Here is a 57246-nt window from a genome sequence, read left to right as displayed (position 1 = left end):
GGTGGCCAGGGCGTCCGCGCCCGCGCCGCCGTACTCCTCGGGGATGTGCGGGGCGTGGAAGTCGGCGGCCCGCAGCGCGTCGTAGGACGCCTTGGGGAACTCCCCGGTCTCGTCGGCCTCGGCGGCGTGCGGCGCCACCTTGGCGGTGCAGACCTCCCGGACCGCCTCCCGGATCGCCTCGTGCTCCTCCGGCAACCGGTAGACGTCGAACGACTCCCCTGCGGCCATGTCGGCCCCTCCCCTTCACCGCTATCATGCGCAGTCTGTGGCCTCCCCTGACCGCCGACCGCGCAGACTGAAGGATAGCGACTGCAGTTCAGGTGATGTTACCGGCGCGTAGGTATGGGCATGACGGAGCACCCGCGCCGCTGGGCGATGATGGAAGGCAGACAGTGAGCCACCCCTCCGGTGCCCGCCCAGGCGCCGCAGCAGAATGCGACGCGACGACGCGCCGCCAGTGCGAGCGGAGAAGACAGGCGTGACGATCCCCTACCCCACCATCCAGCCGACCCCCGCCATCGCCGCGGTGGCACCGCCCTCGGGCGCGCCTCGGCCACGGGTGACGTTCCTGGGGACCGGCTACCTCGGTGCGACGTACGCCATCTGCTACGCCGAGTTGGGCTACGAGGTGCTCGGGTTCGACGTCGACGCGGACAAGATCGCGAAGCTGAACGCCGGCGAGGTGCCGATCCACGAGCCCGGCCTCGACGAGCTGCTCAAGCGCAACCTGGCCGCCGGCCGGCTGCGGTTCTCGACCGACATCGCCGAGACCGCCGACTTCGGTGACGTGCACTTCATCTGCGTCGGCACCCCCCAGCGGGCCGACGGGATGGGCGCCGACCTGTCGTACGTCGAGGCGTCGGTGACCGGCCTCGCCCAGCACCTGACCCGCAAGGCGCTCATCGTCGGCAAGTCGACCGTGCCGGTCGGCACCGCCGAGTGGGTCGAGCAGCTCGTCGGCAAGCACGCCCCCGACGACCTGGGTGTCGAGGTGGCGTGGAGCCCCGAGTTCCTCCAGGAGGGCTTCGCCGTCGACGACGTGCTGCGACCCAACCGGATCGTGGTCGGCGTCAAGAGCGAGTGGGCCAACGGCATGCTCTACGCCGCGCACAAGGGCGTCTTCGACCTGGCCGCCACCGAGGACCGCGAGGTGCCCCTGGTGGTCACCGACTTCGCCACGGCCGAGCTGGTCAAGGTCGCGGCCAACGCCTTCCTGGCCACCAAGATCTCGTTCATCAACGCCATGGCCGAGGTCTGCGAGGCCAGCGGCGGCGACGTGACGCAGTTGGCCCGGGCCATCGGGTACGACCCCCGCATCGGCAACCGTTTCCTCCAGGCCGGCCTGGGCTTCGGTGGCGCCTGCCTGCCCAAGGACATCCGCGCCTTCCAGGCCCGCGCGCAGGAGCTGGGCGCGGGCGAGGCGCTGCGCTTCCTGCACGAGGTCGACCTGATCAACCTGCGTCGCCGGACCCGCGTGCTCCAGCTCGCGGCGGACCTGCTCGGCCGCCGCTCCGGGCCGGCCGGTCCGGACTTCTCCGGCACCCGGATCGCCGTGCTGGGCGCGACCTTCAAGCCCAACACCGACGACGTCCGCGACGCCCCGGCGCTCGCCGTCGCCGCGCTGTTGCAGAAGGCCGGGGCCGACGTGCACGTGTACGACCCGCAGGGCACCGAGAACGCCCGCCGCGCGGTGCCCGAGCTGACCTACGAGCCCGGCATCAACGAGGCGGTCACCGACGCCGACCTGGTCTGCGTCCTCACCGAGTGGGCGGACTTCCGCAACGCCGACCCGGTCGCCCTGGGCGAGCTGGTCCGCGGCCGGAAGGTCGTCGACGGGCGCAACTGCCTCGACTCGGCACTGTGGACGCAGGCCGGCTGGGAGTACCGGGGCATGGGCCGCCCCTGACGATCCACCACTCACCGGCCGGCCGCGAAGCACCTCACGCAGCCGGCCGGTGATGTTGTTTGCCCGGGACCCGCCGTCAAGTGTCGAAATCCGCGCCAGCTTTGGGCATGCTGCGACAGTGGGAGTCCACAGTGCGGCGGGTGGAGGGGTGTCGTGGCGACCTTTCAATGCTCCTCGTGCGGCCGGGAGATCAAACCGGCCGTACACTGCCCGCACTGCGGGGCCGACCAACCCCAGTGGGTGGAACACCTGGCGGACATCGAGCGCTCGATCGCGGAGATGAAGGCGCGCGACGCCGCCATCGCCCGCGAGCAGCGGCAGATCGCCGCCAAGATGCAGGCCGCGCTCTTCCAGCGGGACATCCTCGCGCACGCCGGTGAGGAGCGGATCAAGCAGGCCGCCCGGCCCCGCCGGGTGCTGCGCCGCCGCCCCGGTCGCCGTCCCCCGACGGCCACCACGGGCGCGCCGCCGCCCCGGGTTCCGCGCCAGGGCACGCCGCCCGTCCCGGAGGATCCGCCGCCGCCCCCGCCCCGGCCGTCCTGGCTGGACGCCGACGATCCCGAGCACCCGCCCGAGGCGTCCAGCCGGGAGGTGCAGAACATCCCGCTCGGGCTGGGCGCGCTGCTGCTCGCTGTGGCCGCGGTGGTCTTCGCCGCGGTGGCGACCAGCTCGATGGACGCGCTGGCCCGCCTCGGCGTCCTGCTGCTCGCCACGGCGCTGATGCTGCTCGCCCCGCCGGCGCTGGCGCGACGCGGGCTCACCTCCACCGCGGAGACGATCTCGGCGGTGGGTCTGCTGCTCGTGCCGCTGGCCGGCTACGCGCTCTGGGCGGTGGACCGGGTCGGCAGCGGCACCTCGGGCGCCGTCTTCGCCGGGTTGATCTTCGCGGCCACCGCCGCCGTCTCCGTCGGGTACGCCGCCTGGACGGGTCTGCGCGCACCCCGCTTCGCGACCGTGGTCGCCGCGCAGCCGGTGCTGCCGCTGCTCGCGTACGACCGGATCACCGGGCCGGGTGGCTGGGCGCTGGTGCTGACCCTGGTGGCCCTGCTCGACCTCTGGTTGGCCCGCTCGCCGATCGTGGTGGAGCGCCCCGTCCGGCAGGACCTGCCGCAGCCGACCCCGCCGTCGACGGCGCCCCGGCAACGCGACGCCGAGGCCCGACCGGAGGGTGACCCGGAGGAGGCCAGCGAGGTCGTCGACGCTGGCGCGGACGCCGCCGAAACCCCGCCGGCCCGTCCGGTGCCCGGGCTGCGCGAGCTGACCTGGTCGCTGCACGCGGTGGCCGTCGCGGTCGCCCTGGCGTACGCGGTCACCGCACTGCTGCGGGCACAGGCCGTACCGACAGCGCTCGGCGCCGGGCTGGTGCTGCTGCTGGCCGCCGTCGTCGGGCTCGCCGGCGCGCTGGTGTTGCGCCGTCCACCGTTGCCCGACGTGGCGGCCGGCATCGTCACCCTGGCCGTGATCGGCGCGTTCGGTCGGGTCGCCTCCGTGGCCCTGCCCGGCCAGGCGTTGCTGCTGATCGCGGCGGTGATCACGGCGACCGGGCTGGCGGTACGCGCGATCCCCGAGGCCGCCCGCCGCGGCCCACAGCTCGCCTCGGCGGTGGCGCTCACCGTCAGCGGGCTGGTGGTCGCCGGAGGAGCCCTGCGGGCCGGCGTCGCGCCCGTCCGGGCGGCGCTGCCCGCCTGGGACGCCGACCTCGACCGGCACGCCGCCGAGCTGGCCGCCGCCGTCGGTCCGACCACGTGGCAGCTCGCCGCCGCCGCGTTCCTGCTCACCATCGCCGCGCTGCTGGCCCTGCCACCGGAGATCCGCCGCGAGTTCGCGGTCGCCGGCGCCGCGCTGACGGCGCTCGCCGTGCCGGCGTCGTTCGGCCTCGGCTGGGCGGCCGCCCCCTGGCCGATGGTGGTCACCGCGATCGGCATCGGCGTCATCGGCCTCTCCGCGCGTACCCCCCGGGCCGCCCTCGCCCACGGGGTCGGCGCGGCCGTGGTGGGCCTGTTCGGCGCGGGCGCCGGCCTGTCCCGGCCCGCGCTCACGGCCGCCGTCCTGCTCACCCTCTTCGCGGCCGGCGCGCTCGTGGCCCTGGCGCCCCGGGTCCGGATCGCCTCGGCCGCCGCCGAGACGGTCACGGAGTGGGCCGCCGGAGGCGCGGCCTTCGCGCTGCCCGGCGCGGTGGCCGCGTTCGTGGCCGCCACCGTGCCCGTCGACGAGACCCCCACCCCGGCCAGCCTGCGCGAGGCGACCGTCCCGGTGCTCGCGGCAAGCTTCCTGGCCGTCTGTGTGACCCTCGGGTACGCCGCGATGGTGCAGGTCTCCCAGCGGCGTATCCCGGTGCCACTGTCGGTCGGCACCGGCATGGGTGCGCTCGTCGTCACCGCCGCCGCCTTCGGCGCGCCCGGTGCGACCGTCGCCGACGCGTGGGTCGGCGCGCTCCTGCTGATCGCCGCGGTGCTGCTCTTCCTCGCCCCCTCGATCGACGCCGGTCGCCGCTCCGACCTCACCCTGGACGGCTCGGACCTGGCCGCCGCGGCGGTGACCACCGCACTGATCGCCACGATGGTGCGGATCGCCGCGGTCCTCGCCCCGGGTGGGCAGTTGGCGGTGGCCGCCGGCCTGGTCCTGGTGGTCGCCGTGGCCGCCCGCGCCATGCCCGAGGAGTGGCGACGCGGCCCGGTCCTCGGCATCGCCGTCGGCGGCGTACTCATCGGGATCCTCGCCGGTTGGACGGCGCTGCGCGGTGGGGTGGGCGTGCTGGCCACGCCCGGGCCGATCTGGAACGGCGACCTGAGCAACTGGCCGGCGGCACCGACCGGCGGCTCGACCTGGCAGGCGCCGATCGCGCTGCTGCTGCTGGCCGTCGCCGCCGGGGTCCTACTGCCCCCGCCCTGGCGCTGGGACGCGTCCGGCGTGGCCGTGGTGCTCGCCACCATCGGCGCACCGGCCGCGTTCGACCTGCCCTGGTGGTCGCCCGTGCTGGTCGGAGCCATGGTCGCCACCGTCTTCGGGATGGCGGCGGTGGCCACCGAGGAGCCCCGGGCCGGGCTGTCCCGGGCCACCGTGGCCGGGGTGGTCGCGCTGCACGGGGCCGGCGCCGGCCTGGTCCGCCCGTGGACCACCGCGCTGGCGCTGGGCAGCATCGCGCTGATCGGCGTCGTCGTCGCCACGCTGGCACGCGTCCTCGCCCGGCACCAGGTGACCGACCTGGAGACCGAGGGCATGCCGCCGCACCTGGCGCAGATCGGCGGCGCGGCGGCCGGTGCCGCGCTGCTGGCGTTGCCCGGCGCGGTGGCGGCGCTGGCGGTCGAGTTCCAGCACTCGGCGCAGGTGGTGCTGACCGCCGCGCTGGCCGCGTCGAGCCTCGGTCTGGCGGGCGTGGCCGCCGTACGCCGGCACGTGCCGCAGTACCTGCCCTGGGTCAGTGTGGCCGTGGTGGGCGGGGCGAGCATCAGCGCGCTCGCCGCCATCCCGACCGGCCTGCCCGTCGGGGTCTACGCGGCCGCCGCCGCGCTGCTCGGTGTCCTCGCCGAGCTGATCCGCGCGGCAACCGTGCCGCCCACCGCGGCCGCCCAGCCGGTCCGCCGCTGGGCCGTGCTGCTCGACGGCGCGCTGCGCCGGCTGCCCGACGACCCGGATCGGCGGCGGTGGCGGGTCAGCCCCTCGGCCGGCGCGCTCGCGGCCGCCGCCCTGCCGACCGCCCTGGCCCTCGTCTCGATCGCACCCGCGCTGCTCTTCGCACTGGTCGAGCCGCAGCGCACGTTGAACCGGATCTGGCAGGGTCCGCCGCCGGAGCTGCTCACCCCGCCGCCGGACGTGGTCAATCCGACCCACGTGCTGACCGCACTGCTGCTCACGGCGACGGCCGCACTGGCCGCCACCGGATTCAGCGGCGGACGGCGGTCCCGTGCCGTACCGGTGGTGCTACCGGGGGCCGCCGTCACGTTGCTGATCGCGCCCATCGCGCTGGGTAGCAGGTGGCCGGCGAGCACCCTCGCCGCGCTGTCCGTGTTCACCATCGCCATGCTCGGTCTCGCCCTGACCCCGCCACCACCCCTCGTGGAGCCGGCCCGTTCGCTGCGGCTGGCCCGGGTGCTGGTGTTCGTCATCGGGCTGGCCGCCGGTGGCGCCGGCCTGGCCGGCAGCCTGGCCGAGCGGCAACTGACCCTGTTCACGCTGGGCGGTGCGGTCGGCGTCGGCGCGGTGGCGGCCGTCTTCGGCACCACCCAGCGGGCGCGCATCCTCGGCTGGCTCTTCGCCTCGATCATGGCCCAGCTCTTCGTGCTCACCGCTGGCCTGATCGCCGGGCTGGCCCCGGTCTGGTCCGCGTTCGGGGTCCTCGCCGTCGGCGCGATCCTCCAGGTGCTCGCCGCGACCCTGCCCCAACTGCGCCGCCCCGAGGCGCAGCGCGAGGCGTCCACCGTGCAGTGGACCGGGTACGCCGCCGCTCTCATCGCGCTGGCGCTCGCCTTCGACTCACCACGGCACATCGCCGCCCTGCTGGCCGCCTGGGGCGCCGTCCTCGGTGTGGCGGCGACCCGGCCCGGCCGGCGGCCCGTGGAGCGCCGGATCCTCTTCTGGGCGGTGGTGTTCTGCGAGATCACCGCCTGGTGGATCCTGATGCGCGTCGCCGACGTGGCGCTGCCCGAGGCGTACACGCTGCCGTTCGCCGCGCTGGCGCTGCTGGTCGGCGTGCTGGAACTCCGCCACCGGCCGGATCTGAGCAGCTGGGTGGCGTACGGGCCGGCGCTTGTCGCCGCGTTCCTGCCGACCCTGGCGATCGTGCTCGCCACCGAGTCCAGCACGTTGCGGCAGATGTTGCTGCTACTCGGTGCGGTGGCAGTGCTCATCTTCGGCTCGTCCAGCCGGCAGCAGGCACCGGTGATCGTCGGCGCGTCGGTCACCGCGATCGCCGCGATCCACGCGTTGGTCAGCCTCGGCCCGTGGCTGGCGCTGATCCCGGTGGGCATCCTGCTGCTCGTCCTCGGGGCCAGCAACGAACGCCGCCGTCGCGCCCAGGAACGCCTCCAGACCGCGCTGCGCGGCATGAGATGAAACCGGAGGGTCCCTGCGGCGTGGGTGAGTGGGCACGGTGAGCGTGCCGGGTCCGCCGAGGGTTGCCGCGATCTTGCACTTTCTGTCGCGGCATAACGGGATAAATGCCGCGTAACGACGACCGAAAGTGCAAGATCGCGGAGGCCGGGGCCTAGTGGGCCAGGCGGTCCAGTAGCTCGTCGAGCAGTGCGCGTTCGCCGGGGGTGAGGTCGCCCGGGTCGTTGCCGACCAGCGCACGCAGCGTCAGGGCTGCGCTCGTACGGGTCGCGGGGGTCTCGGTGGAGGGCGCGCGCAGGACCCCGGCCAGCGCGGCCTCGCGGACACGTCGGGACAGCCCGAAATCCGGCTCCGGCTGGCTGATCAACGTGAGCGTGATGCCGACGTTGGCGGCGAGCACCTGCTCGGCGGCATCGTCCACCGGCACCTTGAGCAGGCCACGGGCTGCGGTTTCGGTGAACCGCTGGCGCAACGCGGCGTGCGCGGGAGCGGTGACGGCGCAGGGCTTCCCCGGCTCGACGCGCCCGTAGAGCAGCCCGTAGAACGACGGGTGCTCCAGCCCGAACCGCACGTGCTTGTCCCAGCCCTCACGCAGGTCGTCCAGCGGGTCACCGGAGCTCTCGACGGCCGTGTACTGGGTGAAACCGTGGTTCACCACGGCGTCGATCAGGCCCTGCTTGTTGCCGAAGTGGTGGTACAGCGTCGGGGCCTGCACCCCGGCGCGCTCGCACACCGCTCTCGTGGACATCGTGCCGCCGGCCTGCAGCAACTCCGCCGCGGCGAGCAGGAGTCGATCCCGTGCGTTCTGCATGGTTGCTATAGTAACCTACATAGCGCTACATTGCCTTCTATAGCGAAAGGAGAAGCCCATGCGAACGTGGTTCATCACGGGTGGGACGCCCGGCGGGTTCGGCCTGGTCTACGCGGAGGCCGCCCTGGAACAGGGCGATCGGGTGGTGGTGACCGCCCGTCGGCCCGCTGAGCTGAAGGAATGGGCTGAACCGTACGGCGACCGGGTGCTGGTTCTCCCGCTCGACGTCACCGATGCCGACCAGGTGCGGGCGGCGGTCAGGACGGCCGAGGAGCGGTTCGGCGGGATCGACGTGCTCGTCAACAACGCGGGCCGGGGCTGGTACGGCTCGGTCGAGGGCGCCCCGGACGAGATCGTTCGCCGCACGTTCGACCTCAACCTGTTCGCCGTGGTCGAGGTGATGCGCGCGGTCCTGCCCGGCATGCGGGCACGCGGCGACGGCTGGATCGTGAACATGTCATCGGTGGCGGGGCTCGTCGGCGCGGAAGGGTTCGGCTACTACGCGGCGGCGAAGTTCGCGCTCGAAGGACTGTCGGAGACACTGCGCCAGGAAGTCGAGCCGTTCGGCGTGCGGGTGCTCGTCGTCGAGCCGGGCGCGTTCCGCACCAAGGCCTTCGCCTACTTCCAGAACGAGCCCGTCGACGAGACCGTCGACGCCTACGTGCCGATGGTCGAGCGCGTCAAGGCGGCGTTCGTGGAGCATGACGGCAAGCAGGCGGGCGATCCCGTTCGTGGCGTGCGGGCCGTGATCGACGCGATGAACACCCCCGTTCCACCGAAGCGGATCGTGCTCGGCAACTCCGGTTACGACGCCGTTGTCGCCATGCACGAGAGCGCACTCGCGGAACTGCGCGCGAACGAGAAGCTTTCCCGCAGCGCGGACTTCTGAGCCGATCTACCAGTACGCGCCCGTGTCCGGGCACCCCGAGAATCGGAGAGCAGACATGAACGACATCACCCTGCCCAAGGCCGTCGACGACTTCGTCGCGGCCACCAACGCGCACGACGCGAACGATCTGGCCGCGGTATTCGGCGACGGAGCCACCGTGGGCGATGACGGAAAGACCTGGGCCGGCGAGGCCGAGATCCGCGAGTGGATCCAGGGGCACCTGATCGGTCCCAGGGTCGTGCTCACGCCGACCTCGTTCGCGGACGACCGGCTGGTGGCCTCCGCGGACGGGGATTTCCCCGGCGGGCCACTGTCCTTCGCATTCGTGTTCGGCATCAAGGACGACCGGGTCACCAGCCTCGCGATCGACCCGGTCTGAGTCACCACCGGCCGGGGCAGCCGGAGTGCTTCCCCGGACCGGGAAACGCGGTGACCACCTTCGGAACGCCTCAGGGCAGGGTGGCCTGGAGGGCCGCGTCCTTGGTCTTGATGAGCGCTTCCAGGTCCTGCTGGTAGGTGGCCATCCGGGTCCGCAGCACCTCGTCGGACGCGCCGAGGATCCGGACGGCCAGCAGGCCGGCGTTGCGGGCGTTGCCGATCGACACGGTGGCCACCGGGATCCCCGCCGGCATCTGCACGATGGACAGCAGCGAGTCCATACCGTCGAGGTGCTTCAGCGGCACCGGCACACCGATCACCGGCAACGGGGTCACCGAGGCGACCATGCCCGGCAGCGCGGCGGCGCCACCGGCACCGGCGATGATCACCTTGAGCCCTCGGTCGACGGCGTCACGACCGTAATCGATCATCGCGACCGGGGTCCGGTGCGCCGAGATGACCCGCACCTCGTAGGACACCTCGAAGTCGTCGAGTACCTCGGCGGCGGCCCGCATGGTCGGCCAGTCCGAGTCGCTGCCCATGATCAGCCCTACCGTGGTCACCGGAGTCCTCCTTGGTTAGCGGCCACCCGGATCACTCGTGCCCCTCCTGGAGCCAGCGCACGGCCCGCGCCGCCCGCGCCCGTAGGTCGTCAAGGTCGTCGCCGAGCACGGTGACGTGCCCGATCTTGCGACCGGGGCGTACCTGCTTGCCGTAGAGGTGCACCTTGGCCCCCGGCTCGGCGGCGAAGAGGTGGTGCAGCCGCTCGTCGATCGACATCCCGCCCGGCTCGCCGCCGAGGACGTTCGCCGACACGACGACCGGCGCGGTCAGCGCGGTGTCGCCCATCGGGTAGTCCAGGACCGCCCGCACGTGCTGCTCGAACTGGGAGGTCCGGGCACCCTCGATGGTCCAGTGCCCCGAGTTGTGCGGACGCATCGCCAGCTCGTTGACCACGATCGCCGGCCGACCGGCGTCGTCGCGCACCTCGAAGAGCTCCACGGCGAGCAGACCGACCACACCGAGCGCGGTGGCCAGGTCGATGGCGAGTTGCTGGGCGGAGACCGCCAACTCCTCGTCGAGGCCGGGCGCCGGGGCCAGCACCTCGACGTTGATGCCGTCGCGCTGGACCGTCTCGACCACCGGGTACGCGGCCACCTGACCGAACGGCGAGCGGGCCACCTGCACGGCGAGTTCGCGGCGCAGCGGCACCCGCTCCTCGGCGATCAACCGGGTGCCACCGGCGAGCAGCGTCGCGGCCAACTCGGCGGCCTGGGTGGCGTCGTCCACCATCCAGACGCCTCGACCGTCGTAGCCGCCCTGGGCCGCCTTGAGCACCACCGGCCAGCCGACCCGCTCGCCGAACTCGACCAGGTCGGCGGGGTCGCCGACCGGCCGCCAGACCGGGTTGGGCACGCCCAGCTCGGTGAGGCGTTCCCGCATGACCTGCTTGTCCTGGGCGTGCAGCAGCGCGTCCGCCGGCGGGTACAGGGTCACCCCTTCGGCCGCCAGCGTGCGGATGTGCTCGGACGGCACGTGCTCGTGGTCGAAGGTGACCACGTCGCAGCCCTTGGCGAAGGTGCGCAGGGCGGCCAGGTCGGTGTGGTCCCCGTACTGGACGTCGGCGGCGACCAGCGCCGCTCCGTCGTCGGGGGCGCTGGCGAGCACGCGCAGTGACTGGCCGAGGGCGATCGCGGCCTGGTGGGTCATCCGGGCCAACTGGCCGCCACCCACCATGCCGACAACAGGCAATCCGGTACGGGAATCCATAGCGCGGCCAGCCTACCGGGTGCCCGATTCAGCCCAGCTCGGCGACCAGCTCATCGACGGAGGTGACGGGCCGTTGACACACGAAGCCCCGACAGACGTACGCGGCGGACCGCCCGTCGACCAACGGCCGGTCCGCGAGCAACGGCACACCGGGCTGGTCCGGGAGGCCGGCGACCACCACCGCTCCCGGCGGGGCGTGCCGGTGGGCGGCGGCCACCAGCGGGTCGCCGGCCGGGTCGTCGGTCGCCACCGCGATCTCGTACGGCCCGGACAGCAGCGCCTCGCCGACCGTGGCCGCGTACCCGGCGAAGCGGGCGTGCCGTCCGACGATCGGCGCCACGGTGGCGAGCGCGGCCTCGGCGGCCTCGCGGTAGCGGGTCTGTCCAGTCAGCGCGGAGTACGCCACCAGCCCGGCGACCAGCGCCGATCGGCCCGACGGGGTGGCGTTGTCGGTCGGGTCGGCCGGCCGGGCCACCAACTGCTCCGCGTCGTCGGCCGTGTCGTAGAAGGCGCCGCCCGGCGCGGCGAAGCGCTCCAGGGCGGTGTCCAGCAGCTGACCGGCCACGGTCAGCCAGCGCCCCTCACCGGTGAGCTGGTGCAGGGCGCAGAACGCCTCCGCCACGCAGCCGTAGTCCTCCAACACGCCGGCCGGCTCGCCGACCTTGCCGTCGCGGGAGACCCGGCGCAGCCGGCCGTCGACCACGTGCACCTTGGCCAGGTGCTCGGCCGCGTCGCGCATCGCGCCGTCGGCGACGATGGTCACGCCGTCCATCAGGTTGGCGTCCTCGTCCTGCGGCGACGCGTACACCGCGGCGACCTGGAGGAATTCGACGATCGCGGTGATCGCCAAACCGTTCCAGGCGGCCACCACCTTGTCGTCGCGGGCCGGCTGGGGCCGGGTGTCGCGGGCGGCGAGCAGTTGCCCCACCACCCGCTGCCAGCGGCCACGGATCTCGGGTGCGGCGTCGTCGACGTCCCGCGCGAGCCGCAACACGCTCGTGCCGTGTTCGAAAGAGCCCTCCTCGGTGACCGCGAACAGGTCGGCGGCCCATCGGCCGTCCTCGTCGCCGAGCGCCTCGACGAGCTGTGCGGGCGTCCAGGCGTAGGTGAGCCCCTCGACGCCCTCGGTGTCGGCGTCCAACGCGGAGGCGAACCCCTCACCCGCCCGGTGCAGCTCGTCGGCGAGGAACCGGGCCGTGTCCCGGGCGACCCGACGGGCCAGCGGATCCCCCGTCAGCCGCCAGAGCTGCGTGTAGACGCGCAGCAGCAGCGCGTTGTCGTAGAGCATCTTCTCGAAGTGCGGCACCGTCCAGTGCGCGTCCACGGAGTACCTGGCGAAACCGCCGGCGAGCTGGTCGTAGATGCCGCCCCGGGCCATCGCCTCGGCGGTGTGCCGCACGATCTCCAGGCTGCGCGGGTCGCCGGTGCGCTGGTGGTGGCGCAGCAGGAAGAGCAGGTTCATGTGCGGCGGGAACTTCGGGGCGCCCCCGAAGCCGCCGTTCGTCTCGTCGTACCCACCGGCCAGGTTGCCGGCCGCGGCGTCGAGCAACGGGCCGTCCAGCGGCGCGGTGGGGCCACCCACGGCCTGCGCGCCCCCGATCGCCTCGACCACGGCGGCGCCCTGGCGCAGCACCTCGTCCCGCTGGTCCCGCCAGGCGGTGGTGACCGACTGGAGCAGGCGGGTGAAGTTGGCGCGCGGGAAGTAGGTGCCGCAGAAGAACGGGGTGCCGTCCGGGGTGGCGAAGACCGTCATCGGCCAACCGCCCTGACCGGTCATCGCCTGGGTGGCGGTCATGTAGACGGCGTCGACGTCGGGGCGCTCCTCGCGGTCCACCTTGATCGACACGAAGTTGTCGTTCAGCAGAGCGCCGACCTGCTCGTTCTCGAACGACTCGTGCGCCATGACATGGCACCAGTGGCAGGCCGCGTAGCCCACCGAGATGAGCACCGGGACGTCGCGTCGTTTCGCCTCGGCGAACGCCTCGTCGCACCAGGGCCACCAGTCGACCGGGTTGTCGGCGTGCTGGAGCAGGTACGGGGAGGTCGCGTCGGCGAGTCGATTCACCCGACGACCATAACCACCCGCGCCCGGGCGTGCCGGGCGGTCAGGAGGCGCCGTCGGCGCGCAGGCGGAAGACGTTCGACTCGGCCGAGTCGCGAAGGGTCCCGAGCACCGCGCCGATCTTGTCGGCCGGCATCGGCTTGAAGAAGTGGTAGCCCTGCGCGGACGTGCAGCCCAGCTCGGCCAGGGCCAGCCGCTGTTCGGCCGTCTCCACGCCCTCCGCGACCACCCGCAGCCCCAACTCGTGGGCGAGCCCCACGGTGGTCCGGACGATCGCCGCGGCCTCCGGCGAGTCGGCCATCCGGATCACGAAGGAGCGGTCCACCTTCAACTCGTCCACGGCGATCCGGGTCAGGAAGGTCAACGAGGAGAAGCCGGTGCCGAAATCGTCCACCGCGAGCTGCACACCCATCAACCGAAGGTTGGCGAGCACCTCGTCGATGATCTCCAGTTCGCTCATCACCACCGTTTCGGTGATCTCCAGGACCAGCCGGTGGGGCGGCACCTGGTGGCGGCGCAGGGCGTCGGCGATCTCCGCCGGGAGGCGGGGGTCGAGCAGGCTACGCGCGGACAGGTTGACCGAGATCGGGACGTCCAGCCCTTCGCGGGCCCAGCCGGCGGCCACCCCGAGCGCCTTGTCCAACACGTACCGGGTGAACGTGCCGAGTTGCTCGCTGTTCTCCACCGGGCGGATGAAGTCGGCCGGGCCCAGCCAGCCGCGCCGGGGGTGCTGCCAGCGGATCAGCGCCTCCACCCCGGTGGGCGCGCCGGTCGCCAGGTCGACTGCCGGCTGCAACGCCAGCACCAACTGGTCGTCGACCTTCAGCGCCTCGCGCAGCTCGGCGAGCAGGGCGAGCTGGTCGGTGCTGGCCGCGTCCCGGGTGCTGTCGTACGCGGCGACGCTGCCGCCGCCCTCCTTGGCCTGGTACATGGCGATGTCCGCGCGGCGCAGCAGCTCGGTCAGGTCGGCGGTGCCGGCGTCGGCCACGACCACGCCCACCGAGACCTCGATGGACATCCGCACCCCGGCCACCTCGGTCGGCGCGGCCAGCCGCTCGGCGATCTCACGGGCCTGGCGTAGCGCGTGTGCCATGGGGGCGGCCCGATCACCGAGCACCGGAACCGAGGTGAGCAGCAGCGCGAACTCGTCGCCGCCGAGCCGGCCGAGCAGGTCACCCGGGCGGGCCAACGCGCTGAGTCGATTGGCCGTCAGCCGCAGCAGCTGGTCGCCGGCCGCGTGCCCGAGGGTGTCGTTGACCTCTTTGAACTGGTTGATGTCCAACAGCAGCAGGGCCACCGGGTGGTCGTGGGCGAGCTGCCGCAACGACTGGTCACCCTTGCCGAGCATGGCCGTGCGGTTCGCCAGCCCGGTCAGCGCGTCGTGCACCGCCTCGTACGACGATCGGGCGGTGACCAGCCGCAGCTCACGGTGCGTCGCGGCGTCGTGCAGTGCGGCCGCGAGCGCGTCGCCGAACGCGGCCACCGCATCCCGTTCGCGGGTCGTGGGCGGGGCGGAGCGGGGGAACTGGACCCGCAGCTGACCGACCGGCGCGGCACCCACCGCCAGGGGTCGGACCAGCTCGTACTCGTCGGGCTCCGACGTGTCCGGCGGGCTGACCTCCCGGTCGAGCAGCTGGCCGCTGGCGTCCCCCCGGTAGCGACGCCACCTGCCGTCGGGCCGGGCCACCTCGACATCGACCAACTCGGCGTTGAACAGCGTCAACGCGCCCGTCACCGCCGCGCTGGCGACGCCCCGCTCGTCGAGCTGGTTGAGAGCGGCGGTGGCCTCGGCGAAGGCACGCCACGTCCGACGTTCCTGGTCCGCCCGGAGGCGGTAACGATACGTCTGTTGCAGAAGCCAGAGCAGCGGCGGGAGCAGCAGCAACCAGCGCGCGTCCAGCTCCAGCAGCGCGATCACGACCAGGCCGACCGCCACGTTGCCGACGAACATCAGCAGCTTGCCGCGCAGCGCGGCCAGCAGCGGCGCCCCGATCGGCAGCCCGTGCCGCAGGCTCAGGCTCACCGCGCCGAGCCAACCCGTCACCATCAGGTACGTCACCGACCCGGCGATCACGGCCAGCGCCAGCATCGGGTTGGGCGGGGTGAGCAGAGGGTGCCCCAACGCGGTGGTCACGGACACGGCCAGCGCCGACGCGGCGGCCAGCGACGCGGCGATCCGGACGACCTCCAGCGGCGGACGGCGATCGCTGTGCAGGGACAGCCCCGTCCAGGCCAGCCCGGCACCGATCAGCGTGGCCGACGGCAGCCAGCCGGCCGGAGCGAGATAGAGGCAGACGATCAGGGCCGCCTCACCCCAGGTGATGCTGACCATGCCGGCGGCGCTGCGGAACCGGAGCCGGGCGAGTTGGGCCAGGGCCAGGACACCGACCGCGATGCCGAAGCGGGCCGGACCGCCCAGCGGGTCGTCGGTCGGCAGCCCGGACGGAAGCGTCAACCCGACCACGGCGGCGACCAGCGCGGTCAGCGTCACCGCGACCGTCAGCACGCGCAGCCGGACCGGCATGCCGTGCACCCCGAGCCGGTCGAACGGGTCGCCGGCCGCGCCGGAGGTCATCGACCTCCCCCGTCAGCCGACCGACCGACGGTACGGCGGGCAGCCGGTGCTGTGCTGGCCATCGGCGCCCCCTCCCGCGCACGTCTCGGGGACTTTTGGTCCCCCGGCGGAAGGCTAAGCCAAACCGGGTGGTCGCAACAGGGGTCCACCACCCGGTTCGGCGTGAATCACGCGCGTACTACCCGTTCCGCTGCTGCTGGTGCCCATTGGGAGCGTGCGTGGATGAATCATGCGCGCCGGCCCCGTCTGTCGGATCGACGACTGAAGCGTCGGACCCGGTCGGACCGACCGCCCGCCCCGGCTGCGGGAACCGGTCGGGCAGCCGCCGCAGTCGGGCGTTCATGTTCCGGATCAGCAGGATGGTGGCGGTGGCCAGCAGCAGGATGAGGAGGAGGCCCATCGGGCCGGCCAGACCACCCGTGCGGGTGTCCCCGAAGTTGTTCTCCGCGAGCACCTGGGCAGCGGTCAGCATGGTCGTCCTCCGATGTGCGATTGCCTACCAGCGTAGCCCCGGCCGTAATCAGCGCGCGTGCGCCGTCTCCCGCACTCCGGCGAAGAGGTCGGACTCGGGCAACGGGCTCTCCACCATGGTGCGGACCAGCTCGAAATCCTCGGTCGGCCACGCCCGCTGCTGCATCTCCATCGGCACGTGGAACCAGAAGCCGTCCGGGTCGACCTGGGTGGCGTGGGCTCGCAGCGCGTCGTCCCGCACCGGGAAGTATTCGGCGCAGTCGACCCGGGTGGTGATCCGCGGGCCCTTGTCCGGACGCTCGTCCCACCGCTTGAGCCACTCCTCGTAGGGCGACTCGGCTCCGGTGGCGAGCATCGCCTCGTGCAGGGCCATGATCTTGGCCTTGGAGAAGCCGATGTCGTAGTAGAGCTTCAGCGGCTGCCAGGGGGTGCCCAGCTCGGGGTAGCGCTCCGGATCACCGGCGGCCTCGAAGGCGGCCACGCTCACCTTGTGGCACATGATGTGGTCGGGGTGGGGGTAGCCACCCTCCTCGTCGTACGTGGTGACCACGTGGGGACGGAACTCCCGCATCAGCCGGACGAGGGGGCCGGCGGCCACCTCGACGTCCTGGAGGGCGAAGCAGCCCTCGGGGAGCGGCGGCAGCGGGTCGCCCTCGGGCAGGCCGCTGTCGACGAACCCGAGCCAGGCCTGGTCAACGCCGAGGATCGCCCGCGCGGCGTCCATCTCGGCCCGCCGGATGTCCGCGATGTTGGCCCAGACGTCGGGCCGGTCGAGCTTGGGGTTGAGCACGCTGCCGCGCTCACCGCCGGTGCACGTCACCACCAGTACGTCGACCCCCTGGGCGACGTACTTCGCCATGGTCGCCGCACCCTTGCTCGACTCGTCGTCCGGGTGCGCGTGGACGGCCATGAGACGCAGCTGCTCTGCCAACTTTCGGCGCTCCTCGTCTGTGCCGGCCGGGTGGACCCGACCGGGCTCGACCGGCTGACCTGCCAGGACCCTCCCTCGCCCCGCCGCCGGTCGGCACCTGCGGGACCCGACCTGCCGTTCCTGGCGTTCGGCCGGGCTGGGAGGATGGACTTCTGCCATTCTTGCCGATGCCGCCGACAACAACGCCAGGAGATACCCGCCGGTGACCGAGACGCACGCCACAATTTCACCGGGCGCGCCGGTCTTTCCGGCCGGACGCTATGGCCGACGTCGGGCGCCCGGCGGAGGCCGGCGACGCACGCTGCTGGCCGCCCTGGTGCTCCTGGTGCTGGTGGTGGGACTGAGCCTGATCTCGCTACGGCTCTACCGGCAGTACGGCGACCCGGTCTACGACGCCCAGGTGCTCACGTACACCGACATCACGGACAACCAGGTGGTGGTCGACTTCCGGGTGCGCGTACCGGAGGGCGGCTCGGCCGTCTGCGTCCTGCGCGCCCGGGACCGCGCCGGCGTCGAGGTGGCCCGGGACGAGGTCACGGTGACCGCCGCCCCGGGTGAGCGGCACGTCAGCGCCCGGCACCTGCTGAAGACCAGCGCCCGACCGTTCATCGGCGAGGTGCTGCGCTGCCGAGCACCGTCCTGAACTGCGCAGACATCACCCGGTGACGACCGCCGCCCGGCGTCGACCGCGGGTGTCGGATACGGACACCGCCGGTGATCGCCGACACGCTGTGTCGTACCGCACTGGTAGCTTGGTAGTTCACCTGTCAGCCAGCCACGCACAACCGAGGAGAACGCCTGTGTCCACTGGCAACGAGGCGCCCGCCACCTGGCTGTCCCAGGACGCGTACGACCGCCTCCAGGCCGAGCTCGACGAGCACATCGCCAACCGTCCGGCGATCGCGGCCGAGATCAACGCCCGCCGCGAAGAGGGCGACCTGCGCGAGAACGGCGGCTACCACGCCGCCCGCGAGGAGCAGGGCAAGGCCGAGGGCCGCATCCGCTACCTGCAGGAGCTGCTGCGCACCGCCAAGGTCGGCGCCGCGCCGACGGCCGACGCGGTGTCACCGGGCATGGTGGTGACGATCTACTTCGACGACGACACCGACGACACCGAGACCTTCCTGCTCGGCTCGCGGGAGATCGCCGCCACCACCGACCTGACGGTCTACAGCCCCGAGTCCGCCCTGGGCAAGGCGATCCTGGGTGGTCGCGCCGGTCAGACCTGCACCTACACGGCACCGAGCGGCGCCGACATCAAGGTGACCGTGGTCAGCTTCGAGCCGTTCTCCGGCTGAGCACCGCGTACCGCCCACGGCGTGACGCCGTCGGGGCGTGACACCGCCTGTCACGCCTCGGCGGCGAACACCACCTGGTAGCCACTGGCGCGCAGCGCGCTGATCAACGTGTCGGAGTGCTCCACGCCACGGGTCTCCACCGACAACGCCACCTCCACCTCGCCGAGACCGAGGTGCGGGTTGGCCCGCTGGTGTTCCACGTCCACCACGTTGGCCCGGTGCTCGGCGATCTGGCTGAGCAGTGACGCGAGCTGGCCGGGCCGATCCGAACAGCGCACGGTCACCCGCAGGTAGCGGCCGGCCGCGGCGAGACCGTGTTCGATCACCCGCATCATCAGCAGGGGATCGATGTTGCCGCCGGAGAGGACCGCGACCGCTGGCGTCTCCACCTCCACCACGCCGGCCAGGAGTGCGGCCACGCCGACCGCCCCGGCCGGTTCGACGACCTGCTTGCCGCGTTCCAGCAGCATCAGCAGGGCCCGCGAGATGTCCTCCTCGGAGACCGTGACGATCTCGTCGACGAGCTTGCGGACATGGTTGAAGGTGATCTCCCCCGGCCGTCCGACCGCGATGCCGTCCGCGATGGTGGCGAACGCCGGCAGCCGGACCGGCTCTCCGGCCACCAGGGAGGGCGGGAAGGCCGCCGCGCCCGCCGCCTGCACCCCAATGATGCGTACGTCCGGGCGCAGCGCCTTGGCCGCCACCGCCATGCCCGAGATCAGGCCGCCCCCGCCCACGCCCGTGATGATCGTCCGCACGTCGGGGCACTGGTCGAGGATCTCCAGGGCGACCGTGCCCTGCCCGGCGATCACGTCCCGATGGTCGAACGGGTGGATGAGCACCGCGCCGGTCCGCTCGGCGTACGTCTGCGCGGCCACCAGCGACTCGTCGACGGTGGCGCCGGCCAGCTCGACCTGTGCGCCGTACCCCTTGGTGGCGGCGACCTTCGGCAGCGGCGCGTTGACCGGCATGAAGACCGTCGCGTGCGTGCCGACCAGCCCGGCGGCGAGCGCCACGCCCTGGGCGTGGTTGCCGGCGCTCGCCGCGACCACACCACGCTCCCGCTCCGCCGCCGACAGCCGGGAGATCCGCACGTACGCGCCACGCACCTTGTACGAGCCGGCGCGCTGCACGTTCTCGCACTTGAGCCACGTCGGTCCGCCCAGTGCCGCGCTCAGCGGCCGGGAGGGCTCCAGCGGGGTGGTCCGGACGACGTCGGCCAGCAGTTTCCGCGCAGCCCGTACGTCGTCGAGGCCGACCAGTTCCGTCATGCCCCGATCGTGCCACCCGACCTCGGCTGCTCCGTCGGCGACACCGGGATAGCCGACGCGGTCGCGTCCGCCGGGGCCGCCGAGGCGGGGGCGTCCGCCGGGGCCGGGGTGGTCGCGGCCGCCGGGGCGGATCCAGCGGCCGGTGGGGCGGGCACGGCAGGCGGAGCGGGCGGCCATGCCTGTGCTGGCCAGACCGGGGCGGTCGGCCAGGCCGGGGCGGCGCGGGCGATCCGGGCCTCCTGGGCCGCGGAGATCCGGTGGATCAGCAGGATCAGCGTCACCGCCGCGATCGCGCAGCCCAGCGCCGGCAGGGTGTTGCGCAGCAGCGAGTCCCGGTAGTGGTCGACGTACGCCTGATAGCCGGCGTCGTTGAACGGGGTCTCCGGCAACTTCGCGTACGCCTTGTCCTCAAGGCGGCTGCTCAGCCGCTCGCCGACGCTGAACACCAGCCACGAGCACCACCAGACGCTCACCAGGGTGGGCGTGAACCGTCGCCAGAGGCTGTCCCGCGCCACGCCCGCCACGACCCGGGCCGGCACCACGAAGTTCGCGAACGGCACCAGCCAGCCGGCGATCGCCCAGCCCGCGCCGAGGGTGGGCAGCGCGCCGGGGAAGGCGTCGGTGTTCTTGCGTGCCCGCCAGGTCCAGATGATCACCAGTACGGCGGCGGTGAGGTAGGCCACGGTCATGGTCAGCGACACCACGACGGTGATGACCACCGCTCCGAGGAGCAGATCCGGGTCGTCACCGGCCATCGCCCGCCGGGCCAGCATCATCCCGATCAGCGGGGACAGCGCCACCACCAGGTAGAGCACGGCCGTCGCGCCGACGGCGACGCTGGCCGCCAGGCCGATCCCCCGTACCCGGTAGGTCGCCAACCCCGGTGTGACCGCCGGCTGGCCGAGCGGCGTGTGGCAGCGCGGGCATTCGTTGTGCTCGGAGGACGTGGCCTCTCCGCAGGTCTGGCAACGCATTGGTGTCCCCCGTGGTTCGCGCGACGATGCGCGCACACGCTAGACGATCATGCGCTGGCCGGCGACCCCGTTCCGACGAGGGGATAGCCGGGGGCGTGCCGCGACCACGGGGCGGTCATCTCGAACTGACCGGCCACGCCGAGCAACAGCAGCTCCGAACCGGGCGGGCCGACGAGTTGCACGGCGACCGGCAGCCCGTCCGGGCGACGTCCCACCGGCACCACGATCGCCGGCAGGCCGGCGACGTTCCACGGCGCGGCGTACGGGGCGTACCTGATGTTGGTTGACAGGTTCGCCCGCCAGGACCGCTGCGACCAGCGGTCGGCCTCCGGCGGCGCGCTCGCCAGAGCGGGCGTGAGCAGCAGGTCGACGGAGTGGTCGGTGAAGAAGTCGACCGACCGCTGCCGCCAGGCGGCCCGGTCGGCCTCCCGGACGTAGCCGCGCCGCTGTGCCCACTCGCCCAGCGCGACGTGCCGCCGGGTACGGCGTTGCAGGCCGCGCCGGTCCAGCCCGGCGGCCCGGACGTCGGCGGCGGCCGCGGCGAACCAGGTGGCGAGGCCCTGTAGGCCCAGGGCCGTGGGGTAGACCGGATCGGCCGGCACGGTGTCGTGGCCGGCGGCGGCGAGCAGCCGGCCGGCGGCGGCCACCGCGTCCCGGTTGGGCTCGTCCGGCGCGACACCACGCACCGGTGAGCGCAGCGAGACACCGACGCGCAGCCGCTGCGGCGGTACCAGCTTCTCCGGGCGGCGGCCGGCGAGCACCGAGAAACCGACGGCGGCGTCGGCGACCGTGCTGGCGAGCATCCCGTGCTCGGTCAGGCCGAACCAGTCGTCCGCGCCGAGTTGGCAGGGCACCACACCGCGACCGGGCTTGAGGCCGACCAGACCGCAGCAGGCCGCTGGGATGCGGATCGAGCCGAGGCCGTCGTTGCCGTGCGCGATCGGCACCAGGCCGGCGGCGACCGCGGCCGCCGCGCCGCCCGAAGAACCCCCCGGGGTACGGGTGTTGTCCCACGGATTGCGCGTCACCGCGCTGTCGTCGTCGGTGAGCGCCCACAGCCCCAACTCGGGCATCCGGGTGACCCCGAGGATCACCGCGCCGGCGCCGCGCAGCCGCCGGACGACCTCGTGGTCTGCCTCCGCGACCTCGGTCCGGACGGCGGCCGATCCGTTCCAGGTGGGCAGGCCGGCGACCGGGGTGTTCTCCTTGACCGCCACCGGCACCCCGGCCAGGGGGAGGTTGGCCAGGTCCTCCTGCTCGTCGACCTTCTCCGCCTCGGTGATCGCCTCGCCGCCGCGAACGGCGCGGAACGCGGCCAGTTCGCGGTCGGCGGACGCGATGTACTCGAGGTGGTCGGCGACGACCTGGGTGGCCGAGACGTCACCCCGGCGTACGCCCCGGGCGATCTGCTTGGCGGTCGCCCCGACCCAGGTCGCCATGATGTCCTGCACGGCCGTCCTCCCCAGCGGTCAGCCCAGCGCCTGCTCCAGATCGGCGAGCAGGTCGTCGACCGTCTCGATGCCGACAGACAGTCGCACGAGATCGCCGGGAACTTCAAGCGGCGAGCCGGCAGCACTTGCGTGTGTCATCCGGCCCGGGTGTTCGATCAGCGATTCGACACCGCCCAGCGACTCGGCGAGCACGAAGAGCTTGGCCCGGTTGCAGATCTCCACGGCGTGCTCCTCGCCGCCGGCGGCCCGGAACGAGATCATGCCGCCGAACCGGCGCATCTGCTTGGCCGCCACCTCGTGACCAGGGTGCGAGGGCAGCCCGGGATAGATCACCTCGGCTACCTTCGCGTGCCCGTCGAGGTACGCGGCCAGGCGCTCGGCGTTGTCGCAGTGCCGGTCCATGCGTACCCCGAGGGTCTTGATGCCGCGCAGGGTGAGCCACGCGTCGAACGGGCCGTTGATCGCGCCCATCGCGTTCTGGTGGTAGCGCAGTTCCTCGCCGAGCGCCGCGTCGGCGACGACGAGCGCGCCGCCCACCACGTCCGAGTGCCCGCCGATGTACTTGGTGGTGGAGTGCACCACCACGTCGGCGCCGTACGCGATCGGCTGCTGGAGGTACGGCGAGGCGAAGGTGTTGTCGACCACCAGCAGCGCGCCGGCCTCGTGCGCCACACCGGCCAGGACGGCGATGTCGGCGATGCCGAGCAGCGGGTTTGTCGGCGTCTCCACCCAGACGATCTTCGTCCGACCGGGCTGCACGGCGGCCCGGACCGCGGCCGGGTCGGAGACCTTGGCCGGCGTGAACTCCAGCCCCCAGCGCTGGGCCACCCGGGCGAAGAGCCGGTAGGTGCCGCCGTACGCGTCGTCCGGGATGATCACGTGATCGCCCGGCTGGCACACCGCCCGCAGCAGGGTGTCCTCGGCGGCCAGGCCACTGGCGAAGGCGAGACCCACCGGCCCGCCCTCCAGCGCGGCCAGGCACTCCTGGAGGGCGTCGCGGGTCGGGTTGCCGGAGCGGCTGTACTCGTAGCCGAGCCGGGGCGCGCCGACCGCGTCCTGGGCGTACGTGCTGGTCTGGTAGATCGGCGGGATCACCGCGCCGGTGCGGGCCTCAGGGTCCTGACCGGCGTGAATGGCGAGCGTCTCGAAGCCGTGACTCATTCTGGTGAGGCTAGTGCCCCGTCGCGGCGACCTGTCACGGAACCCGCGCTCCGGGCGGGGGGCGGACCGGCCAGGCCCGACCCCACGCTCCGGTTCGACGCCGGGACGAACCTCAGGCGGCCGGGACGGGCAGGACGTGCAGGGTGACCGGGTGGGTTCCGGTCCAGTCGTAGGAGACCGCGTAGAGCCGTGCGCCGTTCGGGGCCCAGGCCAGCGCTCCCGGGCTGAGCTCGTCGCCCAGCTCGAAGTGGGCCAGCTCGGTGCCGCCCGTGGAGAAGACGAACACGTCCGGGTCGTAGGAGGCGTCCGCGCCGCCGGCGATCCGGGTGCCGTCACGCGAGACCTCGACAGCATTGGGGTACGCGCCGGTGCGGTAGGTGGCCGACGGGGTGGTGATGTCGGCGAACGGGAACGCCTGCACCTCGTACGGGGCACCGGACGCGGTGAACACGGTGGCGCCGGTCGGGTCGAGGGCGATGTCGCGCAGGTTGCTGCCGATCGCCATGAACTCGTTGGTGCCCGGCGCGCTCAGCACGCCCCCCGCGCCGATCGTGTACGTGTACACCGACGCGGGGCTCAGGCCGGGCTGCCCGGCCAGCAGCACCGAACGGTTCTGCCCGGCGGCGGTCAGCAGCGGAGCGCCGTAGAAGCCGCTACCGGTGTCCAGACCCGTGGTCACCCGCGCCGGCTGGCGGCCCAGGTCGATCCGGCCGATGTTGCCGTCCCAGCCGCCGCAGCCGTACCCGAACCACAGGTACCGCCCGGTCAGCGCCAGCGACGACGGGCACTCGCCCGCGCCGGTGTCGTACCGGGCCGACTCGACGAGCGAGCCGGTGTCGAAGGCGGCGATGGCGTTGGCGGTCGGCAGCGCTACGTAGAGGGTCTGCCGGTCGGCGCTGAGCAGCAGGTCGGACGGGCCGGGCAGGCCGGACAGGGTGCCCACGACCGCACCCGTCGCGCTGGCCACCACGACGTCGGTCGAGGAGGGGCCGCCGCTGACGAAGACCCGGTCACCGGACGAGACCACGTCGGCCACCGCCGGCAACGACAGCGGGGTGGCCGTCTGCGCGGGGGCGGCCTGGGCAGGGCCCGGGAGTCCGGCGGTGACCAACCCGGCGGCCAGTACGGCCAGCGCCAGGGTCGTGCGTCTGTTGATGTGCACGTGCGTTCCCCCCATGTTCTTGATCCAGACACGTAAATGAGTACCACAGTCGATGCGTGCGTGGGGGGCACGTCACCGGAGGTCAGCGCTATAGCCTGGCGCGATGAGCGGGTGCGTGTTCTGCGGGATCGTGTCGGGTGACGTTCCGGCGTTCCGGGTCGCCGACGAGCCGGACGGGGTGGCGTTCCTGGACACCCGCCCGGTCTTCGCGGGACACGTGCTGGTGGTGCCCCGGACGCACCTGGTGACCCTGGCCGAGTTGCCGGCCGACCTGCTACCCGGCTACTTCGCGCTGGTCCAGCGGCTGGCCGTGGCCGTGGAGGCCGGCCTGGGGGCCGGTGGGACGTTCGTGGCGATGAACAACCGGGTGTCCCAGTCCGTCCCCCATCTGCACACCCACGTGGTCCCCCGCACCAAGGGTGACGGGCTGCGCGGCTTCTTCTGGCCGCGCACCCGGTACGGCGACGACGCCGAGGCACAGAGCTACGCCGACCGGATCGCCACCGCCCTCGGCGGAGGGGCCTGAGTCACAGTCGCGCGGGTAAGGAAGCAGAGCCCACCGGTGTTACACGCTGGGAGACGCATGAGAGGAGTCCCACCGTGTTCCTGCGCCGTATGAACGCCGAGATGATCACGCCCGAGCAGGCCCTGCCGGGCCGCCCGATCTCGATGCCGGTCGCCGACCGTCACGAGGTTCTGGGCACCCCGCTGAAGGGTCCGTTCCCGGAGGGCCTCCAGGTGGCCGTGTTCGGGATGGGCTGCTTCTGGGGCGCCGAGCGGCTGTTCTGGACGCTGCCCGGGGTGTACACGACCTCCGCCGGTTACGCAGGCGGCTTCACCACCAACCCGACGTACGAGGAGACGTGTTCCGGCCGCACCGGGCACGCCGAGGTCGTCCAGGTGGTGTACGACCCCAGCAAGATCACGTACGAGGACCTGCTGAAGGTCTTCTGGGAGAACCACGACCCGACCCAGGGCATGCGCCAGGGCAACGACGTGGGCACCCAGTACCGGTCGGCGATCTACACGACCACCGACGAGCAGCGGGCCATCGCGGAGTCGTCGCGGGACGCCTTCCAGCCGATCGTGACCCGGGCCGGCAAGGGTGAGATCACCACCGAGATCGCCCCGCTCGGCAGCTACTTCTTCGCCGAGGACTACCACCAGCAGTATCTGGCTCCGACGAAGAACCCGAACGGGTACTGCAACCACGGCCCGAACGGCCTGAGCTGCCCGGTCGGCGTGGCCCGTACCGCCGGCTGACCCTCAGCCCACCTGATGCCCGGCCGCCGACATGGCGGCCGGGCATTCCCGTTCGGCCCTGTGATCGAAATCCGTTGCCGAGCCCGCCGAGGACTCGATAGCGTGGCGGTACACGTGAAAGGAGGTGGTCCAGACTTGTATAGCAATCGGACTCGTGAGGTGGCTGTCCGCTAGCCGCTGTCCTCGACAGTGATCGTCCGCCGCGAGGCGGGCAACCAGTACGACCGTCGAGACCGTGTGGCAGCGGTGCGGCGAATCCACGACAGCCACCCGACCCCCGGGGTGCCGGCTTTGTCCAGCCGGCCCACGCGACAGCGTGGAGCGCCCCGGGGGTCGCTCCATATCTGCGGGAGATCAGCGTGTCGATGCGCGAGCTGGTGATTCTCGGGACGGCCAGCCAGACCCCCACCCGGCAGCGCAACCACAACGGTTACGTGCTGCGCTGGGACGACGAGGTGATCCTCTTCGACCCGGGCGAGGGCAGCCAGCGTCAACTCCTGCACACCACCGTCACCGCCAGCGATCTGACCCGGATCTGTGTCACGCACTTCCACGGCGACCACTGTCTCGGTCTGCCCGGCACCATCCAGCGGCTCTCGCTGGACCGGGTCCCGCATCCGGTGGCCGTGCACTTTCCGGCGGGCGGCGCCGAGTACTTCGCCCGCCTGCGGCACGCCACCTCCTTCTACGAGAGCGCCGAGCTGGCGGTCACCCCGATCGAGACCGACGGGCAGCGGATCGCCCTGCGCTGCGGCACGCTGGAGGCCCGCCAACTGCGGCACCCCATCGAGACGTACGGCTATCGGCTCGTCGAGCCGGACGGCTGCCGGATGCTGCCGGAGAAGCTGGCCGCGTACGGCATCGCCGGCCCGGCCGTCGGCGAGCTGATCCGCGTCGGGCACCTGGACCTCGACGGGCGTCGCGTCACCCGGGACGAGGTGAGCGTGCCCCGACCGGGGCAGCGGTTCGCGTTCGTGATGGACACCGGCCTCTGCGACGGCGTGTACGCCCTGGCCGAGCACGCCGACCTGCTGGTCATCGAGTCGACGTTCCTGGAGTCGGAGGCCGCGCTGGCCGCCGAGGTCGGCCACCTGACCGCGGCGCAGGCCGCGCGGGTGGCCACCGAGTCGGGGGTACGCACGTTGGTGCTGACCCACTTCTCCCAGCGCTACTCCGATGCGCGCCGCTTCCACGACGAGGCCCGTGCGCACTTCGACGGCGATCTGGTCATCGCCGAGGATCTGACCACCGTGCAGGTCCCACCGCGCCGGGTAGCCTCGGCCAAGTGACTGTCACGCTCCGCCCCGCGACCGGTGACGACCTGATGGGCGTGGGTGCCCTGCACCAGCGTTCCCGGGTCGCGGCGTACTCCTCGTTCCTGCCGGCCGCGGCGTTGGCCGACCCGACGCCGGAGGCGATGGGGCGGTACTGGGTCGAGCGGTGGCAGTGGGAACGGGACACCCACCGGATGACCGTGGCGGAACGTCTCGGCGCGCTCGTCGGATTCAGCTACGTGGGGCCGGACGACGAGGACGACCCGACGACCGGACTGCTCAACGCGATCCACCTGGACCCGGCCGAGCAGGGGCGGGGCACCGGCCGCGCGTTGATGGTGGACGCGCTCGACGCCATGCGCGACCGGGGCTGGAGTCGCGCGGTGCTCTGGGTGCTGCGGGAGAACGCCCACGCCCGCGCGTTCTACGAGCGCGGCGGCTGGACCCCGACCGGCACGGAACGCGAGGAGCACATGGGCACCGCCCCCACGATCCAACTCCGTTACATGCGCCCCCTCTGAGCAGCGGCCGGCAGCGGAACGACCACCCTCAGCGCGGCCCAGCCGGGCACCCCATCCACCTCACCCAAAGCCTTTGCTCTGCTTCAGCGGAGGCAACAGTGACCGAGCGTTTCTGTTGCCTGGGTTGAAGCAGAGCAAAGGACGCGCGGGGTGCCCTGTGCCCCCGCAGGGGAAGCCTGCGGGGGCATTTCGCGGGGCGGTAGCAGCTAGTGGGCCCCGAGGTGGGACAGGAGGTCCTGGCGGGTCAGGACGCCCTTGGGCTTGCCGTCGACCAGGACGAGGGCGGCGTCGGACTTCTCCAGCAGGCCCACGGCCTCGCTGACCGGCTGGCCGCCACCGATCATCGGCAGCGGGTCACCCATGTGCCGCTCGATGGTGTCGTGCAGGTGGGCCTGGCCGGTGAACAGCGCGTCGAGCAGGTCCCGCTCGGCGATCGAGCCGGCGACCTCACCGGTCACCACCGGCGGCTCGGCCTTCAGCACCGGCAACTGCGAGACGCCGTACTCGCGCATGTAGTCGATCGCGTCGCGGACCGTCTCGGTCGGGTGCACGTGCACCAACTCGGGCAGGCCGCCCGGCTTGCTGGCCAGCGCGTCGGCCACGGTGGGCTCGGCGCCGGAGTTGTCGAGGAAGCCGTACCGGGCCATCCACGAGTCGTTGAAGATCTTCGAGAGGTAACCCCGGCCGCCGTCCGGCAGCAGCACCACCACGACGTCGTCCGGGCCGGCCTTGCGCGCCACCTCCAGCGCGGCCACCACGGCCATCCCGCAGGAGCCGCCGACCAGCAGCCCTTCCTCGCGGGCCAGCCGCCGGGTCATCTCGAACGACGCCTTGTCGGACACCTCGATGATCTCATCGGCGACGGCCCAGTCGTACGTCTCGGGCCAGAAGTCCTCGCCGACACCCTCGACCAGGTACGGCCGGCCGGTGCCGCCGGAGTAGACCGAACCCTCCGGGTCCGCGCCGATGATCTTCACCCGGCCGTCGGAGGCCTCCTTGAGGTACCGCCCGATGCCGGAGATCGTGCCGCCGGTGCCGACCCCCGCCACGAAGTGGGTGAGCCCACCCTCGGTCTGCTTCCACAGCTCCGGGCCGGTGGTCTCGTAGTGCGAGCGCGGGTTCGCCGGGTTGCTGTACTGGTTGGGCTTCCACGCGCCGGGGATCTCGCGGGTCAACCGGTCGGACACGTTGTAGTACGAGCGCGGATCCTCCGGGGCGACCGCCGTCGGGCAGACCACCACCTCGGCGCCGTACGCCCGCAGCACGTCCTGCTTGTCCTGGCTGACCTTGTCCGGGCAGACGAAGACGCACCGGTAGCCCTTGAGCTGGGCCACCAGGGCCAGCCCGACGCCGGTGTTGCCGCTGGTCGGCTCGACGATGGTGCCGCCGGGCTTGAGCAGGCCGGCCGCCTCGGCGTCCTCCACCATGCGCAGCGCGATCCGGTCCTTCACCGAGCCGCCCGGGTTGACGTACTCCACCTTGGCGAGCACGGTGGCCCGGATGCCCTCGGTGACGTTCCGCAGGCGGACCAGCGGGGTGTTGCCGATCATGTCGACGACGTTGTCGTAGTACTGCACGGTGTGCCCTTCGTTGCGGCGCCGGCGACGGCGGCCGGGCAGACGTATCCTCGCCGCCCAGCGTACGTGCCGTCAGTGCACCAGACCCCCGGGGATGACCGAGCTGCGCCGGGCCTCCCACTCCAGGAAGCGGTCGGTCTCGGAGAGCACGCTGCCCGCCAGCCAGGTGACCATGACCGCGTCGTCGGCCAGCCCGAAGATCGCCAACGGGATCTCCGGCAGCAGGTCGATGGGCGAGACGATGTACGCCGTGGCCGCCGTCATCAGGGCCAGTCGGAGTCCCCCGTCGTACTCCCCCTTGGCGGTGGCACGGATCATCCGGGGCAGTGCCGCCAGCCGGGCGCCCAGCGACGGCCCGCCGCGCGCCCCTGCCGCCAGTGCCCGCGCCAGGGCCGCGAACGCCGCGCTGCGCTTCAGTGTCTTCCCCATCGTCTCGCTCCTCTCCGCCGGATCAGCGTGGCGGGTCGGCGCAAGTCGGCCGGCCTCCACCGGACAGGTACCCCGTCTCGTCGGTTTCCAGGCACCCGTGATGCCGTGACGACGACAGCGGTGTGTCGGGCCGGCGCGATAATGTCGCCGTATGGGGGTGGCTGGTTCTGTCGTACCCGTTGGTCCGCGCTGGCGGCAGGCCTGGCGGATCGCCCGACTGGCGGCGATCGGCACGGGCGCCACCGCGGCGGCCGCGATGGCGACCGGCGGTGTGCTGCTCGGCCAGGCCCGCCAGGCCCGCCGCACCATTCCGATGGCCGAGGCGCCCCCGCCGCGCTGCGACGGGATGTACGGCGCGAAGTTCCCCGGCCCCCCGCTCACCATGGTCGTGCTCGGTGACTCGTCGGCGGCCGGCTACGGGGTGCACCGCCGCCGCGAGACCCCGGGAGCGCTGCTCGCCACCGGATTGTCCCGGCGGCTGCACCGGCCGGTGCTGCTGCGCCGGTTCGCGGTGGTCGGGGCGATCTCCGCGGCCCTACGACACCAGGTGGAGGCGGCGCTCGAGTGCTCCCCGGACATCGCGGTGATCCTCATCGGCGGCAACGACATCACCAACCGCACTCCGCGTGGCCTGGCCGTGCGTTACCTGGTCGAGGCGGTCCGTTCGCTGCGCGACGCCGGCTGCGAGGTGGTCGTCGGCACCTGCCCCGACCTCGGCGCGATCCGGCCGATCCAGCCGCCGCTGCGCTGGCTGGCGCACCGGTGGAGTCGCCAGCTCGCCGCCGCGCAGACGGTGGCCGTGGTCGAGGCGGGCGGTTGGACGGTGTCCCTCGGCGACCTGCTCGGCCCGCGGTTCGCGGCCGAGCCGCTGCGGATGTTCGCCTGGGACCGGTTCCACCCCTCCGCCGAGGGGTACGCCATGGCCGCCGCCGCCCTGCTGCCGACGATGTTGTCCGCGCTCGGTGCGGGGCAGGAACGACGGGTCACACCGGCACGGGGCGAGGGCGTACGGTCGCTGCCAGAGGCCGCGCAGGAGGCGGCCCGGCACGCCGGCACGGAGGTCAGCGGCACCCAGGTCCGGGGCCGCGACCGAGGGCCGGCCGGCCGGTGGGCGCAGCTGCGCCGCCGGGCGTTCTTCGGTGTGCAGGCGGCGCCGCAGGCGGGCTCCGCGGACACCTCGACAGTGGAGGGACTGGCATGAACGAGCGCAGCGAGCGGGACGTGACCGCCGGCTTCCCCGGCCGGCTGGGTCGGGCGGCGGCGCTCTCGCTGCTCGCCGGCACGGTGGGCGGCGCCGCAGTCCTGGCCGGCGAGGCGTTCGTCGCGCGGCACCGGCGCTACGCCCAGCCGGAGCTGGGGTTGGCGCTGCGCGCCACCATCGGCCGGGCCGAGGCCGCGCCGCTGCGCCTGGTGCTGCTCGGTGACTCGTCGGCGCTGGGTGTCGGCGTCGACCGCCTCGACGACACCATCGGCGGGCAGTTGGCCAACCTGCTCGCGGAGGGGCCGTCCGGTCGCCGGGTGCACCTGTCCAGCGTCGGTGTCTCGGGCTCCCGCTCCACCGACCTGGCCACCCAGGTCGCCCGTGCCCTGCTCGGCGAGCGGCCCGACGTGGCGCTGATCCTGATCGGCGCGAACGACGCCACCGGGCTGCGCCGGCCCGGCGAAGCGTCCGCCTACCTTGGGGCGGCGGTGCACCGCCTCCGGGAGGCACGGGTCGAGGTGGTGGTGGGCACCTGCCCCGACCTCGGGGCCGTACGTGCCATCGCGCCGCCGCTGCGGCAACTCGTCGGTTGGTCCGGTCGGCGGATGGCCCGCGCGCAGACCACGGCCGTGCTGGAGGCGGGCGGGACGGTGGTCGACCTGGCCACCGAGACCGGTCCGGTGTTCCGGGCCGACGCGGGCACGCTGTGCCACGACGGCTTCCACCCGTCGGCCGACGGCTACCGGGTGTGGGCGCACGCCCTGCTACCGGCCGTGGTGGCCGCCGCAGCGGTCGCCTCCCGACGGTGACGCCCGCCCGGCGAGGGTGACATTTCCCGCCGCGCCCGCTTCTTCCGCGCCATGTTACCGGCGGGTTAACGTTGGCCCATGCCGATTGAGTCGTCCCGCGACGCCGTCATCGTCGCTACCGCCCGCTCCCCCATTGGGCGGGCGCACAAGGGGTCCCTGCGCGATGTCCGCTCCGACGACCTCGCCGCGACCATCGTCCGGGCCGCCCTGGACAAGGTCCCCCAGCTCGACGCGAACACCATCGACGACATCTACCTCGGGTGCGGTCTGCCCGGCGGTGAACAGGGCTTCAACATGGCCCGGGTGGTGGCCACCCTGCTCGGCCTGGACACCGTGCCCGGCGCGACGCTGACCCGCTACTGCGCCTCGTCGTTGCAGACCACCCGGATGGCCCTGCACGCGATCCGTGCCGGGGAGGGCGACGTGTTCGTCTCCGCCGGGGTCGAGATGGTCTCGCGGTACGCCCGGGGCAGCTCCGACGGGCTGCCTCCGGAGGCGCAGGCGCTGGTCGGCGGCGGCTGGGAGAACCCACGCTTCGCGGCCGCCGCCGAGCGTTCGAAGCGCCGCGCCCAGGGCGGCGCCGAGGTGTGGACCGACCCGCGCGACAGCGGCGACCTGCCGGACATCTACCTGACCATGGGGCAGACCGCGGAGAACCTGGCCCAGGTGTACGACGTGACCCGCGCCGACATGGACGAGTTCGGCGTACGCAGCCAGAACCTCGCCGAGAAGGGGATCGCCGACGGCTTCTGGGCCCGGGAGATCATCCCGGTCACCACCCCGGACGGCACGGTGGTGAGCGCCGACGATGGTCCCCGACCCGGCGTCACCCTCGACGCGGTCGCCGGGCTGAAGCCGGTGTTCCGCCCGGACGGTCGGATCACCGCGGGTAACTGCTGTCCCCTCAACGACGGGGCTGCCGCCGTGGTGGTGATGAGCGCCCAGCGGGCCGAGGAGCTGGGCGTGACCCCGCTGGCCCGGATCGTCTCCACCGGCGTCACCGCGCTGTCGCCGGAGATCATGGGCCTCGGGCCGGTGGAGGCGTCCCGGCAGGCGCTGCGTCGGGCGGGCATGACCATCGACGACGTCGACCTGGTCGAGATCAACGAGGCGTTCGCCGCCCAGGTCATCCCCTCCTACCGCCAGTTGGGCATCCCGGAGGAGAAGCTGAACGTGATGGGTGGTGCCATCGCCGTCGGGCACCCGTTCGGCATGACCGGTGCCCGGATCACCGGCACCCTGCTCAACGCCCTCGAGTGGCACGACAAGACGATCGGTCTGGAGACCATGTGCGTCGGTGGCGGCCAGGGCATGGCGATGGTGCTCGAGCGGCTCAACTGACGGTCCGAGCGCGCCGGGCGCGCGACGACACCGGCCCGCACCGCGGCTCCGATCGCAGGGGCCGCCCGGCGACTCAGAGCGCGTTGCGGGTCGCCGTCACCTCGGCGGCGGCCCGCGCCAGCACGTCGGCGTCGGCCCCGGCGGCGAGTAGGTCGGCGGTCACCACCCGCAGTTGGTCGGGCAGGGCCAGGTCGTTGTCGAGCCGGGGCACGGTGCGACGTGGTTGCCCCTCGGCGTCGGCCGCGAGGTTGGCGACCTCCTGCACCAGCCGGTGCACCAGGTCGGCGCGGGAGACGTTGCCGGTGGTCGCGGTCGCGGCCCAGCGCGGCTGTTCCCAGTGCCCGACCTGGCCGACCAGCAACCGCACGGCCTGCTCCAACTCCGCTACGCTCACCGCGCCGAGTCTACGGCCGACGTGACGCCGGTCAGCGGCGCAGGTAGCTGAGCAACCGCAGCAACTGCCAGTAGAGGAACACCAGACCGGTCAGCAGACCGAACGCGCTCAGCCACGCGTACCGGCGGGGTCGACCGTCGCGCACCGAACGCTCGACCAGGTCGAAGTCGAGGATGAAGCTGAACGCGCCCGCGATGATCGCCACCACCGAGAAGGCGTACGGCAGCCAGCCGACCTGTCCGCTGGCGCTGTAGACCGCCAGCCCCGGACGACCGGAGATCAGGTACGACACGAGGTTGACCACGCTCAGCACGGCGATGCCGAGGAGCGTGCCGATCACCAGCCGGGCCAGTCGGGGCGTCGCGCGGATCACCCGGGCCCGGTACAGCGCGGCCATGCCGAGGAAGACACCGAAGGTGCCGGCCACCGCCTGCACCACGATCCCCGGGTAGACCTGCTCGAAGGTCCGGCTCGCCACCCCGAGCAGCAGCCCCTGGAGCAGCGCGTAGCCGACGATCGGCACCGGATTGGTGATCGCCCGCAGCGAGACGACCAGGACCAGCACGATCGAGGCCAGAGCGGTGCCGGCCAGGGCCGCGCCCAGCCATACCGCGTCCGGCACCACCGCCCAGGACATGGCGGCGGTCACCCCGGTGAGCAGGAGCAATCCGACGGTACGCACCACGACGTCGTCGACCGTCATCGGCTCGACGTCGCGGGAACTGACCACCCGGGACTCCAACCGGCCGGTCTCGTCCAGCCGGTTGAGCACCGGGTTGTTGCTGCGCACCATCGCCTCCTTCGCCCGTACCCCAGGAGATTCACTCTGCCCCGGACGGCCCGGCGGCGGCGGCGAAACGGCGCGGACGACGGCGCCCGCCCCCACGGCAGGTGGGAGCGGGCGCCGGTCAGCGGGTGCGGACGAGGTCAGTCGTCACCCTGGAAGTAGCTCAGCAGGCGCAGGATCTCGATGTAGAGCCAGACCAGGCTGACCAGGATGCCGAACGCGGCCACCCAGGAGTAGCGCTGGGGCAGGCCCATCCGGACGCCGTCCTCGATCTCCTTGAAGCTGAGCACGAAGCTCAGCGACGCGATGACGATGCAGACGAGGCTGAAGCCGATGGCCAGCTTGCTCCCGTCGCGCAGCCCGGTGTTGACGCCGAACAGCGCCAGCACCAGGTTGATCAGCATGACCGCGGCGAGGCCGATGATGGCCGTCGAGACGACCTTCACGAACATCGGGGTGGCCCGGATGATCTTCGCCTTGTAGACCATCGTCATCACGAAGAAGATGCCGAAGCTCGCCACGGCGGCCTGGAGCACGATGCCGTCGTAGCGCGTCTCGAACGCCTTGCTGACCATGCCGACGAAGACACCCTCGACGACCGCGTACGCGATGACGAGCGCCGGGTTGGCCATCCGGGAGAACGAGATGATCATGCCGAGGACCAGGCCGACCACCGCCGCACCGATCCAGGCAGCGCCGGTCAGCGCGTCGGGCACGAGGACCCAGGCGGCTGCGGCGGTGACGCCGAGGATGCCGAGCAGGGCGACCGTCTTGACGACCACGTCGTCCACGGTCATGGGCGCCACGGTGGGCGGTGCGGCCGGGTAGCCGGCCTGGGACGGGTACTGCTGCGGAATGCCGGGCTGTCCGTACGGCCCGGTCGGTGCGTACCCGGCGGAGCGCTCCCGCTCGGCCGCCTGGCCGAGCCGGGCGAGCACCGGGTTCGAGGTCTTCACTGTCTGGCCTCCCTCAGGGGGTCGTTTGCACGTGAACGTGCCCACCAAGAGTAAACTGCCCGACCCACTCCTGGTGATCACGAATGGGAACGCGGCCGTGGCGGATGGTGCCCGGGGCGGGGGTCGAACCCGCACGCCTTTCGGCAGCCGCTTTTAAGGCGGCCGTGTCTGCCGTTCCACCACCCGGGCGGGTGGCACCGCGTGTCGACACGCACGGTGCAGTGTCACCGTAGCCGGTCGGCGGCGACCCGGCGTACCCCGCCAGCTTGGCCACATTAGGGTCGATGCCGTGAGCAGCGCAGCCCGCACGGCCCCCGACACCGCCCCTGACCAGGCGGTCCGCCTCGCCGATCCGGTCGAGCGCGCGAGCCGGGCGGTACGGCTGCGCGCCGCCGTCCGCCGCCACCGGACGGATCTTCTGGTCGCCCTCGTGTGGGTGGCACTGGCCGGCTGGCTGACCCACGGGCTGTGGCCCGACCCGGGTGGGCGCACGTTGGCGCTCAACCCCGAGGACCAGACGCTCTACGAATGGTTCCTGGCGGTCGACGCACGAGCGCTGCTCGGTGACTTCCACCTGCTCACCGACCGGCTCAACGCCCCGGACGGCGTCAACCTGATGGCCAACACCACGATCATCGCGCTCGGGGTGCTCTGCGCGCCGGTCACCCTGCTGTTCGGTGCGCCCACCTCCTTCGCGCTGCTCGCCGCCGCCAACCTGGCCGGCACCGCCCTCGCCTGGTACCTGCTGTTCCACCGGACGATGCGCGTCCGCCGGCTCGCCGCCGCGCTCGGCGGCGGCCTGTGCGGCTTCGGCCCCGGCATGGTCTCGCAGACCAACAGCCACCTGCACATGACGGCACAGTGGCTGGTGCCGGTGATCGTCTGGCTGGTGGTACGGCTGCTGCGGGCGTCCGACCCCGGCGAGGGACGCGGCCAGCCCGCCGGCCCGGACCGACGGCGGATGATCAGCTCCGCGGCCGGGCTGGCCGCCGCCGTGACCGCACAGGTCTTCATCGGCGAGGAGGTGCTTTTCCTCAGCGCCGTCACGCTGCTGGTGATGGCGGTCGCCTACGCCTTCGCGGACCGGAACCTCACCCGGAGGGCGCTGCCCGGGTTCGCTGGCGGACTGGCCATCGCCGCCGGTCTGGCGATGCTGGTGCTCGGCTACCCGCTCTGGTTCCAGTTCGCCGGACCGCAGGGTGTCGCCGACGGGATGTTCAGCCCGGCCTACTTCTCGGCCGACCTGAGCAGCTGGTGGGCGGTCTCCCCGCTGTCGGTGGCCGGCAGCGAAGAGGCGTCCCGGCTCACCACCGGCCCGGCCGAGTACAACACCTTCCTCGGCTGGCCGCTGCTGCTGGTCACCGCCGCCTGCGCGATCTGGGCCGGGCGACGCCGGCTGGTCCTGGCGTGCGTGGTGGGGGCCCTCGTGATGGGCGCCCTCTCGCTCGGCCCGGAGGTGGTGCTCGGCGGCACCCGCACCGCGCTGCCCGGCCCGTACGCCCTGCTGGCCGGCCTGCCGGTGGTGGACGGCGCGCTACCGATGCGGTTCGGGCTGGCACTGCTCCCGATCGTCGCGACGGTGCTGGCCCTCGCCGTCGACCGGGCACTGGGCAGCACCGGGCGGGCACGTCGACTGGTGCCGCTGGCCGTCGTCGCGGCTCTGCTGCCGATCTTCCCGACCCCGCTGCCGACCGCCGGGCGGCCCACCCTGCCGGAGTTCATCGCCGGCGGGCACTGGCGGCAATGCGTCGAACCCGGTGGGGTGCTGGTGCCGGTGCCGCTCCCCACTCCCAAGGAGCCGTGGCCGATGCGCTGGGCGGCCGCCGCCGACGCCGGCTTCGGCCTGCCCGAGGGGTTCTTCATCGGCCCCTACGGGCGCGGCGGCACCGCCGCCATGGGCACCTTCAAGCAACCCACCTCGGCCCTGCTGGCCGACGTCGCCCGCCGCGGCGACCAACCGGCCATCGGTGACGAGCAGCGCCGGCAGGCCGCGAAGGACGCGGACTTCTGGGGCGCGTCCTGCGTGGCAGTGACCGACGACGCCCCGCACGCGGCGACCCTGAAGACCACCCTGGAGCAGCTCTACGGCCCGGCGACCAGGATCGCCGACGCGTGGACCTGGAAGGTCTGACACCCACCCGGACAGCACGAAAGGGCCTCTCCTTCCCGGGAGGGGCCCTTTCGTGACGAGTTCGTCAGACGCGCGGGGCGCCGACGGGCTGGGACGCCTCGACGAACTCCTCACGCGGGTCGTGCAACTGACCCAGCGCGACCACCTCACGCTTGAGGAAGAACGCCAGCGACCAGTCCACCACGACCCGGACCTTGCGGTTGAACGAGGGGATCCGGCTCATGTGGTACGTCCGGTGCATGAACCAGGCCGGCCAACCCGTCATCTTGATGCCGTACACCTGGGCGACGCCCTTGTGCAGGCCGAGGCTGGCCACGCTGCCGGCGTGCTTGTGCTTGTAGTCGACCGGCTCACGACCCCGGATCACCGCGACGATGTTGTCGGCCATCCGCGCCGCCTGACGCACCGCGTGCTGCGCGCTCGGCGAGCAGAAGTTGCCCGGCTCCTTGGTCAGGTCCGGTACGGCGGCGCAGTCGCCCGCGCTCCACGCGCCCTCGATCACCCGGTCACCGTCGACCACCTGGAGGGTGGGGATGCAGGTGACCCGGCGACGGTCGTCGCGCGGGAAGTCCGTCGCGTCCAGCATCGGCGACGGCTTCACACCCGCCGTCCACACGATCGTGTCGGACCGGAAGCTGTCCCCGTCGGAGAGCTTCACCACCCCGTCGACACAGGACTCCAGGCGGGTGTCCAGCCGGATGTCCATGTTGCGCTTCGTGAGCTGCTGCACCGTGTAGGCGCCCATGTCCCGGTCGACCTCGGGCAGCACCCGCTGGGTCGCCTCGACGAGCACCCAGCGCATGTCCTCCGGCTTCAGCTCCGGGTAGTAGCGCAGGGCGTCCCGGGCCATGTCCTCCATCTCGGCGAGCGCCTCGATGCCGGCGTACCCACCGCCGACGAACGTGAACGTCAACGCCGAACGGCGGACCTCCGGGTCCGGGGTCGCGGCCGCGATGTCCAGCCGGTCCAGCACGTGGTTGCGGAGGTAGATCGCCTCGCCGATGGTCTTGAACCCGATGCCCTGTTCGTGCAGGCCCGGAATCGGCAGCGTCCGGGACACCGACCCCGGGGCCACGATCACGTGGTCGTACGCGATCTCCCGGGCCGGGCCGACGATCGGCTGCACGGTCGCCACCTTGCGGTCGTGCTCGACGCGCGTGACAGTTCCCGCCACCACCGTGCACCGGCGCAGTTCCCGGCGCAGTGGCACCACGGAGTGCCGGGGGGAGATGTTCCCCGCCGCGGCCTCGGGGAGGAACGGCTGGTAGGTCATGTGGGGCTGGGGGTCCACGACGATGACCTCAGCCTCACGGGAGCTGAGCTTCTTCGACAGGCGCAGGGCGGCGTAGAGACCGACGTGCCCGGCACCCACCACAAGGATCCGCTTCGGATTCACGTCGTCTATCTTTCCCCGCCCGGCTCAGGTAATCCCGCTCGCGCCCCCCATCTGTGACGGAACACAACCCCTGTGACCTGCGTAACCCTGCCGCACCACGGGTTCACCTACGCCGCAGCAGCCAACCCAGCAACGCCGCGACACCCACCGCCACCAGCAACCCGAGCACGGTGACCCACTGGTGACCGGTCTCGCCACCCAGGCCCGCCACCTGCAACAGCAGCACCCCCAGCACGGCCGTACCCAACAGCACCGCGGCCACCCGCGACAGCCACCGGGTGATCAGTCCCGGGTCCACCACCCCGTCGTACGGCAGCAGCGCCGCCAGCGCGCACAGGGAGTGCCCCAGGTACAGCAGCGCGGCCACGGCGAGCAGCCGCCACAACGCCACCGGCCGGCCGTACCCGTCGGTGGCGAGCAGCCAGCCACCCGCCATCACCAGCGCCGCGAACGTCGGCAACACCCGGCGCGGGCCCACCGCCGGCAGCAGCGCGGCCACCGCCAGGAACAGCAGCGGCCGACCGGTCAACACCTCGGCGGGAAACGCCACCGCGAAGCCGACCAGCGTCGTGACGAAGATGGCGACCCGCACCAGCAGGGGTACGGCACTGATCCGGGTCACGGCGTCCTGAGCGGCCCGAACCCGCTCGGTGATGGCGTTCATCGGGAACCGACCCTGGGGGCCGTCGCCAGCCGGGCCACGTCCCGCAGCACCTGGTCCAGGCTGCCCGCGCCGGCCCAGCGCACCACCGGTACACCGTGCTCCCGGAGCTGCCCGATCATCGTCTCCCGGTCCAGTCGCCACAGGCGGTACGCCACCTCGGCCCACCCCCGGTCCTTCGGTGGATTCAGGTCGGCCGGCAACGTGTCGACCGCCACCACGAACCGGCCGGCGCGCGCCAGCCGTGCCAGCATCTGCGCCGACCGCTCGTCGAGCAGCGGGGTGAGGACCACCACCAACGCGTCCGAGGAGAGCAACTGCGGGCCGAAGACCTGGTCGTACGGCTCGTGCTGGGCCGCCTCGGCGCGTACGTCGAGCAGCCATTCCAACACCGTCAGGTACTGCCGGCGGCCGGCGGCGGGGCGCAGTCGGCGGGCGCCCGGCCCGTACTCCAGCAGCGACACCCGGTCACCCCGGTGCAGGTAGTGCTCGGCGATCGCGGCGGTGGCCCGCACGGTGGTGTCCAGTACGGACGCGGCACCGTCCACACCGCCGGAACGGCCCGCCTCGGCGAGCACGTCGAGCAGCACCACCACCTCGGCGTCGCGGTCGGACAGCGTCGCCGCCACGTGCAACTGCCGGGCGCGCAGCGACACCCGCCAGTCGACGCGGCGGAGCCGGTCGCCCGGGGCGAAGACCCGCACTCCGGCCAGCTCACCGCCCTCCCCGGGACGGCGGGAGTGGTGCGCGCCCACCAGACCGGCGGCGCGGGGCATGGCCTCCACCGCCTCGAACGGCTCGGTGCGCGGGTAGACCCGCACCCCGACCGGTTCGGTGATCACCGCCCGGGACACCAGCAGGCCACCCGCCGCCGCCACCCGCGCCCCGGCCGGGCCGACGGGGTGCCGACCCCACCGCAGAGCCCGCCCGGCCAGTTCCAGGTCCACCGCCGCGCCACTGGGCACCGACGTCACGAACGGCCGGTCGGCGGCCGAACGTCCCCGGCCGGAGGCGGGCGAGGCGGCGGTGGCCGGCGGCGCGACCGCGGGTTCGACACCGGCGAAACCGGCACGGGCGATTCGCAGCCACGGCGAGACCCGCGACCGCACCACCACCAGGTCGTAGTCGACCGTGTCGGGGTTGCCGACACTCACCGCCGCCGACACCTCGCCGCCCTCGACCAGCGGCCCGTCCTCGGCACTGGTGATCCAGACCTGCGGCAGCGCGGTGGGCCGGCGACGCAGCGCGTACGCGGTGCCCAGCGCGAACGGCGCCGCCAGCACGACGAGGTCGACCCGCCCCAGCAGTACCCCCGCCACCAGCAACAGGCCGGCGAGCAGCACGGCGCGACCGAGCGCGGGAGTGGGTGCCCAGCTGGCGCTCGACTCCGGCTCGGTAGCTCGCGGCGCGGACGCGGTCGGACCGGTCATCAGTGCCGGGGCCCGCCGGCCGCGTAGCTGGGCAGGGCACCGCTGGCCGGAGCCGGCGTCCCCTCCAACACCTCACCGACCACGAACGCCGGGTCGACGCGGCGCAGCCACATCTCGGGGCGCAGGGTGATCCGGTGGGCCAGCGCGGGCGCGGCGACGGCCTTGACGTCCTCCGGCACCACGTAGTCCCGGCCGTCGAACACCGCGCGTACCCGGGACAGCAGCAGCAACGCCAACGAGCCCCGCGGCGAGGCGCCGACCAGCACCGACGGGTGTTCCCGGGTGGCCGCCGTGAGCGCCACGATGTACCGCCCGATCGAGTCCTCCACCACCACGTCCTCCAGGGCGGCCTGCATGGCCCGCAGGGTGGCGGCGTCCACCACCGGTTTGATGTCCGCCTCCTCGCGGCGGCGGCCCATCCGACGGCGCAACACCTCCCACTCCTCCTCGTGCTGCGGGTAGCCGAAGGAGACCCGCAGCAGGAACCGGTCGAGCTGCGCCTCGGGCAGCGGATAGGTGCCCTCGTACTCGATGGGGTTGGCGGTCGCCAGCACGTGGAACGGCTCGTCCAACTTGTACGTGACGCCCTCGACCGAGACCTGCTTCTCCTGCATGGCCTCGAGCAGCGCGGACTGGGTCTTCGGTGGCGTCCGGTTGATCTCGTCGGCGAGGAGCAGGTTGGTGAAGACCGGCCCGGCCCGGAAGGTGAAGTCGCCGTTGCGCTGGTCGTAGAGGAAGGAGCCGGTGACGTCGGCGGGGAGCAGGTCGGGGGTGAACTGCAGGCGGCGGAAGTCCAGCCCGAGCGCCTGCGCGAAGGAGCGCGCGGTCAGCGTCTTGCCGAGACCGGGCAGATCCTCCAGGAGCACGTGCCCACCGGCCAGGATCCCGGCGAGGACCAGTTCCAACGCGTCGCGCTTGCCGACGACGACGGTGCCGACCGCGTCCAGGACGGCCCGCGCCAGGCGACCGACCTCGGCGGCGGGCATGCTCCGGTCCACGTCCTTCATCAGATCTTCTCCAGTTCGGCGACGATCACCGCGAGATCGCGCGGCGACGGGGGGCGTCGGGGCGGGGTTTCCAGGAACGTCCACAGCCGGTCGCCCAGCAGGGCGCGGGCGCGGACCGGATCCGACTCGCGGGTCACGGCGTGCTTCAGGCGAAGCCGCTCGTCGGTCAGTTCCGCGAGTCGGGGCAGGATCACCCCGGTGAAGCGTTCGGGTCGTGTGGTGGACCAGTCCAGCGGCAGTTCCCAGCCGTTGATCGCGGCGCGCAGCGCGTCCCGGGCACCCCAGTTCCAGGTGCCGTCGTCGTCCTGGGCGAGCCGGGCGCGGGACCTCGCGGCGGGTGGCGGTGCCAGCGCGGCGGCGACCCGGCGTACGGCGGACACCGCGAACACCCCCGCGATCAGGATCACCAGTGCGATCTGCAGGCCGACCGCCCGGAGACCGACGACGAGCACGGCGACCACTGCCGCGTTGCCGAGAAGGGCCCGGAACACCCGCCCGGCCCGACCGCCGGACTTCCGGTCGTCGTGCCTCGGCCGCTCCTCCTCGAAGGTGAGCAGGTCGTCGATGCTGGCGCTGCCGCTCATGCCGGCACCTCGGGTGGGCCCGTCGTCACGGTGGTGAGTTCGCCACGCAGGCGTCGCAGCGCGGCGCGGGCCTGGTCGCGGGTGCCCGCACGGACCTCACGCGTCGCGTACCGGGCCTCGCGGTAGACGTGCGCGAACTCGGCCAGCACGTCGGCGCTGACGATCGCCGGAACACCTGTCGACTCGTCGCCCCGCAACAGCCGGGTGACCAGGTCGGTCGGCGTGTCGCCGGGATGCCGGGGCACACCGGCGGCGGAGGCGGCCTCCTCCAGGCGTACCCAGCAGGCGATGACCGCGACCCGCGGATCGGTGGACTGATCGTCCAGCTCCACCAGGCCGGCGTCCAGGGCGGCGACCACTTCGCGGGCGGTGCCCTCGGCCGTACGCCGGGCCCGCTGCGCCGGTAGTGCCCGCGAGGTGCGGCGCAGCGCGCCGCGGAGCAGGATCCAGGTGAGGTAGCCGAGCACCGCGAGAATGGCCAGCCCGAGCAGGGCCACCGCCACGGTGGCGATCCACTGCGGGATGTGCGCCTGGGTGGCCTCGCCGGCGTCCCTCGGTTCGACGGGGATCGACGGAGACGGCACGTCCGTCGGATATTCCGGCACCCACGGCAATTCCGTCGCGGCCGGCGGGATCCGGCTGGCGCCGATCGACGAGTGGGCGGACGCGAGCGCGGCCGCCGCGAGCAGCGCCGCCACCGCGCCCACGGGCCACCAGCGGCGCAGCAGGCCGAGCACCGGGCGGACCACACCCGGCTCGGCGGGTGGCGACGGCGCGGGCGGGCGTGTTCCGATCGTCATCGCCACCACCCCACGCGTTCTCAGTCCACTTCGGCCAGCTGTTTGGCCCGGCCGAAGACGTCGTCCAACATCCCCGGTGTCAGCCGTCCGGTGAAGGTGTTCTGTTGGCTGACGTGGTAGCAACCGAGCAACTCCGGCACGGCCGCGCCGGACCAGTGTGCCCCATGGCCGAACGCGGGTCGCGGGCTGGGCGGGCGCTGCCCGTACACGTGGCGGAGCACCGGCCACCACGCGGCCCAGGCGAACGCGCCCAGCGCGACCACGACGCGCAGGGTGGGTCGGATCAGCGTGACCTCGCGGTGCAGCCAGGGAGCGCAGGTGTCCCGTTCATCCGGGGTCGGTTTGTTGTCCGGCGGCGCGCAGCGGACGGCCGAGAAGATCCGGGTGTCCCGCAGGGTGAGCCCGTCGTCGGCGGCGACGCTGGTCGGCTGGTTGGCCAGTCCGGCCCGGTGCAGGGCCGCGAAGAGCACGTCGCCCGAGCGGTCGCCGGTGAAGATCCGGCCCGTGCGGTTGCCGCCGTGCGCGGCGGGCGCGAGACCCAGGATGGCGATGCGGGCGTCACTCGGCCCGAATCCAGGCACCGGCCGACCCCAGTACTCCTGGTCGCGGAAGGCGGCCCGCCGCGTGCGGGCCACCTCCTCCCGCCACCCGACCAGCCGGGGGCAGGCGAAACAGTCGCTGACCGCCGCGTCGAGATCGGCCAGGTCCGCCGCCCGCGCGGCGCGGGCGACGACCTGATCGGGGGTACGGGACTCAGCCAAGTTTGGCCCGGAAGAGTTCGAGGGTGCGCGCCCAGGCGCTGGAGGCGGCGCGCTGGTCGAACGCCTCCGGCCGGTCGTCGTCGAAGAACCCGTGCGACGTGCCCGGGTAGTCGTAGACCTGGCAGGTGCCGCCGGCCTCCTCGACGGCCCGGCGTACGGCCTGCACACCCTCGTCGGTGGCGGTGCCGTCCTCATCGGAGCAGTGGATGATGGCCGCTTTGCCGGCGTAGTCGACCCAGTCGGAACGCATCGACTCCCACGACAGCGCGGGATAGAAGCCGGCGGTGGCCACGATCCGCTCGGAGCGGGTCGCCGACCTGAGGGCCAGGCTGCCACCGGCGCCGAATCCGACCGCGCCGACCTTGCCGGTGACCTCGCGACGCCCGGCGAGGTAGTCGGCGGCGTCCGCGACGTCCTTCGCCGCCTCGGCCATCCGCGACGCCAACTCGTGCTGCGCCTCGGCCGCCTGGCCGGTCGCCCCATCGTGTCGGAAGTTCGGGACGAGGGCGACGAAGCCGGCCTCGGCGAACCGGTCCGCGACCGACCGGATGTGCGGAACCAGGCCCCACGACTCCTGTAGGACGATGACTGCGGGGCTGGCCGTGCCGCTCGCGGGTATCGCGAGATACCCCTCGCTCGTGCCCCCGTTGCTGCGGTAGCTCACCATGTCGCCCATCGGCCGTCCTCCTAGCGGTCAGTCATCGTTGGCTGGTCGCCCAGTGGTCCTACGTGCCGGTAGCCTGCCACGCCGTCACCCCGGCCGGGAAGACGTCGGAACAGTGGCATTTACCTCCTGTTCGCCGGGTGGTGACGGCGGGTACACCGACGGCGGCGGGGAATGTTCCCCGCCGCCGTCATCGGTGCTTCAGGCGTGTTGTCAGGCCTTCTTGGTCAGGCAGAGCACGTAGCCCTTCTTGCCCGACTCGATGCTGTAGAAGACGTACCCCTCCTGGCCTTCCTTGAAGAACTCGTTGCAGGTGGTCTCGGACTTGGCCTGGGTCTCGGTCTGCCCGTCGATCCGGCCGACCACGTTGTACGCGGCGTCGGTGGAGGTGCACTCGACGACCTTGGCACCGTCGACCTTCTCCTCCTTGTCCCCCTTGATCTCGGGCAGCTCGGCGATGCAGTCGCCGGCCTTCGCGTCGGCGGTCTCGTCCTTGTTCACGAAGTTGCCGATGGCCGTGCCGAGGCCGAACTTCAGGCCGGCGATGACGAGGAAGATGACGATCGCGCCGATGATGCCGAGCGCCTTCTTTGCACCGGACTTGCCCTCCGGCTCGGCCGGCGGCGGCGTCTCGGCGGCCGGCTGGGCCGGCGTCTCGGCGGCCGGCTGGGCCGGCGCTGCGTCGGACGCGGGGGGCGGTGCGACCTGCTCTGACACGGGGGATCCTTCCGAGGGATGAATGAGCAGACGACACCGTAACGATCATTGATTTCCGGTGCCGTCCCGCTCACCTCGTCCGTTCAGCTATTTCCCAGGATCAGGTGCATGATGTGGTTCACAGCGGCCCCTCAGCTCGTCGGGGTCGGGGTCGGCTCGTTACTCGGCGTCGCGCTCGGACTCGCCGGAGTCGGCGTCTCCGTCGGCGTCGGCGATTCGCTTGTCGACGGCGTGCTGGTCGGCACCGCTCGCGCCCCGGGCATGTCCGGACCTCGGGGCGGCCCGAAGGGCGCCCGGTCGGGGCAGTACGGATACGGCCGCAACAGCGGGTTGTTGTACGCCTCGGCGGGGTCGAGACAGTCCGGGTAGCCGAGTCGGATGGGATTGCCGTTCTCGTCGAAGAGGCGCGCCTTCTCCACCAGCCGACCGTCGCTGTCGTAGACGAAGACGTCACGGATCCGGTCGTACGGGTTGTCGACCGAGGTCGGGTCGTAGCCGTAGTCGCCGTACCGCATCCGGTCCTCCGCCTGCACGAGGGCGGAGAGCGCGAAGACGACCAGCACCGCGCTGCCGACCTGCACCGCCGAGCGCGGCCAGCGAGCGAGTTGGGCCGAGCGGCGACCGAGCCAGATCGAGGCGAGCACGAACCCGATCAGCATGATCAGCCCGGCGAGCAACTCCCCACCGAAGCGGGGCAGCACCCCGAAGCTGCCGCCCGTGCTGATCACGGTGAGCAGCATGGCCGCCAGATAGCCGCGCACCACCCACCAGCCGGGGCGCAGCAGGCGGAGGAAGTCGCTGGCCGTCGTGTACCCCAGGGGTGGGCCGAGCCGGGAGTCGAGCGCGCGCAGCCGGCCGCGGACCCGGACCACGGCGGTGGCGACCCGCTGGTCGAGGTTGCGTCCACCGCCCTCGCCGACGCCGGCCGCCGCGCGCAGCTCGGCGGCGTACGTCTCCGGCTCGCCCAGCCGCTCGACGAGGGTGCCCTCGGCCTCGGCGGCGACCTCGGTGAGATGGTCGGCGAGGTCCTCGGTCAACTCGGTGCGGCGATCCGGCGGAAGATCGGCCAGAGCGGCCCGGACCCGCGCTACGTAGTCGGTGATCTCCTGCTCCGTGACGGTCATGCCGCCAGCCCCCGATCGTCGAGCAGCGTGTCCATGGTGGTGGCGAACGAGCGCCAGAGCTTGCCGGAGCGGGTCAGTTGGTCACGCCCGGCGGCGTTGAGCGAGTAGTACTTGCGGTGCGGGCCGGTCTCGCTCGGCACGACGTACGTGGTGAGCAGGCCGGCCGTGAAGAGACGGCGCAGCGTGCCGTAGACCGAGGCGTCGCCGATCTCCTCCAGGCCGGCCTCGCGGAGCCGGCGCAGGATGTCGTAGCCGTAACCGTCCTCCTCCTTGAGGACGGCCAGGACGGCCAGATCGAGCACGCCCTTCAACAACTGTGTGGTGTCCACGCATTGCACACTAGTGTGCAATGCGAAATAGCGTCAACGACTCGCCGATCGCGGGGTGTCGACCAGCCCTACGCGGCGTCGAGGCTCCAGGCGATGCCGTCGAGGATGTCGTGCTCGGACGCCACCACCGACGGCATGCCGGCCCGCTCCATGATCACGCGCAGCACCAGCGCCCCCGCGCCGATCACGTCGGCCCGCCCCGGGTGCATCACCGGAATCTCCAGCCGCTGCGCGCTGGTCCGCCCCAGCAGGTCCGCGGTCACCCGCGCGACCGCCTCGTACGACACCCGCGCGTGGTGGATGCGCTCCGGCTCGTACCCCCGCAGTCCCTCGGCGATGGCCACCACGGTGGTGACCGAACCGGCGAGGCCGACGAGGGTGGCCGCCTCGCGGCCGGGCACCGCCGCGAGCGCCCGGTCCACGACGGCGGCGATGTCGGCCTCCGCCGCCGCGACCTGCTCCGGCGTCGGCGGATCGCCCGCCAGGTGCCGTTCGGTCATCCGGACGCAGCCGATGTCCACCGAGATCGCCGACCGCACACCGGCCCGGTCACCGACCACGAACTCGGTCGAGCCGCCGCCGATGTCGACGACGAGGAACGGCTCCTTCGCGTCGGCCGGCAGCCCGCGCACCGCGCCCGTGAACGACAGCCGGGCCTCCTCGTCGCCGCTCACCACCTCGGGCGTGACGCCGAGGGTCTGCCGCACCATCTCGGTGAAGTCGGCGGCGTTGGCGGCGTCCCGCGAGGCCGAGGTCGCGCACATCCGTACCCGCTGGGCGCCCAACTCCTCGATGTCGGCGGCGTACGACGCCAGCGCCACCCGGGTCCGCTCGATCGCCTCCGGCGCCAGCCGGCCCGTCCGGTCCACGCCCTGCCCCAGCCGGACGATCTCCATCCGCCGGGTCACGTCGACGAGCGGGGCCTTCGGCCCGGCCGACTCCTCCGGCAGGTCGGCGACCAGGAGTCGGATCGAGTTGGTCCCGCAGTCGATGGCCGCCACACGCGTCGTCACCCGGCAACCCTACGACAGGCAACCACCCACGCCGGCTCGCGGCGGCCAGTCCCTGATGAGCGTGATGCCTCTGGGTCATCTTGATGACTCACCAGCATCACGCTGAACCGACCGACCGGCCCCGACAGCACCTACAACCGCAGCAGCATCCGGGTGTTGCCCAGCGTGTTGGGCTTGACCCGATCCAGGTCCAGGAACTGGGCGACGCCCTCGTCGTACGAGCGCAGCAGCTGCTCGTAGACCGCCCGCGGCACCGGAGCGCCGTCGATCTCGCGGAAGCCGAACGAGCCGAAGAACCGGGTCTCGAAGGTCAGCACGAAGATCCGTGCCACGCCCAACTCCCGGGCCGCGTCGATCAGCTCGCCGACCAGCCGGTGCCCGATCCGCTGGCCCTGGCAGGTCGGGTCCACCGCCACCGTGCGAATCTCGGCCAGGTCCTCCCACATGACGTGCAGCGCGCCGCAGCCCACCACGACGCCGTCGTCGGCCCGGACCGCGACCCGGAACTCCTGCACGTCCTCGTACAGGGTCACGGTGGCCTTGCTCAGCAGCCGCCGGTCGTCGGTGTACATGTCGACCAGCCGGCGGATGCCGCGCACGTCCCGGGTGCGGGCACGCCGCACCAGGATCTGCCCCTCGGCCTGCGCGGTCATTCGCTGTCGGGCAGATCCACGCACGGGCCGGCCGTCCACCAGGGCTCGACCAGCGCCAACGTCTCGTCGCCGAACGGGTTCACGCCGGGGCCGGCACCCAGGGCGTGGCCGAGGTGCACGTGCAGGCACTTCACACGGCCCGGCATCCCACCGGCCGAGATGCCGGCGATCTCCGGCACCTCGCCGATGGCGTCCCGGCGGGCGAGGTAGTCCTCGTGCGCCGCCCGGTAGTGGGCGGCCAGCTCCGGATCGGTCGCCAACCGGTCGGCCATCTCCCGCATCAGCCCCGCGGACTCCAACCGGCTGCACGCCGCGGTGGCCCGGGGGCAGGTCAGATAGAACAGCGTCGGGAACGGGGTGCCATCGGCGAGGCGCGGCGTCGTCTCCACCACGTCCGGCAGACCGCAGGGGCAGCGGTGGGCCACCGCCCGGGTCCCCCGGGGCGGGCGGCCGAGCTGCGCGGCCACCGCGGCCAGGTCGGCCTCGGTCGCCGGTTCCCGCTGCGGCAGGGGTACGGAATCCGCCGCCGGCTCCGACGGGGGTACGACAGTCACGGTGCTCGTCTCTCCTGGTGTGCTGGTCGGTGGATCACTTGCCCGGCTGCTGGCTGTCCGCCGCGCGCACGCTGCCCCAGAGCGTGTCGTACCAGGTCGAAGGCCCTGCCGGGGCACCCGAACCGGCCGGTTTGCCGGCGTCGCGGGCCGCGCCCTCGGCGTCGTTCATGACCACCATCATCTTCTCGCCCGGCCGACCCATGAAGAACCGCTCCCGGGCCTTCGCCTCGATGAACTCGTCGTCCTGCCACTTGGCGGCCTCGGCGGCGAGCTCGGCGATCTGCTTCTCCTGCGCCGCCTGCGCGGCCTCCATCCGTTCGATGTCGGCCTGCTGGTCCAGGTAGACCCGCACCGGGTAGGTGTACGCCAGGGCGAGCGCGATCAGCACCGCGAACAGCACGGTGGCCCGGCCGGTGAAGCGACGGGGATGGGGTGCGGCGAGCCGCTTGACGGCACCGCCACCGGCGGCGGTACGCCGGGCGGCGGCCGGACGACTGGCGGAGCGTCCGCCCTCGGCGCCCCGGACCGTGCCCGGGGCGCGACCGGCGGCGCCGCGCGCTTCGGCGCGTACGCCAGCGTCCCGGAGCGACCCGCGGGTGACCCGCCCGGCGCCCGGCCGACCGGCCTGACCCGGTCGGCGGGCGGGCCGTTGACCACCCGGTGTGCGGCGCTGCATCGTCACACCCCTCCCCCGAGGCTACGTCTGTCGCGTACCTGCGCCGGGAAGCCCCACGACGGCGGGGCCTCCCGGCAACCCCACTCAGGCCGAACGGTAACGCGGGAAGGCACCCGCGCCCGCGTAGCGCGCCGCGTCGGCCAGCTCCTCCTCGATCCGGAGCAGCTGGTTGTACTTGGCGACCCGGTCCGAGCGGGCCGGAGCGCCGGTCTTGATCTGACCACAGCCGGTGGCGACCGCCAGGTCGGCGATGGTGGTGTCCTCGGTCTCGCCGGAACGGTGGCTCATCATGCACTTGAAGCCGGCCCGGTGGGCCAGGTCCACCGCGTCCAGGGTCTCGGTCAGCGAGCCGATCTGGTTGACCTTCACGAGGACGGCGTTGGCGGCCTTCTCCGCGATGCCACGGGCGATGCGCTGCGGGTTGGTCACGAACAGGTCGTCACCGACGATCTGCACCCGGTCGCCGATCGACGCGGTCAGCGTCTGCCAGCCGGACCAGTCGTCCTCCGCCAGCGGGTCCTCGATCGACACGATCGGGTACTCGTCGGCGAGCTTGGTGTAGTAGGTGCTCATGTCCTCGGCGGACTTCGCGGCGCCCTCGAAGGTGTAGGTGCCGTTCTCGAAGAACTCGGTGGCCGCCACGTCGAGCGCGAACACGATGTCGGTGCCGAGCCGGTAGCCGGCCTTCTCGACCGCCTCGGCGATCAGGTCCAGGGCGGCCGCGTTGGTGGGCAGGTTCGGCGCGAAGCCACCCTCGTCACCGAGCCCGGTGGACAGGCCCTTCTTCTTCAGCACCGACTTCAGCGCGTGGTAGACCTCCGCACCGGAGCGCAGCGCCTCGCGGAAGGTGGGCGCGCCGATCGGCGCGATCATGAACTCCTGGACGTCGACGTTGGAGTCGGCGTGCGCGCCACCGTTGAGGATGTTCATCATCGGCACCGGCAGCAGGTGCGCGTTCGGGCCGCCCAGGTAGCGGAAGAGGCTCAGCTCGGCGCTGCTGGCGGCGGCCTTCGCCACCGCCAGGGAGACCCCGAGGATGGCGTTCGCGCCCAGCTCCGACTTGCTGTCGGTGCCGTCGATGTCGAGCATCTTCTGGTCGATGAGCCGCTGCTCGCTGGCCTCGTAGCCGATGAGCTGGTCGACGATCTTGTCTTCGACGTTGGAGACCGCCTTCTCCACGCCCTTGCCCTGGTAACGGTCGGCGTCACCGTCGCGCAGCTCGATCGCCTCGAACGCGCCGGTGGAGGCGCCGGAGGGCACCGCGGCGCGGGCCACCGTGCCGTCGTCCAGGCCGATCTCGACCTCGACCGTCGGGTTGCCCCGCGAGTCGAGAATCTCCCGCGCGACGATTCCCTCGATGGTTGCCACTGAGTCGCTCCTCGTTGTTGTGATCCGGTCCGTGGGTGGGCCGCGACGGTGCGGCTGAGGCAGGTGTTGAACGCAGCGTATCGGGCGACGAGATCGGGCATGGCGTCGCCCGCGCACCCGAGTCGCCCTACAGTGACGGACATTCCCGTATTTCCGGGCGCCAACCGGCAACGGGTTTGCGCTGTGCCGACTAGATCCACCAGGCTTGGCGCCATGCCCGCCGCCACGACCACCCTCCGCATGCTCGCCGTGTCGGTCATCGCGTCGCTCACGGTCACCGGCTGTCAGACATTCGAGGACGCCGGCCGCGCCATGGGTCGCGCGGATCTCGTCAACGACCTCGCCGCCCGCCTCGACCGGGCGCTGGAGTTGACCTACACGGCCGACTACCAACTGCCCGGCGGCCAGACCGCCGCGATCGTCCAGGCGCAGGACCCGGCCCGCTCCGCCTACACCTACCCGGGTGGGCGGCTGACCGTCACCCCCGACGCCGTCACCCGGTGCACGGCGGCCGGCGGTCGGATGGCGTGCACGCTCGTTCCGCCGCCCACACCCGGCAGCAAGCCCACCGTGGCCCTCTTCGACGAGGCGAACCAGCAGGGTCTCGTCACCCCGCCCGTGGTGGTCGGCCTGCTGACCGCCGCCGCCCTCGACCCGCAGGCGGTGATCAAGCAGAGCGACACCACCGTCGCCGGGCACCACGCCGCCTGCGTCGAGGTAGAGCGCTCGGACGGCGACTTCAGCGCCTGCGTGACCACCGAGGGTGTGCTCGGCAGCTTCGTCGGCGCGGTCGACGGCAAGCCGATGGAGCTGGCGCTGAGCGACTACTCCGAGTCGGTCGAGAAGAACGCGTTCGACCCGCCCGCCGGAGCAGGTGTGGTGGACAACCGCCCCGGCGGCTCCTGACCCGTTCAGACGCCGAGGAGGGCGCGCAGGTGGCGCGGGGGCGGGCAGTCGTGGGCGAGCATCGCGTCGTGCCAGTCGCGCGCCGACACGCCCGCCGGGCGGGCGGCGGCGATCTCCGCCACCTCGCTGTACCCGACGAAGTACGTGGAGAGCTGCGTCGAGGTGAGCAGGGACCGACGCCACTTGCCGGCGGCCTCGCCCTCCTCCTGGAAGCCACGACCGGTCATCAACGCCATCGCCTCGGCCTCGGGCAGCTCCTCGGCGTGCACCAACTGGTCGAGCAGCGCGTTGATGGTCATGCGGAGCTGCATCTTGAGCTGCTGCATCCGCACCGGCAGACCGCCGAAGCCGAGACCGGCCATCAGCTCCTCGGCGTACACCGCCCAGCCCTCGACGAACGGGCCGGAGCGGGCCAACGCCCGCACCCGCGTGTCGCCGACGTGCCGCCGGGCGTGGGCGAGCTGGAGGAAGTGGCCGGGCATCGCCTCGTGCACGGTCAGGTTGCGGACCATGTGGTCGTTGTACTCGCGGTAGAACGAGTCGACGCGCTGCGCCGACCAGTCCGCCGGGGTGGGCGCGATGCAGTAGAACGTCGGCACCGGAGCGGTCTCCAACGGGCCGGGTGAATCGCAGTACGCCACCGCGACGCCGCGTGCGAACTCCGGCATCTCCTGGATCACGCACCGGTCGTCGACCAGGGTGACCAGGTCGTGCAGCCGGACGAAGTCGGTGGCCTCGTCCAGGGTCACACCGGCCAGCTCGACGATCGTCGAGTCGTCCGGGTGCTCCGCGGCCAGCAGATCCAGCGCCCGACGTACCGTCTCGTCGTCGGCCGGACCACCCACCAGCTCGACGGCCGCCGCGCGGATCTCCTCGGTGACCCGATCCAGGTTGGCCCACGCCCGACGCTGGATCTCGGCGGCCCTCAGCTCGGTGTCCAGGGTGTGCCAGAGCCGCGCCTCCCAACGGCGGCGGCCCAGGCGCGGGTCACGGCCGGGCCCGGCGTCGGCGGTCAACCGAACCCGCAGCCAGGCCACGAACTCGTCAAGCGCGGCGATCGCGGCCGTGGCAGCCGGCTCCACCTTGTCGAAGCCGCCCGGCGCCTGCGCGATCAGCCCCGGTAGCTCGTCCCGGATGAGCGCGGCCGTGCCGGTGAACTGCCCGACCGCGGTTTCGGCGTGGATCCGCGGCATGTCCCGCAGCGTCGCGCGCGCGGTGGCGAGGGCATCCGGTACGGCGGCGAGCCGGCCGGCGAGCTGCGTCAGGCGCACCTCGGCCGGGGCGTACGGGCGCGCGAGCAGGGGGTGCAGCAGCGGGCCGGGGTTGTGGGCCAGGGGGTCCCACTCGTGCGACCGGATCTCGGTCAGCTCGAACAGCTCCCGGTCGACGAAGCAGGTGAGCAGCGCGTGGTCGACCTGCTCGTCGACGTCCAGCGCGTCGGGGTCCAGTTCGGAGAGCGCGTTGGCCGCATCGGTGAGCATCGCCCGGTCGGCGGCCAACGCGTCGACGGACAGATCGGGAAGCCGGTCGTCGAACCGGTGATCCCCCGCAGCGGTGGCAACCCCCGGCCGCGCTTCCAGCAGCGCCTCGACGACCCGCTCAGCCAGCACCCCAAACGCTTCCACCCACCAACCCTACCGACCACCCCGCGCCCGGCTAGTTGATCATGAAGTTATTGCGCGCCGCAGCGGCGTGTCGCGGCAATAACTTCATGATCATCGAGGTCAAGAGGGTGCGGGCGGGGGTGCGGTTTCGGCGGCGCGGATGGTGTCGGCGTGGGCCAGGGTGGCGCGGCGCAGGGCCGCCTCGGGGTCGAGGTTGGCCTTGCGGGCCTCGGCCACCAGGGTCAGGAGGGTGGCGCCCAGGGTCGCCTCGTCGGTGTCGGTGTCGGGGGGTGGGAGGGGGACGGTCAGGTTGGCGCGGGCGGCGCGGTCGAGGATCTGCGCGGCCAGCGACAGGGCGGGCTGGCTGAGCGCCACGCCGTCCAGCACCGAGTCGCGCGCCTTCTCGGCCCGCTTGATCCGCTCCCAGTTGGCGGTGATCTCCTCCAGCGTGCCCGCCTCCGCGCCCGCGAAGACATGCGGGTTACGCCGGATCATCTTGTCGACCAGGCCACCGGCCACGTCGTCGATGCTCCACCGTGCACCCTCGGGCAGCTCCTCGGCGAGCCGTGCGTGCAGCACCACCTGGAGCAGCACGTCGCCCAACTCCTCGCGGAGCGCGTCGGTGTCGTCGGCGCTTATCGCGTCGTACGCCTCGTAGCTCTCCTCCAGCAGGTAACCCGCGAGGCTACGGTGCGTCTGCGCGCGCTTCCACGGGTCGCCGCCCGGCGAGGCCAGCCGGTCCAGCACGGCCACCGCGTCCAGCAGCCGCGCCCCCGGCGGGTCCCACGAGCCGTACATCAGCTCCATCTCGGCGAGCCCCGGCTCCCGGGCCAACCGCAGGCCCAACTCCCGCGCCAGCGACTCGTCCCCGGCCGGTCCGGCCAGCCAGACCGCCGTACCGTGCTCCGCGACCGTGTCCAGCAGTGCCTGCGTGGCCGAGCCGGCCACGACGGTCACCTCGGCGCCCGCCTGCCGCACCGCCGTGGTCAACTCGCTTTCCGCGCCGGCCAGCACCGGATGCTGCCGTACGACGTCCCAGGCGGCCGAGGTCAGCAGGCCGGCCGGCAGCCGGGGTGAGGTGACCAATAGGACGATCCGTGCCGTCATGCTCAGCTGGCCGTGCCCTCGGTGTCCGGGTTCGGGCTCGACGGCGACGCGTCCGGGGTCGAGACGTCGGTGACCGTGCTGCTGGGCCGGTCCAGGTAGGGCAGGTCGTACAGAGCAGTGCCCTGGTTCGGCACCTGGAACAGGGCCGGAATCTCCAACGACGAGTAGCGCGGATTGACGGTGACGTCCTCCCGCTTGACCTCCTCCTTGAAGGCCTTGCTGAGCGCCACCACCGCGTTCACCTGCGGAGCGATCTCCGGTGCCCCGAACCGCTCGCGCTGTTCGTCGACGGACCAACCGGCGGACGCGACCCCGCTCTTCACCAGGGCGTCGTAGATCGCCGAACGCTCGTCGTCGGTCAACTCGGCGGGCGGCAGACCCGCCTGCAGGGCGGAGAAGTGGTTGTACCAGTCGGCGGCGAGCTTCGCGTACTCGGAGCCGGGGACGCGGAGGCTCTGCCCCAACTCCTCGGCCTTGAGCTGGTCCTTGACCGTGATGTTCTTCTCCGCGACCACCCGCTTGGCCAGGTCGAGGCCGACGAGCAGGTTGAGCATGTCCTGCCGGGTCCCCTTGAACCGCAGCTCATCCGGCGAGGGACTTGCGGACGGGCCGTTCTGCTGCTCGAACGCCGCCCGGGCGTTCTTCTCGTACGTCGCCTGCGCCTCTTCGAAGATCGTGTCGACCCGGTCCACCGAGTAGGTGGTGTCACCGATATAGGCGGCGACGCTCGGCGCGGATCTGCCGCAGGCGGCGAGGGAGAGGGCAGCCAAGGCCGCGACGCTGGCGGCGACGATCACACGGCGAGCACGCATGCCCGTCACTCTCTCATGCCCTCTCCCATGCTGTGACGGCCCCCACCTCACCACGCGGACTCCACACGGTCGCGGACGTTCTCACCACGCCCGCGACCGATCACGCGGTTGCCGCGGCGAGTGGGGCGGGAGCGCCCAGGACGTCGGAGAGCAGCTGCGCACACCATTCGAGCAACGCCTGGTCGCGCAGCGATTCGCCACCGATCCGACGGGTGCTCGGCCGGGGCACGCTGACCTGGTCGGTGGCCTGCTTGTAGACCGCGTCCGGGTGGTAGCGCTTGAGCCGCAGTTGCTTCGAATCCGGTAGCGGCAGCGGCCCGAACCGCACGTGCTTGCCCTGCATGGACACGTCGGTCAGGCCGTACCGGCGGGCCAGCAGGCGGAACCGGGCCACCGCCACCAGGTTCTGCACCGGAGCCGGCGGCTCGCCGTACCGGTCGGTCATCTCGGCGACGACCTCGCGCAGCCGCTCGGAGTCGCGGGCCTCGGCGAGCTTGCGGTACATCTCCAGGCGCAGCCGTTCCACGCCCACGTAGTCGTGCGGCAGGTGCGCGTCGACCGGCAGGTCGATCTTGACGTCGGTCTCCTCCTCCTGGCGCTCGCCCTTGAACGCGGAGACCGCCTCGCCGACCATCCGCACGTACAGGTCGAAGCCGACGCCCTCGATGTGGCCGGACTGCTCACCACCGAGCAGGTTGCCGGCGCCCCGGATCTCCAGGTCCTTCATGGCCACGTACATGCCGGCGCCCAGCTCGGTGTGCTGGGCGATGGTCGCCAGCCGCTCGTGGGCGTGCTCGGTGAGCGGCTTCTCCGGCGGGTAGAGGAAGTACGCGTACGCCCGCTCGCGGCCCCGGCCGACCCGACCCCGGATCTGGTGCAGCTGGGCCAGGCCGAGCAGGTCGGCCCGCTCCACGATCAGGGTGTTGGCGTTCGGGATGTCGATGCCGGACTCCACGATGGTCGTGCAGACCAGGACGTCGAACTCCTTCTCCCAGAAGCCGACCATCACCTTCTCGAGCGCTTCCTCGCTCATCTGCCCGTGCGCTACGGCGACCCGCGCCTCGGGCACCAGCTCGCGCAGCCGCCGCGCCGCCCGGTCGATCGACTCGACCCGGTTGTGCAGGTAGAAGACCTGCCCGTCGCGCAGCAGCTCACGGTGGATGGAGGCGGCGACCTGCCGGTCGTCCTGCGCGCCCACGAAGGTGAGCACCGGGTGCCGCTCCTCCGGCGGGGTGGCGATGGTGGACATCTCCCGGATGCCGGTGATGGCCATCTCCAGGGTGCGCGGGATCGGGGTGGCCGACATGCTCAGCACGTCCACCGAGGCGCGCAGCGTCTTCAGGTGCTCCTTGTGTTCGACGCCGAAGCGCTGCTCCTCGTCGACGATCACCAGTCCGAGCTGCTTGAACCGGGTGGCGGTCTGCAACAGCCGGTGCGTGCCGATGACGATGTCGACGGTGCCGTCGGCGACCATCTCCAGCGTCCGCTCGGTCTCCTTGGCGGTCTGGAACCGGGAGAGCTGCCGGATCTGCACCGGGAACTGGCTCATCCGCTCGGCGAACGTGTTGTAGTGCTGCTGCACCAGCAGGGTGGTCGGCACCAGCACCGCCACCTGCTTGCCGTCCTGCACGGCCTTGAACGCCGCCCGCACCGCGATCTCGGTCTTGCCGTAGCCGACGTCACCACAGATCAACCGGTCCATCGGGACGGTCTGCTCCATGTCCCGCTTGACCTCGTCGATCGCGGCGAGCTGGTCGGGCGTCTCCTGCCACGGGAAGGCGTCCTCCAGCTCCCGCTGCCACGGGGTGTCCGGGCCGAACGAGTGGCCCTTGGACGCCTTGCGCGCGGCGTAGAGCTGGATGAGCTGCGCGGCGATCTCGCGGACCGCCTTGCGGGCCCGGGCCTTGGACTTCTGCCAGTCCGAGCCGCCCATCTTGTGCAGCGTCGGCTGCTCCCCGCCCACGTAGCGGGAGAGCTGGTCGAGCTGGTCGGTGGGGACGAACAGCCGGTCGCCGGGCTGGCCGCGCTTGCTGGCCGCGTACTCGATGACCAGGTATTCCCGGCTGGCGCCGTTGACGGTGCGCTGCACCAGCTCGACGTACCGACCGATGCCGTGCTGCTCGTGCACCACGTAGTCGCCGGCCTTGAGCTCCAGCGGGTCGATGGTGTTGCGCCGACGGCTCGGCATCTTGCGCATGTCCCGCGTCGAGGTGCCCCGGCCACCGGTCACGTCGTTGC

The 57246-nt window shown here is 72.5% G+C and carries 53 protein-coding genes and 1 tRNA gene (2 of these 54 cut by a window edge); 15 read left to right on the top strand and 39 right to left on the bottom strand.

Features of this window, described 5'->3' with window-relative positions:
- A protein-coding gene (locus ACN269_RS24420; RefSeq protein ID WP_421474606.1) for an acyl-CoA dehydrogenase family protein crosses the window boundary here: on the bottom strand, positions 1-228 show its start. Its footprint begins 936 nt before the window's first position; the window shows 228 of its 1164 coding nt (coding positions 1-228); it begins with the start codon at positions 226-228; the stop codon falls past the left edge of the window.
- Positions 229-478: 250 nt separating this feature from the next.
- Between ACN269_RS24420 and ACN269_RS24415 the strand changes: the two genes are divergently transcribed.
- Positions 479-1906 carry a UDP-glucose dehydrogenase family protein gene (locus ACN269_RS24415; RefSeq protein ID WP_421474605.1) on the top strand — a complete coding sequence of 476 codons (1428 nt, stop codon included), beginning with the start codon at positions 479-481 and terminating at the stop codon, positions 1904-1906.
- Between the two features lie 153 nt (positions 1907-2059).
- The gene (locus ACN269_RS24410; protein ID WP_421474604.1) at positions 2060-6958 is read left to right on the top strand and encodes an SCO7613 C-terminal domain-containing membrane protein; all 4899 of its coding nucleotides are present in this window, start codon (positions 2060-2062) and stop codon (positions 6956-6958) included.
- Positions 6959-7109: 151 nt separating this feature from the next.
- On the opposite strand, the gene ACN269_RS24405 is transcribed toward ACN269_RS24410, so the two are convergent.
- A complete protein-coding gene (locus ACN269_RS24405; RefSeq protein ID WP_421474603.1) occupies positions 7110-7766 on the bottom strand; it encodes a TetR/AcrR family transcriptional regulator in 657 nt (218 codons plus the stop codon).
- Positions 7767-7824: 58 nt separating this feature from the next.
- Between ACN269_RS24405 and ACN269_RS24400 the strand changes: the two genes are divergently transcribed.
- Both ACN269_RS24400 and ACN269_RS24395 read left to right on the top strand, forming a co-directional pair.
- Entirely contained in the window at positions 7825-8655 is an 831-nt protein-coding gene (locus tag ACN269_RS24400) for an SDR family NAD(P)-dependent oxidoreductase (protein WP_421474602.1), read from the top strand.
- A 55-nt stretch (positions 8656-8710) separates the two neighbouring features.
- Positions 8711-9034, top strand: a complete 324-nt coding sequence (locus tag ACN269_RS24395; RefSeq protein ID WP_421474601.1) for a nuclear transport factor 2 family protein — start codon at positions 8711-8713, stop codon at positions 9032-9034.
- A gap of 70 nt (positions 9035-9104) precedes the next feature.
- Here ACN269_RS24395 and purE read toward each other — a convergent pair whose 3' ends face one another.
- The 6 genes from purE to mca all read right to left on the bottom strand — a co-directional run bounded on the left by purE (position 9105) and on the right by mca (position 16842).
- Entirely contained in the window at positions 9105-9596 is a 492-nt protein-coding gene (gene purE / locus ACN269_RS24390; RefSeq protein WP_421474600.1) for a 5-(carboxyamino)imidazole ribonucleotide mutase, read from the bottom strand.
- Between the two features lie 31 nt (positions 9597-9627).
- Positions 9628-10803, bottom strand: coding sequence for a 5-(carboxyamino)imidazole ribonucleotide synthase (locus ACN269_RS24385; RefSeq protein WP_421474599.1), 1176 nt, complete (start codon positions 10801-10803; stop codon positions 9628-9630).
- Between the two features lie 28 nt (positions 10804-10831).
- Positions 10832-12868: a thioredoxin domain-containing protein gene (locus ACN269_RS24380; protein ID WP_421474598.1), complete on the bottom strand. Its 2037-nt coding sequence runs from the start codon at positions 12866-12868 to the stop codon at positions 10832-10834.
- 40 nt (positions 12869-12908) lie between these two features.
- Positions 12909-15389, bottom strand: coding sequence for a putative bifunctional diguanylate cyclase/phosphodiesterase (locus ACN269_RS24375; protein ID WP_421476539.1), 2481 nt, complete (start codon positions 15387-15389; stop codon positions 12909-12911).
- Between the two features lie 229 nt (positions 15390-15618).
- The gene (locus tag ACN269_RS24370; protein WP_421474597.1) at positions 15619-15912 is read right to left on the bottom strand and encodes a hypothetical protein; all 294 of its coding nucleotides are present in this window, start codon (positions 15910-15912) and stop codon (positions 15619-15621) included.
- A 48-nt stretch (positions 15913-15960) separates the two neighbouring features.
- Positions 15961-16842 (bottom strand): mycothiol conjugate amidase Mca, encoded by an 882-nt coding sequence (gene mca, locus ACN269_RS24365; protein WP_421474596.1) that lies wholly within the window; start codon positions 16840-16842, stop codon positions 15961-15963.
- A 202-nt stretch (positions 16843-17044) separates the two neighbouring features.
- Between mca and ACN269_RS24360 the strand changes: the two genes are divergently transcribed.
- Both ACN269_RS24360 and greA read left to right on the top strand, forming a co-directional pair.
- Positions 17045-17485: a DUF4307 domain-containing protein gene (locus ACN269_RS24360; RefSeq protein WP_421474595.1), complete on the top strand. Its 441-nt coding sequence runs from the start codon at positions 17045-17047 to the stop codon at positions 17483-17485.
- Positions 17486-17642: 157 nt separating this feature from the next.
- Positions 17643-18140 carry a transcription elongation factor GreA gene (gene greA / locus ACN269_RS24355; protein ID WP_355048818.1) on the top strand — a complete coding sequence of 166 codons (498 nt, stop codon included), beginning with the start codon at positions 17643-17645 and terminating at the stop codon, positions 18138-18140.
- 50 nt (positions 18141-18190) lie between these two features.
- Here greA and ilvA read toward each other — a convergent pair whose 3' ends face one another.
- The 5 genes from ilvA to ACN269_RS24330 all read right to left on the bottom strand — a co-directional run bounded on the left by ilvA (position 18191) and on the right by ACN269_RS24330 (position 24159).
- A complete protein-coding gene (gene ilvA / locus ACN269_RS24350) occupies positions 18191-19411 on the bottom strand; it encodes a threonine ammonia-lyase (RefSeq protein WP_421474594.1) in 1221 nt (406 codons plus the stop codon).
- A complete protein-coding gene (locus tag ACN269_RS24345) occupies positions 19408-20385 on the bottom strand; it encodes a DUF4328 domain-containing protein (RefSeq protein ID WP_421474593.1) in 978 nt (325 codons plus the stop codon). The genes ilvA and ACN269_RS24345 overlap by 4 nt, the downstream gene beginning before the upstream one ends.
- A 47-nt stretch (positions 20386-20432) precedes the next feature.
- On the bottom strand, positions 20433-21824 hold the full coding sequence (locus ACN269_RS24340) for an amidase (protein WP_421476537.1): 1392 nt from the start codon (positions 21822-21824) through the stop codon (positions 20433-20435).
- A 30-nt stretch (positions 21825-21854) separates the two neighbouring features.
- Positions 21855-22997, bottom strand: a complete 1143-nt coding sequence (locus tag ACN269_RS24335; protein ID WP_421474592.1) for a cystathionine gamma-synthase — start codon at positions 22995-22997, stop codon at positions 21855-21857.
- A gap of 112 nt (positions 22998-23109) precedes the next feature.
- Positions 23110-24159: a YncE family protein gene (locus tag ACN269_RS24330; RefSeq protein WP_421474591.1), complete on the bottom strand. Its 1050-nt coding sequence runs from the start codon at positions 24157-24159 to the stop codon at positions 23110-23112.
- Between the two features lie 103 nt (positions 24160-24262).
- Here ACN269_RS24330 and ACN269_RS24325 point away from each other — a divergent pair, with 103 nt between their 5' ends.
- The 4 genes from ACN269_RS24325 to ACN269_RS24310 all read left to right on the top strand — a co-directional run bounded on the left by ACN269_RS24325 (position 24263) and on the right by ACN269_RS24310 (position 27217).
- Entirely contained in the window at positions 24263-24685 is a 423-nt protein-coding gene (locus ACN269_RS24325) for an HIT family protein (RefSeq protein ID WP_421474590.1), read from the top strand.
- Between the two features lie 74 nt (positions 24686-24759).
- Positions 24760-25422 (top strand): peptide-methionine (S)-S-oxide reductase MsrA, encoded by a 663-nt coding sequence (gene msrA / locus ACN269_RS24320; RefSeq protein WP_357130066.1) that lies wholly within the window; start codon positions 24760-24762, stop codon positions 25420-25422.
- A 359-nt stretch (positions 25423-25781) separates the two neighbouring features.
- A complete protein-coding gene (locus tag ACN269_RS24315) occupies positions 25782-26711 on the top strand; it encodes a ribonuclease Z (RefSeq protein WP_421474589.1) in 930 nt (309 codons plus the stop codon).
- Positions 26708-27217 carry a GNAT family N-acetyltransferase gene (locus ACN269_RS24310; RefSeq protein ID WP_421474588.1) on the top strand — a complete coding sequence of 170 codons (510 nt, stop codon included), beginning with the start codon at positions 26708-26710 and terminating at the stop codon, positions 27215-27217. The genes ACN269_RS24315 and ACN269_RS24310 overlap by 4 nt, the downstream gene beginning before the upstream one ends.
- 206 nt (positions 27218-27423) lie before the next feature.
- Here ACN269_RS24310 and ACN269_RS24305 read toward each other — a convergent pair whose 3' ends face one another.
- Positions 27424-28794: a cystathionine beta-synthase gene (locus tag ACN269_RS24305; RefSeq protein WP_421474587.1), complete on the bottom strand. Its 1371-nt coding sequence runs from the start codon at positions 28792-28794 to the stop codon at positions 27424-27426.
- A gap of 72 nt (positions 28795-28866) precedes the next feature.
- The gene (locus tag ACN269_RS24300) at positions 28867-29223 is read right to left on the bottom strand and encodes a YkvA family protein (protein ID WP_421474586.1); all 357 of its coding nucleotides are present in this window, start codon (positions 29221-29223) and stop codon (positions 28867-28869) included.
- 151 nt (positions 29224-29374) lie between these two features.
- Here ACN269_RS24300 and ACN269_RS24295 point away from each other — a divergent pair, with 151 nt between their 5' ends.
- The 3 genes from ACN269_RS24295 (at position 29375) to ACN269_RS24285 (ending at position 32574) form a co-directional block, all read left to right on the top strand.
- Positions 29375-30424, top strand: coding sequence for an SGNH/GDSL hydrolase family protein (locus ACN269_RS24295; protein WP_421474585.1), 1050 nt, complete (start codon positions 29375-29377; stop codon positions 30422-30424).
- Between the two features lie 20 nt (positions 30425-30444).
- Entirely contained in the window at positions 30445-31233 is a 789-nt protein-coding gene (locus ACN269_RS24290) for an SGNH/GDSL hydrolase family protein (protein WP_421476535.1), read from the top strand.
- 78 nt (positions 31234-31311) lie between these two features.
- Positions 31312-32574 (top strand): acetyl-CoA C-acetyltransferase, encoded by a 1263-nt coding sequence (locus ACN269_RS24285; protein WP_421474584.1) that lies wholly within the window; start codon positions 31312-31314, stop codon positions 32572-32574.
- 73 nt (positions 32575-32647) lie between these two features.
- Here ACN269_RS24285 and ACN269_RS24280 read toward each other — a convergent pair whose 3' ends face one another.
- The 4 genes from ACN269_RS24280 to ACN269_RS24265 all read right to left on the bottom strand — a co-directional run bounded on the left by ACN269_RS24280 (position 32648) and on the right by ACN269_RS24265 (position 34900).
- Positions 32648-32968 (bottom strand): hypothetical protein, encoded by a 321-nt coding sequence (locus ACN269_RS24280; protein ID WP_421474583.1) that lies wholly within the window; start codon positions 32966-32968, stop codon positions 32648-32650.
- A gap of 31 nt (positions 32969-32999) precedes the next feature.
- Complete coding sequence (locus tag ACN269_RS24275) at positions 33000-33761, bottom strand: Bax inhibitor-1/YccA family protein (RefSeq protein ID WP_421474582.1); 762 nt, start codon at positions 33759-33761, stop codon at positions 33000-33002.
- A 134-nt stretch (positions 33762-33895) separates the two neighbouring features.
- Positions 33896-34711, bottom strand: a complete 816-nt coding sequence (locus tag ACN269_RS24270; protein ID WP_421474581.1) for a Bax inhibitor-1/YccA family protein — start codon at positions 34709-34711, stop codon at positions 33896-33898.
- A gap of 105 nt (positions 34712-34816) precedes the next feature.
- A tRNA-Leu gene (locus tag ACN269_RS24265) sits at positions 34817-34900 on the bottom strand.
- Positions 34901-35000: 100 nt separating this feature from the next.
- On the opposite strand from ACN269_RS24265, the gene ACN269_RS24260 reads away from it, so the two are divergent.
- Positions 35001-36842 carry a hypothetical protein gene (locus ACN269_RS24260; protein WP_421474580.1) on the top strand — a complete coding sequence of 614 codons (1842 nt, stop codon included), beginning with the start codon at positions 35001-35003 and terminating at the stop codon, positions 36840-36842.
- A 64-nt stretch (positions 36843-36906) separates the two neighbouring features.
- Here the strand turns inward: ACN269_RS24260 and ACN269_RS24255 are convergent, their stop codons facing one another.
- From ACN269_RS24255 to eno, 16 genes are all read right to left on the bottom strand, one after another.
- Positions 36907-38238: an NAD(P)/FAD-dependent oxidoreductase gene (locus ACN269_RS24255; protein WP_421474579.1), complete on the bottom strand. Its 1332-nt coding sequence runs from the start codon at positions 38236-38238 to the stop codon at positions 36907-36909.
- Between the two features lie 103 nt (positions 38239-38341).
- A complete protein-coding gene (locus tag ACN269_RS24250) occupies positions 38342-38902 on the bottom strand; it encodes a hypothetical protein (protein WP_421474578.1) in 561 nt (186 codons plus the stop codon).
- The gene (locus tag ACN269_RS24245) at positions 38899-40329 is read right to left on the bottom strand and encodes a DUF58 domain-containing protein (RefSeq protein WP_421474577.1); all 1431 of its coding nucleotides are present in this window, start codon (positions 40327-40329) and stop codon (positions 38899-38901) included. The genes ACN269_RS24250 and ACN269_RS24245 overlap by 4 nt, the downstream gene beginning before the upstream one ends.
- The gene (locus tag ACN269_RS24240; RefSeq protein WP_421474576.1) at positions 40329-41336 is read right to left on the bottom strand and encodes an AAA family ATPase; all 1008 of its coding nucleotides are present in this window, start codon (positions 41334-41336) and stop codon (positions 40329-40331) included. The genes ACN269_RS24245 and ACN269_RS24240 overlap by 1 nt, the downstream gene beginning before the upstream one ends.
- Positions 41336-41920: a hypothetical protein gene (locus ACN269_RS24235; protein ID WP_421474575.1), complete on the bottom strand. Its 585-nt coding sequence runs from the start codon at positions 41918-41920 to the stop codon at positions 41336-41338. Before ACN269_RS24235 ends, ACN269_RS24240 begins: the two co-directional genes overlap by 1 nt.
- Positions 41917-42720 (bottom strand): DUF4129 domain-containing protein, encoded by an 804-nt coding sequence (locus tag ACN269_RS24230; RefSeq protein WP_421474574.1) that lies wholly within the window; start codon positions 42718-42720, stop codon positions 41917-41919. The genes ACN269_RS24235 and ACN269_RS24230 overlap by 4 nt, the downstream gene beginning before the upstream one ends.
- A gap of 20 nt (positions 42721-42740) precedes the next feature.
- Positions 42741-43481 carry a uracil-DNA glycosylase gene (locus ACN269_RS24225; RefSeq protein ID WP_421474573.1) on the bottom strand — a complete coding sequence of 247 codons (741 nt, stop codon included), beginning with the start codon at positions 43479-43481 and terminating at the stop codon, positions 42741-42743.
- The gene (locus ACN269_RS24220; RefSeq protein WP_421474572.1) at positions 43474-44157 is read right to left on the bottom strand and encodes a dienelactone hydrolase family protein; all 684 of its coding nucleotides are present in this window, start codon (positions 44155-44157) and stop codon (positions 43474-43476) included. The genes ACN269_RS24225 and ACN269_RS24220 overlap by 8 nt, the downstream gene beginning before the upstream one ends.
- A 201-nt stretch (positions 44158-44358) precedes the next feature.
- On the bottom strand, positions 44359-44862 hold the full coding sequence (locus tag ACN269_RS24215; RefSeq protein WP_421474571.1) for an LppU/SCO3897 family protein: 504 nt from the start codon (positions 44860-44862) through the stop codon (positions 44359-44361).
- 131 nt (positions 44863-44993) lie between these two features.
- Positions 44994-45986, bottom strand: a complete 993-nt coding sequence (locus ACN269_RS24210) for an HAAS signaling domain-containing protein (protein WP_421474570.1) — start codon at positions 45984-45986, stop codon at positions 44994-44996.
- Complete coding sequence (locus tag ACN269_RS24205) at positions 45983-46315, bottom strand: PadR family transcriptional regulator (protein ID WP_421474569.1); 333 nt, start codon at positions 46313-46315, stop codon at positions 45983-45985. Before ACN269_RS24205 ends, ACN269_RS24210 begins: the two co-directional genes overlap by 4 nt.
- 68 nt (positions 46316-46383) lie before the next feature.
- Positions 46384-47316: an exopolyphosphatase gene (locus ACN269_RS24200; protein ID WP_421476533.1), complete on the bottom strand. Its 933-nt coding sequence runs from the start codon at positions 47314-47316 to the stop codon at positions 46384-46386.
- Positions 47317-47459: 143 nt separating this feature from the next.
- Positions 47460-47981, bottom strand: coding sequence for an amino-acid N-acetyltransferase (locus ACN269_RS24195; protein ID WP_421474568.1), 522 nt, complete (start codon positions 47979-47981; stop codon positions 47460-47462).
- Positions 47978-48535, bottom strand: a complete 558-nt coding sequence (locus ACN269_RS24190) for a DUF501 domain-containing protein (RefSeq protein WP_421474567.1) — start codon at positions 48533-48535, stop codon at positions 47978-47980. Before ACN269_RS24190 ends, ACN269_RS24195 begins: the two co-directional genes overlap by 4 nt.
- Before the next feature lie 34 nt (positions 48536-48569).
- Positions 48570-49211 (bottom strand): FtsB family cell division protein, encoded by a 642-nt coding sequence (locus ACN269_RS24185; protein WP_421474566.1) that lies wholly within the window; start codon positions 49209-49211, stop codon positions 48570-48572.
- 84 nt (positions 49212-49295) lie between these two features.
- Positions 49296-50579, bottom strand: a complete 1284-nt coding sequence (gene eno, locus ACN269_RS24180; protein ID WP_355048850.1) for a phosphopyruvate hydratase — start codon at positions 50577-50579, stop codon at positions 49296-49298.
- 213 nt (positions 50580-50792) lie between these two features.
- Here eno and ACN269_RS24175 point away from each other — a divergent pair, with 213 nt between their 5' ends.
- Positions 50793-51485 (top strand): hypothetical protein, encoded by a 693-nt coding sequence (locus ACN269_RS24175; RefSeq protein ID WP_421474565.1) that lies wholly within the window; start codon positions 50793-50795, stop codon positions 51483-51485.
- A gap of 5 nt (positions 51486-51490) precedes the next feature.
- Here the strand turns inward: ACN269_RS24175 and ACN269_RS24170 are convergent, their stop codons facing one another.
- From ACN269_RS24170 to mfd, 4 genes are all read right to left on the bottom strand, one after another.
- Complete coding sequence (locus tag ACN269_RS24170) at positions 51491-53110, bottom strand: DUF885 domain-containing protein (protein ID WP_421474564.1); 1620 nt, start codon at positions 53108-53110, stop codon at positions 51491-51493.
- A gap of 99 nt (positions 53111-53209) precedes the next feature.
- The gene (locus ACN269_RS24165; RefSeq protein ID WP_421474563.1) at positions 53210-54196 is read right to left on the bottom strand and encodes a nucleoside triphosphate pyrophosphohydrolase; all 987 of its coding nucleotides are present in this window, start codon (positions 54194-54196) and stop codon (positions 53210-53212) included.
- Between the two features lie 2 nt (positions 54197-54198).
- A complete protein-coding gene (locus tag ACN269_RS24160; RefSeq protein ID WP_421474562.1) occupies positions 54199-55008 on the bottom strand; it encodes a hypothetical protein in 810 nt (269 codons plus the stop codon).
- 100 nt (positions 55009-55108) lie between these two features.
- On the bottom strand, positions 55109-57246 hold the 3' portion of the coding sequence (mfd, locus tag ACN269_RS24155) for a transcription-repair coupling factor (RefSeq protein WP_421474561.1). It continues 1492 nt past the right edge of the window; the window shows 2138 of its 3630 coding nt (coding positions 1493-3630); the start codon falls outside the window, past its right edge; it ends in the stop codon at positions 55109-55111.

It is taken from the genome of Micromonospora sp. WMMD736 (genome assembly GCF_049179015.1).
Classification (GTDB): domain Bacteria; phylum Actinomycetota; class Actinomycetes; order Mycobacteriales; family Micromonosporaceae; genus Micromonospora.
The sequence above is the reverse complement of the archived record's forward strand: the minus strand, read 5'-3'. Positions and strand labels throughout refer to the sequence as shown.

What these genes read in the sequence shown, in the direction of transcription:
- ACN269_RS24405 (WP_421474603.1), bottom strand. Translation starts at nt 7,766, where the DNA reads ATGCAGAACGCACGGGATCGACTCCTGCTCGCCGCGGCGGAGTTGCTG.
- ACN269_RS24400 (WP_421474602.1), top strand. Translation starts at nt 7,825, where the DNA reads ATGCGAACGTGGTTCATCACGGGTGGGACGCCCGGCGGGTTCGGCCTG.
- ACN269_RS24395 (WP_421474601.1), top strand. Translation starts at nt 8,711, where the DNA reads ATGAACGACATCACCCTGCCCAAGGCCGTCGACGACTTCGTCGCGGCC.
- ACN269_RS24385 (WP_421474599.1), bottom strand. Translation starts at nt 10,803, where the DNA reads ATGGATTCCCGTACCGGATTGCCTGTTGTCGGCATGGTGGGTGGCGGC.
- ACN269_RS24375 (WP_421476539.1), bottom strand. Translation starts at nt 15,389, where the DNA reads ATGCCGGTCCGGCTGCGCGTGCTGACGGTCGCGGTGACGCTGACCGCG.
- ACN269_RS24370 (WP_421474597.1), bottom strand. Translation starts at nt 15,912, where the DNA reads ATGCTGACCGCTGCCCAGGTGCTCGCGGAGAACAACTTCGGGGACACC.
- ilvA (WP_421474594.1), bottom strand. Translation starts at nt 19,411, where the DNA reads ATGACGGAACTGGTCGGCCTCGACGACGTACGGGCTGCGCGGAAACTG.
- ACN269_RS24345 (WP_421474593.1), bottom strand. Translation starts at nt 20,385, where the DNA reads ATGCGTTGCCAGACCTGCGGAGAGGCCACGTCCTCCGAGCACAACGAA.
- ACN269_RS24340 (WP_421476537.1), bottom strand. Translation starts at nt 21,824, where the DNA reads ATGGCGACCTGGGTCGGGGCGACCGCCAAGCAGATCGCCCGGGGCGTA.
- ACN269_RS24335 (WP_421474592.1), bottom strand. Translation starts at nt 22,997, where the DNA reads ATGAGTCACGGCTTCGAGACGCTCGCCATTCACGCCGGTCAGGACCCT.
- ACN269_RS24325 (WP_421474590.1), top strand. Translation starts at nt 24,263, where the DNA reads ATGAGCGGGTGCGTGTTCTGCGGGATCGTGTCGGGTGACGTTCCGGCG.
- ACN269_RS24300 (WP_421474586.1), bottom strand. Translation starts at nt 29,223, where the DNA reads ATGGGGAAGACACTGAAGCGCAGCGCGGCGTTCGCGGCCCTGGCGCGG.
- ACN269_RS24295 (WP_421474585.1), top strand. Translation starts at nt 29,375, where the DNA reads ATGGGGGTGGCTGGTTCTGTCGTACCCGTTGGTCCGCGCTGGCGGCAG.
- ACN269_RS24285 (WP_421474584.1), top strand. Translation starts at nt 31,312, where the DNA reads ATGCCGATTGAGTCGTCCCGCGACGCCGTCATCGTCGCTACCGCCCGC.
- ACN269_RS24275 (WP_421474582.1), bottom strand. Translation starts at nt 33,761, where the DNA reads ATGGTGCGCAGCAACAACCCGGTGCTCAACCGGCTGGACGAGACCGGC.
- ACN269_RS24250 (WP_421474578.1), bottom strand. Translation starts at nt 38,902, where the DNA reads ATGAACGCCATCACCGAGCGGGTTCGGGCCGCTCAGGACGCCGTGACC.
- ACN269_RS24245 (WP_421474577.1), bottom strand. Translation starts at nt 40,329, where the DNA reads ATGACCGGTCCGACCGCGTCCGCGCCGCGAGCTACCGAGCCGGAGTCG.
- ACN269_RS24240 (WP_421474576.1), bottom strand. Translation starts at nt 41,336, where the DNA reads ATGAAGGACGTGGACCGGAGCATGCCCGCCGCCGAGGTCGGTCGCCTG.
- ACN269_RS24235 (WP_421474575.1), bottom strand. Translation starts at nt 41,920, where the DNA reads ATGAGCGGCAGCGCCAGCATCGACGACCTGCTCACCTTCGAGGAGGAG.
- ACN269_RS24230 (WP_421474574.1), bottom strand. Translation starts at nt 42,720, where the DNA reads ATGACGATCGGAACACGCCCGCCCGCGCCGTCGCCACCCGCCGAGCCG.
- ACN269_RS24220 (WP_421474572.1), bottom strand. Translation starts at nt 44,157, where the DNA reads ATGGGCGACATGGTGAGCTACCGCAGCAACGGGGGCACGAGCGAGGGG.
- ACN269_RS24210 (WP_421474570.1), bottom strand. Translation starts at nt 45,986, where the DNA reads ATGACCGTCACGGAGCAGGAGATCACCGACTACGTAGCGCGGGTCCGG.
- ACN269_RS24195 (WP_421474568.1), bottom strand. Translation starts at nt 47,981, where the DNA reads ATGACCGCGCAGGCCGAGGGGCAGATCCTGGTGCGGCGTGCCCGCACC.
- ACN269_RS24185 (WP_421474566.1), bottom strand. Translation starts at nt 49,211, where the DNA reads ATGCAGCGCCGCACACCGGGTGGTCAACGGCCCGCCCGCCGACCGGGT.
- ACN269_RS24175 (WP_421474565.1), top strand. Translation starts at nt 50,793, where the DNA reads ATGCCCGCCGCCACGACCACCCTCCGCATGCTCGCCGTGTCGGTCATC.
- ACN269_RS24165 (WP_421474563.1), bottom strand. Translation starts at nt 54,196, where the DNA reads ATGACGGCACGGATCGTCCTATTGGTCACCTCACCCCGGCTGCCGGCC.
- ACN269_RS24160 (WP_421474562.1), bottom strand. Translation starts at nt 55,008, where the DNA reads ATGCGTGCTCGCCGTGTGATCGTCGCCGCCAGCGTCGCGGCCTTGGCT.